This window comes from Bradyrhizobium sp. UFLA03-84 (assembly GCF_002289535.1).
GTDB classification, from domain to species: Bacteria; Pseudomonadota; Alphaproteobacteria; order Rhizobiales; family Xanthobacteraceae; genus Bradyrhizobium; species Bradyrhizobium viridifuturi.
Genome location: NZ_NSJY01000017.1, coordinates 53,388 through 111,058 on the forward strand (window position 1 = coordinate 53,388; position 57,671 = coordinate 111,058).

The 57,671-nt window shown below is 65.1% G+C and carries 50 protein-coding genes (2 of these 50 cut by a window edge); 23 read left to right on the forward strand and 27 right to left on the reverse strand.

Annotated features, from left to right (window positions below; translation table 11 throughout):
* The 6 genes from CK489_RS32875 to CK489_RS32900 form a co-directional block, all read right to left on the reverse strand.
* A protein-coding gene (locus CK489_RS32875) for a hypothetical protein (protein ID WP_050625621.1) crosses the window boundary here: on the reverse strand, window positions 1-51 show its 5' portion. The gene continues 249 nt to the left of window position 1, outside the view; 51 of the gene's 300 nt are visible here — the first part of the coding sequence; its start codon is at window positions 49-51; its stop codon lies off the left edge, out of view.
* Between the two features lie 76 nt (window positions 52-127).
* Window positions 128-580 (reverse strand): hypothetical protein, encoded by a 453-nt coding sequence (locus CK489_RS32880; RefSeq protein WP_245350581.1) that lies wholly within the window; start codon window positions 578-580, stop codon window positions 128-130.
* A 136-nt stretch (window positions 581-716) separates the two neighbouring features.
* Entirely contained in the window at window positions 717-3,884 is a 3,168-nt protein-coding gene (locus tag CK489_RS32885; protein ID WP_095735251.1) for an efflux RND transporter permease subunit, read from the reverse strand.
* Window positions 3,881-5,329, reverse strand: coding sequence for an efflux RND transporter periplasmic adaptor subunit (locus CK489_RS32890; protein ID WP_095735252.1), 1,449 nt, complete (start codon window positions 5,327-5,329; stop codon window positions 3,881-3,883). Before CK489_RS32890 ends, CK489_RS32885 begins: the two co-directional genes overlap by 4 nt.
* A complete protein-coding gene (locus tag CK489_RS32895) occupies window positions 5,326-5,727 on the reverse strand; it encodes a FixH family protein (protein ID WP_050625615.1) in 402 nt (133 codons plus the stop codon). The genes CK489_RS32890 and CK489_RS32895 overlap by 4 nt, the downstream gene beginning before the upstream one ends.
* Before the next feature lie 102 nt (window positions 5,728-5,829).
* Window positions 5,830-6,219 (reverse strand): hypothetical protein, encoded by a 390-nt coding sequence (locus CK489_RS32900; RefSeq protein WP_245350582.1) that lies wholly within the window; start codon window positions 6,217-6,219, stop codon window positions 5,830-5,832.
* A gap of 475 nt (window positions 6,220-6,694) precedes the next feature.
* Here CK489_RS32900 and CK489_RS32905 point away from each other — a divergent pair, with 475 nt between their 5' ends.
* Window positions 6,695-8,131, forward strand: coding sequence for a M20/M25/M40 family metallo-hydrolase (locus CK489_RS32905; RefSeq protein ID WP_095735702.1), 1,437 nt, complete (start codon window positions 6,695-6,697; stop codon window positions 8,129-8,131).
* Between the two features lie 285 nt (window positions 8,132-8,416).
* Here CK489_RS32905 and CK489_RS32910 read toward each other — a convergent pair whose 3' ends face one another.
* Window positions 8,417-9,994, reverse strand: coding sequence for a S10 family peptidase (locus tag CK489_RS32910; protein ID WP_095735254.1), 1,578 nt, complete (start codon window positions 9,992-9,994; stop codon window positions 8,417-8,419).
* A gap of 162 nt (window positions 9,995-10,156) precedes the next feature.
* Here CK489_RS32910 and CK489_RS32915 point away from each other — a divergent pair, with 162 nt between their 5' ends.
* The 3 genes from CK489_RS32915 (at window position 10,157) to CK489_RS32925 (ending at window position 12,177) form a co-directional block, all read left to right on the forward strand.
* Complete coding sequence (locus CK489_RS32915) at window positions 10,157-10,936, forward strand: NAD kinase (protein ID WP_095735255.1); 780 nt, start codon at window positions 10,157-10,159, stop codon at window positions 10,934-10,936.
* Between the two features lie 107 nt (window positions 10,937-11,043).
* The gene (locus tag CK489_RS32920) at window positions 11,044-11,589 is read left to right on the forward strand and encodes a response regulator (protein WP_024582417.1); all 546 of its coding nucleotides are present in this window, start codon (window positions 11,044-11,046) and stop codon (window positions 11,587-11,589) included.
* Between the two features lie 9 nt (window positions 11,590-11,598).
* Complete coding sequence (locus CK489_RS32925; protein ID WP_050625612.1) at window positions 11,599-12,177, forward strand: Hpt domain-containing protein; 579 nt, start codon at window positions 11,599-11,601, stop codon at window positions 12,175-12,177.
* A gap of 61 nt (window positions 12,178-12,238) precedes the next feature.
* Here CK489_RS32925 and CK489_RS32930 read toward each other — a convergent pair whose 3' ends face one another.
* From CK489_RS32930 to folE, 4 genes are all read right to left on the reverse strand, one after another.
* On the reverse strand, window positions 12,239-13,420 hold the full coding sequence (locus tag CK489_RS32930) for a DUF2336 domain-containing protein (RefSeq protein ID WP_095735256.1): 1,182 nt from the start codon (window positions 13,418-13,420) through the stop codon (window positions 12,239-12,241).
* A 162-nt stretch (window positions 13,421-13,582) separates the two neighbouring features.
* Complete coding sequence (locus CK489_RS32935) at window positions 13,583-14,587, reverse strand: transglycosylase SLT domain-containing protein (RefSeq protein ID WP_095735257.1); 1,005 nt, start codon at window positions 14,585-14,587, stop codon at window positions 13,583-13,585.
* A 112-nt stretch (window positions 14,588-14,699) separates the two neighbouring features.
* A complete protein-coding gene (gene hisI, locus CK489_RS32940; RefSeq protein WP_095735258.1) occupies window positions 14,700-15,128 on the reverse strand; it encodes a phosphoribosyl-AMP cyclohydrolase in 429 nt (142 codons plus the stop codon).
* Window positions 15,129-15,156: 28 nt separating this feature from the next.
* Window positions 15,157-15,837, reverse strand: coding sequence for a GTP cyclohydrolase I FolE (gene folE, locus CK489_RS32945; RefSeq protein WP_050625608.1), 681 nt, complete (start codon window positions 15,835-15,837; stop codon window positions 15,157-15,159).
* 239 nt (window positions 15,838-16,076) lie between these two features.
* Here folE and CK489_RS32950 point away from each other — a divergent pair, with 239 nt between their 5' ends.
* On the forward strand, window positions 16,077-16,523 hold the full coding sequence (locus CK489_RS32950) for an iron-sulfur cluster assembly scaffold protein (protein ID WP_050625607.1): 447 nt from the start codon (window positions 16,077-16,079) through the stop codon (window positions 16,521-16,523).
* A gap of 23 nt (window positions 16,524-16,546) precedes the next feature.
* Here the strand turns inward: CK489_RS32950 and CK489_RS32955 are convergent, their stop codons facing one another.
* A complete protein-coding gene (locus CK489_RS32955; protein ID WP_095735703.1) occupies window positions 16,547-17,464 on the reverse strand; it encodes a COG3904 family protein in 918 nt (305 codons plus the stop codon).
* A gap of 280 nt (window positions 17,465-17,744) precedes the next feature.
* Here CK489_RS32955 and yidD point away from each other — a divergent pair, with 280 nt between their 5' ends.
* Together yidD and CK489_RS41955 are read left to right on the forward strand one after the other, a co-directional pair.
* Window positions 17,745-18,056, forward strand: coding sequence for a membrane protein insertion efficiency factor YidD (yidD, locus tag CK489_RS32960; protein WP_050625605.1), 312 nt, complete (start codon window positions 17,745-17,747; stop codon window positions 18,054-18,056).
* Between the two features lie 111 nt (window positions 18,057-18,167).
* Window positions 18,168-18,335, forward strand: a complete 168-nt coding sequence (locus CK489_RS41955) for a hypothetical protein (RefSeq protein WP_167350124.1) — start codon at window positions 18,168-18,170, stop codon at window positions 18,333-18,335.
* 9 nt (window positions 18,336-18,344) lie between these two features.
* Here CK489_RS41955 and CK489_RS32965 read toward each other — a convergent pair whose 3' ends face one another.
* Both CK489_RS32965 and CK489_RS32970 read right to left on the reverse strand, forming a co-directional pair.
* Window positions 18,345-19,478 carry an MFS transporter gene (locus CK489_RS32965; protein WP_095735704.1) on the reverse strand — a complete coding sequence of 378 codons (1,134 nt, stop codon included), beginning with the start codon at window positions 19,476-19,478 and terminating at the stop codon, window positions 18,345-18,347.
* Window positions 19,479-19,584: 106 nt separating this feature from the next.
* Complete coding sequence (locus tag CK489_RS32970; RefSeq protein WP_095735705.1) at window positions 19,585-20,868, reverse strand: COG3904 family protein; 1,284 nt, start codon at window positions 20,866-20,868, stop codon at window positions 19,585-19,587.
* Window positions 20,869-21,096: 228 nt separating this feature from the next.
* Between CK489_RS32970 and thrS the strand changes: the two genes are divergently transcribed.
* Window positions 21,097-23,145, forward strand: a complete 2,049-nt coding sequence (thrS, locus tag CK489_RS32975; RefSeq protein ID WP_095735259.1) for a threonine--tRNA ligase — start codon at window positions 21,097-21,099, stop codon at window positions 23,143-23,145.
* Window positions 23,146-23,229: 84 nt separating this feature from the next.
* Window positions 23,230-23,793 (forward strand): nitroreductase family protein, encoded by a 564-nt coding sequence (locus tag CK489_RS32980; protein WP_050625823.1) that lies wholly within the window; start codon window positions 23,230-23,232, stop codon window positions 23,791-23,793.
* 61 nt (window positions 23,794-23,854) lie between these two features.
* Here the strand turns inward: CK489_RS32980 and CK489_RS32985 are convergent, their stop codons facing one another.
* Both CK489_RS32985 and CK489_RS32990 read right to left on the reverse strand, forming a co-directional pair.
* Window positions 23,855-26,338 carry a putative bifunctional diguanylate cyclase/phosphodiesterase gene (locus tag CK489_RS32985; RefSeq protein WP_095735261.1) on the reverse strand — a complete coding sequence of 828 codons (2,484 nt, stop codon included), beginning with the start codon at window positions 26,336-26,338 and terminating at the stop codon, window positions 23,855-23,857.
* Between the two features lie 237 nt (window positions 26,339-26,575).
* Window positions 26,576-27,646 carry an RgsD C-terminal domain-containing protein gene (locus CK489_RS32990; protein ID WP_095735706.1) on the reverse strand — a complete coding sequence of 357 codons (1,071 nt, stop codon included), beginning with the start codon at window positions 27,644-27,646 and terminating at the stop codon, window positions 26,576-26,578.
* Between the two features lie 256 nt (window positions 27,647-27,902).
* Between CK489_RS32990 and CK489_RS32995 the strand changes: the two genes are divergently transcribed.
* Window positions 27,903-28,949, forward strand: coding sequence for a patatin-like phospholipase family protein (locus CK489_RS32995; RefSeq protein WP_245350583.1), 1,047 nt, complete (start codon window positions 27,903-27,905; stop codon window positions 28,947-28,949).
* A gap of 3 nt (window positions 28,950-28,952) precedes the next feature.
* Here CK489_RS32995 and CK489_RS33000 read toward each other — a convergent pair whose 3' ends face one another.
* Together CK489_RS33000 and CK489_RS33005 are read right to left on the reverse strand one after the other, a co-directional pair.
* Window positions 28,953-29,381, reverse strand: coding sequence for a CBS domain-containing protein (locus CK489_RS33000; RefSeq protein ID WP_050625602.1), 429 nt, complete (start codon window positions 29,379-29,381; stop codon window positions 28,953-28,955).
* A 190-nt stretch (window positions 29,382-29,571) separates the two neighbouring features.
* Window positions 29,572-30,369, reverse strand: a complete 798-nt coding sequence (locus tag CK489_RS33005) for a rhomboid family intramembrane serine protease (RefSeq protein ID WP_095735263.1) — start codon at window positions 30,367-30,369, stop codon at window positions 29,572-29,574.
* 490 nt (window positions 30,370-30,859) lie between these two features.
* On the opposite strand from CK489_RS33005, the gene CK489_RS33010 reads away from it, so the two are divergent.
* The 7 genes from CK489_RS33010 to CK489_RS33040 all read left to right on the forward strand — a co-directional run bounded on the left by CK489_RS33010 (window position 30,860) and on the right by CK489_RS33040 (window position 39,093).
* Entirely contained in the window at window positions 30,860-31,414 is a 555-nt protein-coding gene (locus tag CK489_RS33010; RefSeq protein ID WP_050625600.1) for a PAS domain-containing protein, read from the forward strand.
* A 129-nt stretch (window positions 31,415-31,543) separates the two neighbouring features.
* The gene (locus CK489_RS33015) at window positions 31,544-33,277 is read left to right on the forward strand and encodes an adenylate/guanylate cyclase domain-containing protein (protein ID WP_095735264.1); all 1,734 of its coding nucleotides are present in this window, start codon (window positions 31,544-31,546) and stop codon (window positions 33,275-33,277) included.
* Between the two features lie 84 nt (window positions 33,278-33,361).
* Window positions 33,362-33,784, forward strand: a complete 423-nt coding sequence (locus CK489_RS33020) for a cupin domain-containing protein (protein WP_095735707.1) — start codon at window positions 33,362-33,364, stop codon at window positions 33,782-33,784.
* Between the two features lie 326 nt (window positions 33,785-34,110).
* Window positions 34,111-34,725, forward strand: a complete 615-nt coding sequence (locus CK489_RS33025; protein ID WP_245350584.1) for a tetratricopeptide repeat protein — start codon at window positions 34,111-34,113, stop codon at window positions 34,723-34,725.
* Between the two features lie 179 nt (window positions 34,726-34,904).
* On the forward strand, window positions 34,905-36,053 hold the full coding sequence (locus CK489_RS33030; protein ID WP_095735265.1) for a DJ-1/PfpI family protein: 1,149 nt from the start codon (window positions 34,905-34,907) through the stop codon (window positions 36,051-36,053).
* A 103-nt stretch (window positions 36,054-36,156) separates the two neighbouring features.
* Complete coding sequence (locus CK489_RS33035) at window positions 36,157-38,514, forward strand: Orn/Lys/Arg family decarboxylase (RefSeq protein ID WP_095735266.1); 2,358 nt, start codon at window positions 36,157-36,159, stop codon at window positions 38,512-38,514.
* Between the two features lie 18 nt (window positions 38,515-38,532).
* Window positions 38,533-39,093, forward strand: a complete 561-nt coding sequence (locus CK489_RS33040) for a GNAT family N-acetyltransferase (RefSeq protein WP_050625595.1) — start codon at window positions 38,533-38,535, stop codon at window positions 39,091-39,093.
* Window positions 39,094-39,449: 356 nt separating this feature from the next.
* On the opposite strand, the gene CK489_RS33045 is transcribed toward CK489_RS33040, so the two are convergent.
* A complete protein-coding gene (locus tag CK489_RS33045) occupies window positions 39,450-39,671 on the reverse strand; it encodes a dodecin (protein ID WP_021077690.1) in 222 nt (73 codons plus the stop codon).
* A 235-nt stretch (window positions 39,672-39,906) separates the two neighbouring features.
* Here CK489_RS33045 and CK489_RS33050 point away from each other — a divergent pair, with 235 nt between their 5' ends.
* Window positions 39,907-40,488 (forward strand): HdeD family acid-resistance protein, encoded by a 582-nt coding sequence (locus CK489_RS33050; RefSeq protein ID WP_050625594.1) that lies wholly within the window; start codon window positions 39,907-39,909, stop codon window positions 40,486-40,488.
* Window positions 40,489-40,668: 180 nt separating this feature from the next.
* Window positions 40,669-41,016: a hypothetical protein gene (locus tag CK489_RS33055; RefSeq protein WP_245350585.1), complete on the forward strand. Its 348-nt coding sequence runs from the start codon at window positions 40,669-40,671 to the stop codon at window positions 41,014-41,016.
* Window positions 41,017-41,099: 83 nt separating this feature from the next.
* On the opposite strand, the gene CK489_RS33060 is transcribed toward CK489_RS33055, so the two are convergent.
* Both CK489_RS33060 and CK489_RS33065 read right to left on the reverse strand, forming a co-directional pair.
* On the reverse strand, window positions 41,100-41,486 hold the full coding sequence (locus CK489_RS33060; RefSeq protein ID WP_050625593.1) for a COG4315 family predicted lipoprotein: 387 nt from the start codon (window positions 41,484-41,486) through the stop codon (window positions 41,100-41,102).
* A gap of 145 nt (window positions 41,487-41,631) precedes the next feature.
* Window positions 41,632-42,372: a bestrophin-like domain gene (locus tag CK489_RS33065; protein ID WP_095735267.1), complete on the reverse strand. Its 741-nt coding sequence runs from the start codon at window positions 42,370-42,372 to the stop codon at window positions 41,632-41,634.
* 156 nt (window positions 42,373-42,528) lie between these two features.
* On the opposite strand from CK489_RS33065, the gene CK489_RS33070 reads away from it, so the two are divergent.
* Window positions 42,529-43,473 carry an ornithine cyclodeaminase family protein gene (locus CK489_RS33070; protein WP_095735268.1) on the forward strand — a complete coding sequence of 315 codons (945 nt, stop codon included), beginning with the start codon at window positions 42,529-42,531 and terminating at the stop codon, window positions 43,471-43,473.
* Window positions 43,474-43,522: 49 nt separating this feature from the next.
* On the opposite strand, the gene coaA is transcribed toward CK489_RS33070, so the two are convergent.
* The 4 genes from coaA to CK489_RS33090 all read right to left on the reverse strand — a co-directional run bounded on the left by coaA (window position 43,523) and on the right by CK489_RS33090 (window position 48,185).
* Window positions 43,523-44,461, reverse strand: coding sequence for a type I pantothenate kinase (coaA, locus tag CK489_RS33075; RefSeq protein WP_198961087.1), 939 nt, complete (start codon window positions 44,459-44,461; stop codon window positions 43,523-43,525).
* A 121-nt stretch (window positions 44,462-44,582) separates the two neighbouring features.
* Window positions 44,583-46,841 (reverse strand): xanthine dehydrogenase family protein molybdopterin-binding subunit, encoded by a 2,259-nt coding sequence (locus CK489_RS33080; RefSeq protein WP_095735270.1) that lies wholly within the window; start codon window positions 46,839-46,841, stop codon window positions 44,583-44,585.
* Window positions 46,838-47,320 (reverse strand): (2Fe-2S)-binding protein, encoded by a 483-nt coding sequence (locus tag CK489_RS33085; protein ID WP_050625588.1) that lies wholly within the window; start codon window positions 47,318-47,320, stop codon window positions 46,838-46,840. Before CK489_RS33085 ends, CK489_RS33080 begins: the two co-directional genes overlap by 4 nt.
* A 4-nt stretch (window positions 47,321-47,324) precedes the next feature.
* Window positions 47,325-48,185, reverse strand: a complete 861-nt coding sequence (locus CK489_RS33090; protein ID WP_095735710.1) for an FAD binding domain-containing protein — start codon at window positions 48,183-48,185, stop codon at window positions 47,325-47,327.
* 356 nt (window positions 48,186-48,541) lie between these two features.
* Here CK489_RS33090 and CK489_RS33095 point away from each other — a divergent pair, with 356 nt between their 5' ends.
* Together CK489_RS33095 and CK489_RS33100 are read left to right on the forward strand one after the other, a co-directional pair.
* Entirely contained in the window at window positions 48,542-50,152 is a 1,611-nt protein-coding gene (locus CK489_RS33095; RefSeq protein ID WP_050625587.1) for an ABC transporter substrate-binding protein, read from the forward strand.
* 406 nt (window positions 50,153-50,558) lie between these two features.
* The gene (locus tag CK489_RS33100) at window positions 50,559-51,029 is read left to right on the forward strand and encodes a lysozyme inhibitor LprI family protein (RefSeq protein WP_095735271.1); all 471 of its coding nucleotides are present in this window, start codon (window positions 50,559-50,561) and stop codon (window positions 51,027-51,029) included.
* Between the two features lie 157 nt (window positions 51,030-51,186).
* On the opposite strand, the gene CK489_RS33105 is transcribed toward CK489_RS33100, so the two are convergent.
* A complete protein-coding gene (locus tag CK489_RS33105; RefSeq protein WP_095733547.1) occupies window positions 51,187-52,554 on the reverse strand; it encodes a transposase in 1,368 nt (455 codons plus the stop codon).
* Window positions 52,555-53,126: 572 nt separating this feature from the next.
* On the opposite strand from CK489_RS33105, the gene CK489_RS33110 reads away from it, so the two are divergent.
* Window positions 53,127-54,257: a hypothetical protein gene (locus CK489_RS33110; RefSeq protein ID WP_095735272.1), complete on the forward strand. Its 1,131-nt coding sequence runs from the start codon at window positions 53,127-53,129 to the stop codon at window positions 54,255-54,257.
* Between the two features lie 2,321 nt (window positions 54,258-56,578).
* Here the strand turns inward: CK489_RS33110 and CK489_RS33130 are convergent.
* Window positions 56,579-57,671 carry the 3' portion of an SPFH domain-containing protein gene (locus tag CK489_RS33130; protein WP_095735274.1) on the reverse strand. 917 nt of this gene lie beyond the right edge of the window, so 1,093 of the gene's 2,010 nt are visible here — the last part of the coding sequence; its start codon lies beyond the right edge, outside the window — the gene reads right to left on this strand; its stop codon occupies window positions 56,579-56,581.

Below are 57,671 nucleotides of genomic sequence, written 5' to 3' on the forward strand. Positions count from 1 at the left end.
GCCACGCTGCGTGGCCACGGCGGCGAGCCTCGCCCCGAGAAACGAAAACATGGGTCTGTCCCGATCACTAGATGAATCACAGGCATGCGCACGCGAGCGCGCGGCGCAGCCACGATGTCAGCGGTGATCAGGTGATGGGGGGACGATAGAGCCGGGCCGGCGCCTGGCTGTGCAGGATCTGACGGGCCTCGGCGAGACGGGTCGCGATCGGGTGCAACGGACCCGCGACCAATGGTAGATCAGCCGGCAGCGCCGACACGCACATCAACGTGCAGCACGGTCCCGGCGAACCCTTGCCGTCGTGGCTGTGCTTGGCATGTGACGCGGCGGCATCGGCCGCGTGCTGGACATGCATGCCGCCGTGATCGTGGGTGGCGTGATCATGCGCGACGCCTTCGGCATGTGCCATCGGCGGCGACGCCTCGTGCAAGTGCGCCGCGACGGCCGGCTGGACCTCATCGGTCAGGCAAGGAAACGGCGCGCCGAATGCCAGCGCAACCGACGGCGCGAGGACGCAGAACAGATAGGCCAGGATGATGGAACATCCCGCCCGCACCCGTCCTGACCTGTTCAACCGCATCAACACCCGCCCGATCGCTCCCAACACATCCGGACCGCAAGCTAACCGCAAATCAGTTCGCCGCAAGCCGCGCTTGTATATACCCCCAAGGGGTATTTATCAATCGCGTTTGAATCCATGCCAAGGCTTGCTCCCATCACAATCCCGCCTTCTGGTGCGCCGCGACCGCAGCGACCTTCGGTCGCTGCGCGCTTGCCCTGATCCCGATGCCCTTCACGATGGCGAAGATCGCGGGGATCACGATCAGCGTCAGCAAGGTCGAGGAGATCATGCCGCCGATCATCGGCACCGCGATGCGCTGCATGATCTCGGAGCCGGTCCCGGTGCTCCACAGGATCGGCAGCAGCCCGGCCATGATCGCGACCACCGTCATCATCTTCGGCCGGACGCGCTCGACCGCGCCCTCGATGATCGCGCGATGCAAATCGTCACGGCCGAGCGTCCGCCCCTCGGCGGCACAGCGCGCCCTCGCCTCATCCAGCGCGTGGTTGAGATAGATCAGCATCACGACGCCGGTCTCGGCGGCAACGCCGGCCAGCGCGATGAAGCCGACCGCGACCGCGACCGACAGATTGAAGCCGAGCGCCCACATCAGCCAGAGCCCGCCGACCAGCGCGAACGGCAGCGACAGCATCACGATCATGGTCTCCGCCACCGAGCGGAAGTTGAGGTAGAGCAAGAGGAAGATGATCGCGAGCGTCACCGGCACCACGATCTTGAGCCGGGCGGCGGCGCGCTCGAGATATTCGTAACTCCCGCTCCACACCGGGTAGGTGCCGGGCGGAAACTGGACGGCGGCCTGCACCGCATGCTGCGCGTCGGCGACGTAGCCGCCGAGATCGCGCTCGCGGATGTCGACATAGATGTAGGTCGCGAGCTGGCCGTTCTCGGTCCGGATCGAGCTCGGCCCGCGCGCCGGTTTGACGTCGGCGACTTCGCCGAGCGGCACCGCGCCGCCGGCCGGCATCGGCACCAGGATGTCGCTGGCGATGGCGCCCGGATTGTCGCGCAGATCGCGCGGATAGCGCATGTTGACGGTGAAGCGCTGCCGGCCCTCCACCGTCGTGGTCACGCTCTGGCCGCCGAGCGCGGTCGCGATCGTGTCCTGCACGTCCTGCACCGCGATGCCGTATCGCGCCAGCGCCTCGCGGTTCGGCGATATCTCCAGATAGTAGCCGCCGAGGCTGCGTTCGGCATAGGCCGACGAGGTCCCCGGCACGGTCTTGAGCACCTGCTCGACCTGCCGCGCCAGCTTGTCGATGACAGCAAGATCGGGACCGATCACCTTGACGCCGACAGGCGTGCGGATGCCGGTCGACAGCATGTCGATGCGTGCCTTGATCGGCATCGTCCAGGCGTTGGAGACGCCGGGGAATTGCAGCGCCTTGTCCAGCTCGGCAATCAGGCCGTCGAGGGTGAGGCCCTTCCGCCATTCCTGCTTCGGCTTGAGATTGACGATGGTCTCGAACATCTCCGACGGCGCCGGATCGGTCGCGGTCGCGGCGCGGCCGGCCTTGCCATAGACCGAAGCGACCTCCGGAAAGCTCTTGATGATCCGGTTCTGGGTCTGCATCAGCTCGGATGCCTTGGTCACCGAGATACCCGGCAGCGTGGTCGGCATATAGAGCAGCGTGCCCTCGTTGAGGTCGGGCATGAACTCGGTGCCGAGCTGTTGCGCCGGCCAGACCGTCACGGCAAGCGCGCCGAGCGCCAGCAGGATCACCAGAGTCTTGGCGCGCAACACGCCGTTGATGACGGGACGGTAGATCCAGATCAGGAAGCGGTTGATCGGATTCCTGTGCTCGGGCACGATCCTGCCGCGCACGAAGATCACCATCAGTGCCGGCACCAGCGTCACCGACAGCAGCGCCGCTGCCGCCATCGCGAACGTCTTGGTGAAGGCGAGCGGCGAGAACAGCCGGCCCTCCTGCGATTCCAGCGTGAAGATCGGCATGAACGACACGGTGATGATGAGCAGGCTGAAGAACAGCGCCGGCCCGACTTCGGCCGCGGCCTCGATCAGGATCGACACCCGCGACTGGCCGGGCTTGGCGCGCTCCAGATGCTTGTGCGCGTTCTCGATCATCACGATCGCCGCGTCGATCATGGCGCCGATCGCGATCGCGATGCCGCCGAGGCTCATGATGTTGGAGCCAATTCCAAGCAGCTTCATCGCACCGAACGCCATCAGCACGCCGACCGGCAGCATCAGGATCGCCACCAGCGCGCTGCGGACGTGCAGCAGGAACACGATGCACACCAGCGCGACCACGACGCTCTCCTCGAACAGCGTGCGCTTCAGCGTCTCGATCGCCGCATAGATCAGGTTGGAGCGGTCATAGACCGGCACGATCTCGACCGATTTCGGCAGGCTGGTCGCGATCTCCCTGAACCGCTTCTTGACGTTCTCGATCACGTCGAGCGCGTTCATGCCGAAGCGTTGCAGCACGATTCCGCTCGCCACCTCGCCCTCGCCGTTCAGCTCGGCGATGCCGCGCCGCTCGTCGGGGCCGAGCTCGACGCGGGCGACATCGCGCAGCAGCACCGGCGTGCCGTTGTCGGTCTTCAGCACGACATTGCCGAGGTCGTTGATATCCCTGAGATAGCCCTTGCCGCGGATGACGTATTCGAATTCCGAGAGCTCGACGGTGCGGCCGCCGACATCGGCATTGCTGGCGCGGATCGCGTCGCGCATCCGCTGCATGGTGATGCCGCGGTCGCGCATCCGTTGCGGATCGAGGATGACGTTGTACTGCTTGACGAAGCCGCCGACACTCGCGACCTCGGCAACGCCTTCGGCTTTGGCCAGCGCGAACTTCAGGTTCCAGTCTTGGATCGTTCTGGTGTCGGCGAGGTTCAGCTGTTTCGACATCACGGCATACTGGTAGACCCAGCCGACCCCGGTCGCATCGGGCCCGATGGTCGGCGACACGCCGGCCGGCAACCTTGACGCCGCGCTGTTGAGGAATTCCAGCACGCGGGAGCGCGCCCAGTAGATATCGGTGCCGTCCTCGAAGATGACATAGACGAAGGAGACGCCGAAGAACGAGAAGCCGCGCACGACTTTCGATTTCGGCACCGTCAGCATCGCCGTGGTCAAGGGATAGGTGACCTGATCCTCGATCACCTGCGGCGCCTGTCCCGGATATTCGGTATAGACGATGACCTGGGTGTCCGAGAGATCGGGAATCGCATCGAGCGGCAGATGGAGCAGCGCATAGAGACCAGCGGCCGCCGCGAAGCCGGTGCCGAACAGCACCAGCAGCAGATTGCGTGCCGACCAGGCGATGACGCGGGCAATCATGGCTTGCCTCCATCCATCATCGCGCTTCCACCTGCCGGCTGCTTTGTGTCGGCCTCGGCAAAACCCTTGATCGCGGCCTTCAGATTGCTCTCGGCATCGATCAGAAAGGTCGCCGACGTCACCACGGCATCCCCCTCGGCGATCCCGTCACGGATTTCGACGTAGCCGTCGCCGCGCCGCCCGAGCTTCACCTCGCGCGGCTCGAACCGGCCGTTGCCGCGGTCGAGCAGCACGGTCTGCCGGCTGCCGGTATCGAGGATGGAGTTGTCGGCGACTGTCAGCACCGGCGCCGCGCTGCCGGTGTCGATCTCGGCGTCGACATACATGTCCGGAAGCAGCGCGAGATCGCCATTCGCCAGTTCGATCCGCACCCGCGCGGTGCGTGTCTCCTTGTTGACCTGCGGATAGATCACGCTGATGCGGCCTGCGAATGTGCGGCCGGGATAGCTGCGCGCCCGCACCGTGACCGTCTGCCCGACCACGATGTTGCCGAGGTCGCGTTCGGCGACGTCGACCAGCGCCCACACCACAGAGACATCGGCGATCCGGAACAGCACGTCACCGGGCTGGGCGCGCATGCCCTCAATCGCGGCGCGCTGCAGCACGATGCCGTCGCGCGGCGACGACCACGGAATGGCGATCGGAACAGTGCGGCTCTTTTCCATTTCGGCGATGACGGCCTCGGGGACGTCGAGATTGGTCAGCCGCTGCTTGGAGCCGCGTCCATAGGGCTCGATCCCGGCGGTCGCCCTGGAGGTGATGGTCGCGACAAATTCGGCCGCGGCGGACGAGATCGCCGGGCTGTAGATCTCCATCAGCGGCTGTCCCTTGGTCACCCGGCTGCCGGTCGTCACGTCGGCGACGCCCTGCACATAACTTTCGGCGCGCATCGCAATGACGGAGACGCGGCGCTCGTCGAGCTGGATCGTGCCGGGCGCGCGCACCAGCGTGCGGATGCGGCGCATCTCGGCCGGCTCCGACTTGACGCCGGTGCGCTGGATCTTGCCCGGCGACAGCGTGATCGAGCCATCGTCGCTGTCTTCGCCGTCATAGACCGGGATGTAATCCATCCCCATGGAATCCTTCTTCGGCACCGGCGAGGTGTCCGCAAGCCCCATCGGGTTGCGATAATATTTGACCCTGCGATCGCTCTTCGCCGCCGCGGACTTCGCGTTCGCCGGCTGCTCGGGTTCGCCGGATTGCGCATCGGCCTCCGGAAACACCGGGAGATAGTCGCGCCCGTCGGGAGTCTGCTTCGGCGTCGCCGAGTAGAGCGGCTTGCCGTCGGGATCACGGTAATAGATCGGCGCAGCGTTCTCCGCCGCCTGCGCGGCGGAAACGATGGCGGCGGTCATCGGCCGCGGCGGCAGGCCGCGGGCGGTCCATGCGACGCCTGCCGCTGCGGCAATCGCAGCGGCGGCGCCGACCCAGGCAAGGCGGCTCATTGCTCGGCCGTGACGACGAGCTTGTTTTCGACCGAGCCGGTCTCGCCCTGCACTTTCGCACCGAGCGACAATTGCCAGCGGCCGGCCATGCCGAAGGTCGCCTTGAACCGGTAGGTGCCGGGCTCGGTGCCCGGCATCGGCGTCACCTTGGTGGCCATCTCCTGCATGCCGTCGGGCGCCATGTCGAGCCGGGTCGAGAAGATGATCGCGTCGGAGACGGATTTGCCGGTGCTCCTGTCGACCAGCCGCACCGTGACGATCCGATCGGCCCCGGCCTTGACGGTCGGCTGCACCAGCTGGAATTCGTAGTTCTTGATCTCGGCGTGGGCAGGCACATGGGTCAGGGCAACGCCGATCAACGCGGCCGCTGCGGCGCGCGCGAGTTGGAAAGACTTCATTGGTGGTAATCCTCGATACGTCTGATGGACCGCGTGAGCGGCATGCGAACGCACGCGCGCCGTCAGGCGCACGCGTCAGCGATCAGGCGCTTCAAGCGCCCGTCAGACGTTGGTTCGAGGCGGATGATCCGGAGGCTTGGCGCCAAGTCCATCAAGCAGACGGTCGTCGCGGGCGGCGATCCGGCTCGGCAGCGGATCGCGCTTGACCAGCGACGCTGCGCCGGCAGGCGCCGCCAGTGAGACGCTCAGCATGCACAGCGCAAGGAACGGACAATCGTCGCAGCCCTTGCTCTTGGTCTGGTCCGGACAGCAGGGCATGTTGTCAGCCATCGCCTGCCCTGACATGGCTTCGTCTGGCATGGCCTGATCGGACATAGCCTGATCGGACATGGCGTGGTGAGACATCGCCATGCCTATGGCCTGATGGTCAGGCATCGCCTGCATCGTGGCGGCCGATGCATCGGGCATCATCCGGGCAAACGCCGGCGCCACGGGCGCGAGCAACAGCCCGGCCGCGACAAGCAGCAATATCCAGAGATTGGCAAGCCGCCTCAGATGCATGCCCGCTTGTCGCACGGATCAGCGGAACCTGCAAATCCGTGCGACTTCACGATCGCGGCAGTGGGAACGTTTGACCCACAGATTTCTCAACACACTCCGTGTCGTCCCTGCGAAAGCAGGGACCCATAACCACAGGCGATCATTGTTGAGCGACGCTGGAACGACGAGTCCCGTCCACGATATCCGCCGCGGAGTATGGGTCCCTGCTTTCGCAAGGACGACGGCCGCGGGCGCGGCGCACTCTGCCCAACCCAATTCGCAATCCCTTCATTCACGGGCGCCTCGACCTCCTAGCGGAACGACACGTTGATAATCGCGTTGCAAGGAGCTAAAGCGCTTGCACGATCCGACACCCATCGCGCAGACGTCTCCCGGTCAGCGCCCGCCCTATCGTCAGGTGCACATGATGGCTTCCTCCGACGCATTGGCCGCTGTCTTCACGCATATCGACGCCAACCACGACAGCTTCCTGCAACGCTTGATCGCCTATCTGCGCCATCCGAGCATCAGCGCCGAGAACATCGGCATCGCCGAGGTCGGCGCGCTGCTTGTCGAGATGCTCACGGGGATCGGCCTCGAAGCCGGCCTCGTGCCCACGAAGGGGCATCCGATGGTGGTGGCGCGCTGGGAGAAGGCACCTGGCAAGCCGACCGTGCTGCTCTACGGACACTACGACGTGCAGCCGGCGGACCCGATCGAGAAGTGGATCTCGCCGCCCTTCGAGCCGACGGTCCGCGACGGCAGGCTTTATGCGCGCGGCGTCGGCGACAACAAGGGTCAGCACTTCGCCCAGATCCTGGCGATCGAATCCCACCTCAAGGTACACGGCGAATTGCCCTGCAACGTCATCCTGCTGCTGGAAGGCGAGGAGGAGATCGGCAGCCCGCATATCGCCGGCTTCGTGCGCAGCAACGCGCATCTGCTGAAGGCCGATCTGGCCGTCACCGCCGACGGCCCGCGCCATGCCAGCGGCGCGCCGACGATCAAGTTCGGCTCGCGCGGCGTCGTCTCGTTCGAGCTGCGCTGCCGCCATGCCAACCGCGACGTCCATTCCGGCAATTTCGGCGGTGTCGTGCCGAACCCGATCTGGACGCTGGTCCATCTGCTCGGCACCATGAAGAACGCGGCCGGGGAGATCACCATCGACGGGCTGCATGATGCTGTCGAGCCGCCGGCGCCCGAGGAGCTGGCGGCGATCGAGCGCCTGCCGCTCGATATCGAGGCCATCAAGACGAGCCTTGCGCTGAAGCGCCTCGACGCGCCGGCCGACCGGCCCTTCTACGACCGCCTGTGCTTCCAGCCGACGCTGACCATCAACGGTTTCCACGGCGGCTATGGCGGCCCCGGCCACAAGACAGTGCTGCCGAACGAGGCGTTTGTGAAATGCGACATCCGTCTCGTCGAAGCGCAGGATTCCGAGGACATCCTGCGCAAGGTCCGGGCTCATGTGGCCAAACACGCGCCCGAGGTCGAGTTCGTCGCTGAGGAGATGGGAATGCAGCCGTCGAAGACGCCGATCGCCTCACCCTACACCGCGCCGCTGCGCCGCGCCTTCGTCGCCGCCCATGGCGAGGAGCCGCTGCTGATACCCGCCGGCTTCGGCAGCCTGCCGGGCTACGTGTTCACCAAGATTCTGGGCATCCCCGCCTTCGTCACACCCTACGCCAACCCGGACGAAGCCAACCACGCGCCGAACGAGAACATGACGCTCGACTGCTTCCATAGCGGCCTGCGGACGGGGGCAGCCCTGCTGCATGAGCTCGGCCAATTCCGGCGCGAGGGTTGGAGCTGCCACATCTGCGGTGTCGTCCCTGCGAACGCAGGGACCCATAACCACAGGTGATCATTGTTAAGCGACGTCGGAACGACGAGTCTCATTCACAGCACAAGCCGTGGAGTATGGGTCCCTGCGAACGCAGGGACGACGCGTGGAGGGAGTCTTACCCAGAACCATCCATCGTCGTCGTCCTGGCGAAAGCCAGGACCCATTACCCCAAATGCAAATTGCGGTGCGGCGCTGGGGCTACGATTTCGTTCACAGTCAAATTCGGTGGTTATGGGTCCTGGCTTTCGCCAGGACGACGACAACATTTGCGGCACGCGACGCGATCCACGCCACCCATCCCCCTCACTTCACCAGCGCCTCGACCTCCTTGCGGAACGCCTGGCGCGAGCTGTCGCGGGAGTAGAACATGTGGCCGCCCGGATAGACCGCAAGCTTGGTGCGAGCAGGACCCGCGAAGGCCGGCAGCTGGTCGAGGATGATCTTGGATGCGAAGTACGGCGTTGCGAGATCGAACAGGCCGTGGCCGATCAGGAGCTTCAGCTTGGGATCGAGCGCCAGCATCTGGCGCAGCTGCGTCACCGACTCCGCCGGATTGATGCCGTGACCGAACTCCCAGGCCTTGTTCACGGTCTCGCTGAGCAGATGATAGGAGCCGTCCGGCCGCCAGTTCAGTTTGCGCGTGGTGAGGTCGACGGCAGCGCTGGTCAGCGGCGCCATCAGGGGATCGCCTGAGGGATCGTTGAAGCGGAAGTAGCTGGAGTCCGGATAGGGATCGAAGCCTTCGACCGACGCGTCGTAGCGGCCGGTCACCTTGCCGTTCTTGCGATCGAACTCGCGGCGGAATTCGCCGATGTCGAAACGGCCGGCGAGCCTGCGGCTCACCGCCTGATCGATGCCGGTCAGGCTGGCTACCTTGTCGGCAAGGCGCGTGGTGGCTTCGGTGTCCGCCTGCCCCTTGACGAGATCGAGCAGGAAATCGCCCCGCGCGTAGCGTTCGACGTCGGCGAGATCCTCGCGCGTCACCGGCCCCTTCGCCTGCCGCGCCACCGCCGTCATGGTCGGCAGGCTCGCGACATATTGCAGGATGCTGGAGCCGGTATAGTCGCGGAAATCGAGCACCGGCGAGATCAGGATCAGGCCGCGCACGCCGACGCCCTGCTGCATTTGCAGATTGCGCACCACCTTCGGCCCGCGGATGCCGCCATAGCTTTCGCCGGCGACATATTTCGGCGAGGTCAGCCGGTCGTATTTCTCCAGCCAGCGGCGGACCACCAGCGCGACTGAATTGGCGTCGCCGTCGACGGTGAAGAAGCGCTTGCGCGCCTCCTCCGATGTGGTGACGAAGCGGCTGTAGCCGGTGCCGACCGGATCGATGAAGACGAGATCGGTGAAATCGAGCCAGGTGTCGGCATTGGGCTGCAATTCGGGCGAGGCCGAGGACACCGCGCCGTCGCCGTCGAACGGCAGCCGCCACGGCCCGACATTGCCGAGTTGCAGCCAGGCCGACGCCGAGCCCGGCCCGCCGTTGAACAGGAACGTCACCGGGCGGTTCGCCTTCTCGGCGCCGTCGAGCTGGTAGGAGGTGTAGGCGAGGTCGGCGAGCGCCTCGCCCTTGTCGTCGAACACGCGGATCGAGCCCGCGGTCGCGCTGAAGTTCAGCGTGCGGCCCGGCAGCGCGACCGATTGCTTTGTGGTGGAATCCGGCGGCAGGCGGTGCTGCTCGGCGGTCGACGCATTGGCGCCGGAGCCCGACTCGCCGCGGCCTCCCCGGCCCTTCTGGCCGCTTGGGTTCTGACCGCCTGGGGCTTGTGCGCTCGGCGACGGCGATGGCTGCGGGGCCTCGTCCTCGGCCCGCGCCGCGGTTGCAAGGCAGGCCACCAGCAGCGCTGCCGCGAGCCGTGTCGCAAAACTGTTAGCCATGCCGTTCACTCCCTGGGCCGACGTTTACGCATTCGCGCCATAAACTACGATAGCCTGCCGGCACCGGTTTGGCGTTGGGTCCGTTCCCGGACCATCTCGACAAGGCCGCCCGGGATGTATAGACGAGCGCGGCGTATTCCGTGCCAAACGAGTTCGTGAGCGATGGCCAGCTCCAAGCGGTATGACAAGATCGCCTTCGTCGCCAGCGCGAGTGCGGAAGCGCAGACGGCGCTCGAGCAGCTGACCGCGATGTACGGCAACTATCCCCCCGCCGATGCCGACGTCGTGGTTGCGCTCGGCGGCGACGGATTGATGCTGCAGACGCTGCACGCCAACATGCGCAGCGGCAAGCCGATCTACGGCATGCATCGCGGCACCGTCGGCTTCCTGATGAATGAATACTCGACGCACGATCTGCGCACGCGGCTTGCGGCGTCGCGGGAGTCGCTGATCAATCCGCTCCTGATGCGCGCGACCGACATCCACGGCGCCGTGCATCTGCATCACGCCATCAACGAGGTTGCCCTGTTCCGGCAGACCTATCAGGTCGCCAAGCTGCGCATCCTGATCGACGAGCATGAGCGGATGCCCGAGCTGATGGCCGACGGCATCCTGGTGGCGACGCCGGCCGGATCGACCGCCTATAACCTCTCGGCCCAGGGCCCGATCCTGCCGATCAACGCGGCGCTGCTGGCGCTGACCCCGATCAGCGCGTTCCGGCCGCGGCGCTGGCGCGGCGCGCTGCTGCCGAATTCCGCCTTCGTGGTGATCGAGGTGATCGAGGGCGAGAAGCGCCCGGTCGCCGCGGTGGCCGACCATGACGAGGTCCGCGACGTCCGCCGCGTCGAGGTGCTCTCCGACAAGACCATTGCGATGCGGATGCTGTTCGACCCCGGCCACTCGCTGGAGGAGCGCATCCTGCGCGAGCAGTTCGGCTACTGACGGTCCGCGCCTGCCCCTGCCCGGCAACCAATCATTAACCCCGGGCGGGATATGGTTAACGTCGGGTAATACCGCGTTGGCCCGGTATGCCCGTTCGGGGCCGGACCATGTATCGCATCGATTTCAACAAGCTGCGATTTTTGATTTGCGACGACAATCCGCACATGCGCCGCATCCTGCGGACGCTGCTGCATTCGTTCGGCGCACGCGAGGTGTATGAGGCCGAGGACGGCGCCACCGCGCTCGAGATGTATACGCACTACGTGCCCGACATCGTCATCACCGACTGGTCGATGCCGATCTTCGACGGGCTCGAGCTCGCGCAGATGATCCGGCAGCCGGAATCCAAGGGCAATCCCTACGCGCCGATCATCATGCTGACCGGGCATTCCGAGAAACGCCGCGTCACGGTCGCGCGCGACGCCGGGGTCACCGAATTCCTGGCCAAGCCGATCTCGGCCAAGGGGCTCTACCAACGCATCATGAACGTGGTCGCCAACCCGCGTCCGTTCATCAAGACCAAGACCTATTTCGGCCCCGACCGCCGCCGCAACACCACCAACACCTATATCGGCCCCGAACGCCGCGGCAGCGGCGAGGTCGAGGTGCTGCAACAGCCGTCGCTGCTCGAGAAGGCGCGCTCGACCATTTAGGACATCGCCATGGCGAAAGACAAACCCGGGACGATCGAGGTCAAGAGCTTCGGCACCCACCACGTCATCACGCAGCCGAATCCGCTACGCAAGATGCTGCTGCGGGTCCCCGAGAGCGACCTCGACGATCCGGTCGGCCGCGCCGAAAAGGCGCTCGCCGGGCTGTCGGGCGAGTTCAAGGAATGGATGACGATCGAGGCCGACCGCCTCTCCGCGGCGCATGCCACCGTGCTGCGCGAGGGCTTCAACGACAAGACCCGCGAGGAGCTGTTCCGCGCTGCGCACGACATCAAGGGCGATGCCGCAACGTTCGGCTATCCGTCGGCAGCGGCAGCCGCAGAGAGCCTGTGCCGCATCATCGAGCACGCACCGGATCTCGCCGCGGTACCCGCCCAGCTGATTGCGCACCACATCAACGCCGTGCAGGCGATCGTGCGCAACCGCACCAAGCTCGACACCGCGGTCGTGGCCGGCGTGCTGAGCAAGCAGCTCCGCGGCATCGCCGATGAATTCCTGACCCACGCCAACCGCGACCGCCCCGAGCATCTCGAGGCCATCCTCGCGCCGAGCATCGTGCCCGGCGAATAGCGGCGCGCCGCGGCTCAAGGCCGCGGCTTCAATCATCGTCAATCGGAGGGAGCGCGGCCGGTCAGGCCGCGATGAGATCGTCGTCGTAGGGCAGCACCGCGATCGCGTCATCGGCGGCGAGCTCCTCGCAAAACATGCGGGCATCCTCGCGGGCCGATTCGGTCGCAAAGCGGCGCAGCAGGATCAAGAGCGGCTCGGCCGCCGAATGATCGGTCTCGCAATGGGTCAGCACCCGCTCGACCATACGGCGATGCAGCCGTGCCGCACCGTCGCCGCTATCGACATAGCCGACCTCGTGGCTCGCCTCGAGCGCGACGCGGAACGCCGCATAGGTCGATTCCGGCAGGCCGGCGCGCCGCAGCAGCGCCTGCAGCCCGTTGCCGCCACGGTCGTTCAGCAGCGCGGAGACGCGGCCATAGGGCAATCCGGACAGTTCGGCGAGCGCAGCCCCGAACAGATCGAGGTTGCCCGACAGCAGCGCGCGCAGGATCAGCCCGGCGGTGAGCTGGCCGGTGGCGCGCAGATGCGTGATCAAATTCTGCATGTCGTCGCCGAAGGCGCGCGCGGCGATGTTCACCGTGGAGCGCTCCTTCGCCTCGCCGGCGATGCGGTCGGCACGGTCGGCGCCGAGCCAGTTCCGCGCTACGACGAACTGCGCCAGCGTGTCGGACAGCTTTGCGACCAGCGCCAGCCGCGTCGCCGACGGCAGGTCATCCAGCGCCAGCATCGATTCCCGGATCGCCGCGAGATGGCCATGGCGCTCGACGATGCGGTCCCAGGAGAATGGCGCGAGCCCGGCATAGGGATTCTCGATCAGCTCGAGCGCGGCCGCGGCCGAACCGACCTCGGCGATCGCCGCAGCGACGGAGGCCGGCAGGTTGACGCGGCGCGCGATCGCGCACTGCATCTCGTCGGAGCCGGTCGCGACGATATCGACGAGATCGGCATCGATCAGGAGCGGTGAATGCTCCAGCACCGGCAGCGCGATCGCCGCCTGGTCGGCCGACAGCGCCTGCACGATCGCAGCCGGCGCCTCCGCGCTGTGTGCGAACACCTCGGCCATCGCCTGTCGCACCAGCGGCGACGGGTCATCGAGCAGCATCAGCAGCGCGCCTTCGGCTGCAATGCGGTCGTCCTCGGTGAGGTCTGAAATGAGCCAGGCCCGGGCCAACGCCCGCGTCGCCTCTGCTCGCTCGCCTGCCGGAGCGGTCCTAATCCAACTAATGAACTGCCGAACGATCATGGTCCTTCCGGCTTACGCAACGAAACGGCATCGACTTACGATGCCAACTACAAGGAAAAATAAACCATGACGCTTAACAAAGGGTTCACCATAAACGTTTGGGATTATTGACGTTTCGTTAAGATCGGCACGGCGCGCCTTCGCACGCGCAGCAGGCCAGCGCTAGCCGTTGCTGTAGGTGCCGTTCGGATCGCTGAACAGATCAAGCCGTCCGGGCGCACGGACCTTCGGCGTCGCCGACGTGGTCAGCGCGGAGGAATTGCCCCACAGCTCCTGCACCGCAGGTGAAATCGGCTCCGAACGATCGCCGCCCTGGTAGAGCGAGCGGAAGGCCGGCGCCGGCTGCGCGGATGCGACGGTCGAGGTCGCGCCAGCTGACGCGGCCGCACCGGCATTCGGGAAAGTCGAAAGATACGACGCGGTGTCCATCGACACCGCTTGCGTTGGCGCAGCGCTTGCCATCGCGTAAGGGCTCATGGTGTCGCCGCCCGCTGCAGCAAAGGCAGTGCGTGTGTCCTTCGAGTTTGCCGCCGCGGCGTAGCGCGTGGTCAATACCGAATAGACTTGGCTGACGCTGCGCGCGCTGCCCGACTTATCGTAGAAGATCGACTGGTTGGCGGCCGCCGCCTTCGGAAACAGCGCGGCGGCATTGGCGCTCGGGCTGTCCTCGGCGCTCGAGATCAGCTTGCCGGCGCCGCCGACGCCCATGAAATGCGCCATATAGAGTTCGGCGTCGGTCGGCCGACGGCCGAGCGCGCCGGTGAGCTTGAAGCTGTTGGACTGCGTCAGGGCCGCCGCCATCGACGACGCCGCATCGGGATCGTCGCGCAGCTTCATGACCGCGCTGCGTGCCGCGGGATCGCTCACCGAATAGCTGCCGTCGGAGTTCTTGGTGATGGCATCGGCATACTGACCGTAGCCGAGCTGGCCTCCCGCCTCCTTGACGGTGCCGAGCCAGGTCTGGTCGATGAACTGATAGAGTCCATGCGCCGACGAGGTCGTGGCGCCGGCCCGCGGATTGAAATTGGATTCCATCTTCGCGGTGGTGAGCAAATATTCGAAGCTCGTACCGGTGGTGGCCGCCGCCTGCTTGATCGAGCCGGCGACCTTCAGGCGCGAAGCATCGACACCTGCCGAAGCCGTCGCATTGAAGAGGTCGACCGCCATTGATCGGGTGCCCTGCGGGGTGCCGGCAATCGGCACCCATGTCCTGTCAACCTGCCGTAATTATGGTTAACGGCACGTTAAGGCCCCGGCACGAAGGGCAACGCGGCCGCCGCTATTTGCGGTAGACCGCGCCGGGATCGAACAGGCGCTCAGCATCGACGAAGGACAGCCTGACAGCGCCGCCCTCGCCCTGCACCGCGCGATAGAAGCAGGAGCGCCGTCCGGTGTGGCAGGCGGCGCCGATCTGTTCGACCTTGATCCACACGGCGTCCTGATCGCAATCCATCCGGATCTCGACCACGCGCTGGGTCTGGCCAGAGCTCTCGCCCTTGCGCCACAGCGCGTTGCGCGAGCGGCTGAAGTACCAGCCCTCGCCGGTCGCGATCGTCTTGCGCAGCGCTTCATCGTTCATGTGCGCGACCATCAGCACGTCGCCGGTCGCGACATCGGTCGCGACGCAGGTCACAAGACCGGTCGCGTCGAATTTGGGCCGGAAGTCGAGCCCCTCTTCGCGGTCGTGATCGTGGGTCGATGTGGACACGGAAAACCTCGCTCGAGAGAATGCGAGGTTACCGGTTCGGTCCTCGCACCAGGGACAGGAAACGCTGCTGCTCGGCCGGATTGTCGCGGAACATGCCGGTGAAGCGGCTGGTGAAGGTCGATGCGCCATGCTTGGCGACGCCGCGCACCGACATGCAGGTATGCTCCGCCTCGATCAGCACGGCAACGCCGCGCGGCTTCAGGACCTCGTCGATCGCAGCCGCGACCTGGGCGGTGAGATGCTCCTGGGTCTGCAGGCGACGAGCGAAGATGTCGGTCAGCCGCGCCAGCTTGGAGAGGCCCACGACGCGCTCCACCGGCGTATAGGCGATATGCGCCTTGCCGTAGAACGGCATCATGTGATGCTCGCACTGCGAGGTGAACTCGATGTCGCGGACGAGGACGAAATCGTCGTAGCCGGCAGTCTCGCCGAAGGTACGGTTCAGCACTTCGGCCGGGCACTGATGATAGCCCTGATAGAGCTCGTCATAGGCTTCGACGACGCGGCGCGGCGTGTCGAGCAGGCCCTCGCGGCCGGTGTTCTCGCCGATATAGGCGAGCAGCGTCTTCACGGCGTCCTCGGCCTCGGCCCGCGACGGGCGCGGCTGGTCGGCACGGACGGCGGCCGCCATGAATTCTGAAGGGTCGAGCTCGCCTGGCTTCGCGTCGGCCGGCTTGTTGGGGCGAATCGATTTGATCAAGGCGTCCATGTCTTCTCCGTTCGACCGGCGCGGCATTTGCCGTTGGGCCGGATGTGTCACCGGGCAGACGGGGCGGATCATCGAACCACCGGACGCCTGAGTCCCATCTTTGTAGCACCACCGCGACGAAGGTGGGCCGCGCTGGCCGCATGGCCGGGCTATGTTTCCGGCGCTGCCGTCCATATATAGGACGGTGAAACCCAGCCGCCAAGAGCGCCCGGCCCGGCCGGAACCAGGCATCTGTCCCCATGCTGAACGACATTTACAACAAGCGGATCATCGAGTTGGCCGGCAATATTCCGCGCCTCGGACGGCTCGCCGACCCCGACGCCAGCGCCACCGCGCATTCCAAATTGTGCGGTTCGACCGTCAAGGTCGACCTCAAGATGGACGGCCCCGTGGTGACGGACTTCGCCCATGACGTGAAGGCCTGCGCGCTCGGCCAGGCCTCCTCCTCGATCATGGCGAGCCATGTGGTGGGGTCGACCGCTGAGGAGCTGCGCGAGTTGCGCGAGACCGTCCGCAAGATGCTGAAGGAAAATGGCCAGCCCCCGCAGGGCGGCAAATGGGCCGACATCGCGCTGCTCGAGCCGGTGCGCGATTACAAGGCCCGCCATGCCTCGACGCTACTGACCTTCGATGCGGTGGTCGACGCGATCGGCCAGATCGAGGCCAAGGCAAAGCAGCCGGCGTAGACCTTGCTGCCGGCGTAAGCCAACTACTGCGCGGGCTGGACCGGCGGCGGCGCCGTGGTGCTGCCGACCGGCACGACCGCCTCGGCGGTCTTGGTCGCCTTCGCGGTCTGCGGCTGCACCTCACCCTCCATGGCGGTACTGACGAAGCGATCGCTGTTCTTCGGCTTCGCCTCGGCCATGGGAATAACGTTGTCCTGCCGCGGCAGCACGTCGGCGACGGCGTCCGTGGTGACGAGATTGGTCAGCCGCAATTCAGCTGCCGACAATTCATGCAGGTCTTCCCACGGCGGCACGCTGAGTGCGAGCGACAGTAGCTCACCGGCGCCGCCCATCTCGAAAGTGTACTTGGCGAGACGGCCGATATCGCGCTCGACGATCATCAGGTCCTGAGCCGTATAGCTGGCGGCCTTGGCATCGTCGGCACGGTCGCCCATCCAGATCTGATGCACCCGGACGTGGGCGGCCGGCGGCACGTAGCGCGTCTTGCCCGACAGCAGCAGGAATACGCACATCGACTCGCAATAGGCATCCGGCAGCACGCTGGCGCGGTCACCCTGCGCTGCCTGGCTGACGATACTGGTGCCGACCGTGGTCAGCGCGCCGAGACCGCGGAAGCGGCGGCCGAGCGCGATCGCGTCGTTGACCGAGCCGCCGCTGGAGTCGAGCACGATGGTGGCGCCGTTGAGCTGGCGGCTGCGCGCGAACTCGTCGAACTCCTTGGGGCTGTCGGCCGTGATGATGCCGACCGCCGACACCCAGCCCCGGCAATTCGGCTGACAGGCGATCCAGCTGAACTTCATCGGCAGCTTGCGCTCTTCGAGGGTCGAGCTGGCCTGCGCGGAACTCCCCGCCGTCGTGACGGTTCCGGAAATCGCGAAGCAAAAGGCGACGGCGCCGGTGAGCACCCAACTGCGCAACGAGAGCGACCTGACGAGCCTCAATTTGGTTCCTTCCCCCAAGCCCCTGGTTGCGAGCGGTGGCAATGGCCCCATGGCAAAGCGCCACGATTCTGTCATCGGCGCGTTACGAGAACGGTAGCCTTGCTGACCTGGATCGTCCATAGGACCCTTGCTGCAGCGCCAATCGGGCCGTGCGATAATAGCGAACTGTGGCGTAAATATCTGCAACAGAACAGTTCCTTGGCTTGGAACCCCCGCAAGACTACGTACATACTTGCGTATGCCGTCGACAGAACATTCAACACCGCACCATCAACGATGCATGGAGTGTGCCACCAGCGCGCGCCGCTTGCCGCGCAACTTCGGCCGCGCCTTGATCTGGATCTACCGGCACACGCTGTCGCCGCTGGTCGGCTACAACTGCCGGCATCTGCCGACCTGCTCGGTCTATGGCGATGAGGCGATCGAGCGCTTCGGACTATGGGCCGGCGGCTGGATGACGCTGGCGCGGCTGCTGCGCTGCCAGCCGTGGGGCACCTCCGGAATCGACAACGTCCCGCCGGTCAAGCCGCCGGGCGCGCACTGGTACGTGCCCTGGCGCTACGGCCGCTGGCGCGGCGTCAACGACAACTGATCGATTTCCGCAGCGCTCCCAAGCCCGCCGCGCATTGCTGCCGGGCGGAACTGTGGCGATACTTGGCGCATTGTTTCAGTGCCCCTTGCGGTTCTTGGGGAGGAAACAACAATGCGCTGGAAAATCAGCCACAACGGTCACGATCCCCGGCAGATCGACTTGCTGGCCGTGCTTGCCTTGCTCGTCGTGATCATTGGCGCCTACGGCTACTTCACGCACAACTCGACCAAGCCGAGCACGACGGCGTTCATCGTGCCGAGCCAGAGCGTGAAGTGGTGATGCGCAAGCTCACTCGGCTGCGGCAGCACGCGCCGCGCGCGGCCGCGTAATGACCACCACTACGAGCGCCGCCGCAACGAAGGCGGTGGCCACATAGCCTGCGGCGTAGAGCCATTCGCGCGCGAACAGCAATCCGCCGATCGCCGAGCCGATGGCCTGGCCGATATACAGCACCGAGGTATTGAGCGAGACCGACGCCGAGGCGAGCGCCGGCGCCGCACCGACCAGCCGCACCTGCTGCATCGAATTGGTCGACGCAAAGCCGAGGCCCCACACCGCCACCGAAGCCGCCATCAATGCATAGGCGCCGGCGCTCAGCGCCCAGCCGGCCACGCCGGCGAGCAGCAGCACAGTGAACAGGACCGACGTCCTCCAGGCGCCCCAGGAATCCACGATACGGGTTGCGATCGCAATGCCGACGAACCCGAAGATACCGTAGAGCGCGAACACGATGCCGACCGCGTCCGCATTCGCGCCGGTCAGCTTGCCGAGCAGCGGCCCCATGAAGGTGAAAACCACGAACTGTCCGGACATCTGCAACGTCGTGATCGACAGCAGCAGGATGACGGTCGGATTGCGGCCGAGATCGGCCCAGGTCCGGAGGTCGACCGGCGCGCCATGCAATCCGCCGGGCAGCCGCCACCACAGCAGCAGCGAGCTTGCGAGCCCGGTCAGCGCGATCGCGCCATAGGTCACGCGAAAGCCGTAGCGGCTTGCGATGAAGGTGATCAGCGGCAGCCCGATCGCAGCGGCGAGCGACCCGCCGAGGAAGATATAGGCGATCGTGCTGCCGCGCTTTTCCACCGGCACGATCAACGCTGCGGTGCCGGCCGCCTGCGGCGTGTAGAGCACACCGACCGCGAGCATCACCAGGCGGATGATCAGGAGACTGTCGTAGTCCGGCGCGAAGGCGGATGCCGCGTTGGTCAGCGTCAGCACCAGAAGCGTCGCCGTCAGCAAGGCTCGCCGCTCGAACCGGCTGGTCAGCCACGCCGTCAGCGGCGAGCCCACGCACAGCACGATCGCGCCGAAGGTGATCAAAAGGCCCGCGGTGTGGATGGTGACGCCGAGCCCGCTCGACAGCTCCGTCAGCATGCCGGCCGGCGCCAGCACCGAGCAGCCGGTGACGATGTTGCCGAGCATCAATGCGGTGGGAGCGAAGCGTTTCACGCCGCGTTGATAGCAGACCCCGATTTCAATGCAACTGCATCTAAATGCATGGCACGTGATCGATTTGCGCCGCTTGCGCTCATGGCGACGGCGATGCCGCCGCCGGCGCAGCGTTGACGCTCGGTGACGCCGCCGCCGGCCACGGGCTTGCAGGCTTCGGACCCGGTGTCGCGGCCGGGCACGATGCCAGAAGCCGTGTCCATCCCTGCTCCAGCCCGGTCGTGTCGATATCGAATGTCGCGACGCCGGGCCTCGCGGGATCCGGCTTGCCGTCGGATGACAGCGCACTTTCGCCGATCTCCAGATGCGGGACCGCCGTCATCGTCTTGACGATGTCCGCGCTCACCGGATCGCTCCAGACCTCGTATTTGCCGAACCGCGCCGGCAATCTGCCGAATGCGATCGCCTTGGTGACGCCGGCCATCATCACCACCGTGCTCTTGCCGGCGGCGCCCTCGTCGAACTCGCGCACGAACATCAGGCGCCCGCGATCCTTGTTCTCGCAGAACAGCCGCCACTCCATCATGCGGAACGAGCTGCCGTTGCCGTTCTTCTGCTGTGCGATCTTGCGGACATAGGGCCGCGTTTCCTTCTCCACCGCCCACAGCGTGTCCGGCAGCGGCCGCGTGTCGATTCCGAATCGATAGAGTTCGGGGCGCGTCAGCACGTGCAGGTTCTCGAACTTCACGGTCCGGATCAGGTCGCTGAGCTCGTGGCTGATCCCCATCGCCGCGAGGAACACGTTGCGGTCGCGATCGGCACTCACCATCTCGCGCCGCCTGAAATCCGCGACCGCCTGCGGCGGCGGATGGCCGTGGACCACGAACATCAGCCTGGAGTTATGCACCGCGAGCACCGAGTCCGGCGCCACTTCGCGGACGGTCGCGCCCAGGAACAGATAGGCGCAAGCCGAGACGCACATCGCGTTGCGCGTTGAGAGTTCGGCCCCGACCTCCCCTTTCGCAGCCTTGATCTTCAGACAGGCGGCGTCGATCTGCGTACCTGCGGAACAGGCCGGCACGTTGGTGCGGCCGACCCGGGCGGTCGCCTTGCGTGCGCGCAGAAACCGCGCGATCGCATAGGACTGCTCGACATTGCCGCCCGGCGAATGCAGGTAGATCGGAAGCTGTGGGTCCTTGACCGCGAGCAGGAAGCTGCGAATCCGCGCCGCGGCATCCCGATCGATCTCGCCTTCGATCGCGATCCAGCGATCGCAGCCGGCGCCGCACGCATTCGGCGCTCCCTTGGCGAGATAGATGGTCAGCTTTTTCGCGAATCCGGCCTTCTCGACCGGTGCTTCTTCCGCCCGCGACACGCCCGGGATCAGAAGCAACGCCACGAAAAACAGGAGACGGGAAAACATGAACCTTGCGGATTGCGCGATGGCGGACAAATGGAGGCCGGACGTTAGTCGATGATCGGCAACGTCGCAACGATCACAGCCGTCAGGTGCGGACGAGCTTCCCTCGATTCGGTGCGATCGGAGGCCGATTTTCTTGATATTGCCGGATTGCAGGCGTCAAATCCCCTGCTATACCGCTGCTTTCCGCTTACCTGCGCTCGTTCGCAGGAGTGAGCTACAGGAGACATCATGGCCGATACGCCGCCCAAATCCGAATCCGGATTCCAATACAGCCTGTCCAACCTCAAACCCGCAGAACCCGTGAACAAGATCGCCCTCACCTTCCCTGATGGAGCGAGGCGCGATTTCCCGAAAGGGACCACCGGCCTCGACATCGCCAAGGGCATTTCGCCCTCACTCGCCAAGCGCACCGTCGCGATGGCGCTCGACGGCGCGCTCGCCGACCTCAACGATCCGATCGAGACCGACGCCAAGATCGAGCTGATCGGCCGCGACGACCCGCGCGCGCTGGAACTGATCCGGCACGATGCCGCGCATGTGCTGGCGGAGGCCGTGCAATCGCTGTGGCCGGGCACCCAGGTCACGATCGGCCCGGTGATTGAGAACGGCTTCTACTACGACTTCTTCCGCAACGAGCCGTTCACCCCGGAAGATTTTGCCGCGATCGAGAAGCGGATGCGCGAGATCATCGGACGCGACAAGCCCTTTACGAAAGAGGTTTGGGATCGCGAAAAGACCAAGCAGGTGTTCCGCGACAAGGGCGAGGCCTTCAAGGTCGAGCTGGTCGACGCCATTCCCGGCAACGAGCCGATCAAGATCTATTTCCAGGGTGACTGGTTCGATCTGTGCCGCGGCCCGCACATGACCTCGACCGGCAAGGTCGGCAACGCCTTCAAGCTGATGAAGGTGGCCGGCGCCTATTGGCGCGGCGATTCCAACAATCCGATGCTGACCCGCATCTACGGCACGGCATTCGCCAAGCAGGAAGACCTCGACGCCTACCTCAAGCAGATCGAGGAGGCCGAGAAGCGCGACCACCGCAAGCTCGGCCGCGAGCTCGACCTGTTCCACTTCCAGGAGGAAGGCCCAGGCGTGGTGTTCTGGCACCCGAAGGGCTGGACCATATTCCAGCAGCTGATCGCCTATATGCGGCGCCGGCTGCTCGGCGACTACAACGAGGTCAACGCGCCGCAGATCCTCGACAAGGTGCTGTGGGAGACCTCGGGCCACTGGGACTGGTACCGCGAGAACATGTTCGCGGCGCAATCCGCCGGCGACGAGGCCGAGGACAAGCGCTGGTTCGCGCTGAAGCCGATGAACTGCCCCGGCCACGTGCAGATCTTCAAGCACGGGCTGAAGAGCTACCGCGACCTGCCCTTGCGGCTTGCCGAGTTCGGCGTCGTGCATCGCTACGAGCCGTCGGGCGCGATGCATGGCCTGATGCGGGTGCGCGGCTTCACCCAGGACGACGCCCATGTGTTCTGCACCGAGGAGCAGCTCGCCGATGAGTGTCTCAAGATCAACGAGTTGATCCTGTCGACCTACGCCGATTTCGGCTTCGACGGCGAGCTCACGGTCAAGCTCTCGACGCGACCGGAAAAGCGGGTCGGCACCGACGAGATGTGGGATCACGCCGAGCGCGTGATGGCCACCGTGCTGTCCGAGATCAAGGCCAAGGGCAGCAACCGGATCCGCACCGAGATCAATCCGGGCGAAGGCGCGTTCTACGGGCCGAAGTTCGAGTACGTGCTGCGCGACGCCATCGGCCGCGACTGGCAGTGCGGCACCACCCAGGTCGACTTCAACCTGCCGGAACGGTTCGGCGCGTTCTACATCGATCACGACGGCTCGAAGAAGGCGCCGGTGATGGTGCACCGCGCGATCTGCGGTTCAATGGAGCGCTTCATCGGCATCCTGATCGAGCACTATGCCGGCAGCTTCCCGCTCTGGCTGGCGCCGACGCAGCTCGTGGTCACGACCATCACCTCCGAAGGCGACGAGTATGCCAAGGTGGTGGCGGCCGCGGCGCGCCGCGCTGGTCTCCGCGTCGAGATCGATCTGCGCAACGAGAAAATCAACTACAAGGTCCGCGAGCATTCGCTGGCCAAGATCCCGGCGCTGCTCGTCGTCGGCAAGAAGGAGGCCGAGACGCATTCGGTCTCGGTCCGCCGCCTCGGCAGCGAGCGCCAGACCGTGATGCCGACCGATGAGGCGATCGCCGCGCTGGTCGACGAGGCGACGCCGCCGGACGTGAAGCGGGCGCGATCCGTCGCCTGATCCTCACAATCGGTCTAAACTGGCTTTCGCTGGCTCCGTCGTGCCCCCATCTTGGGGGCACGACTCCCCTTGAAGGACATTTCCGTGCCCGATGCCATTGAACTCCTGAAGACCCGCCGCTCGATGAAGCCGCGCGAGATGACCGGGCCCGGCCCGTCCGCGGCCGAGCTCGAGACCATCCTGACCATCGGCGCGCGTGTGCCCGACCACGGCAAGCTCGCGCCCTGGCGCTTCATCGTGTTCGAGGGTGATGCCCGCGCCCGCGCCGGCGACGTGATCGCGAAAGTGTTTGCCCGCAAGAATCCCGGCGCGCCGGCCACCGACATCGAGGTCGAGAAGAAGCGGCTGACCGATGCGCCGCTGGTGATCGGCGTCGTCTCCTTCACCAAGCCGCACCCCAAGGTGCCGCCGTGGGAGCAGGAATTGTCGGCCGGCGCCAGCGCGATGAACATCGTCACCGCGGCGACCGCGCTCGGCTACGGTGCCTGCTGGCTGACCGGCTGGTTCGCCTTCGACCGCGACGTGCTCGACGGCCTCGGCCTGAAGCCGGACGAGAAGCTCGCCGGCCTGATCCACATCGGCACGCCGACCAAGCCGAGCGAGGATCGCCCGCGCCCGGCGTTGACGGATATCGTGACGCGGTTCTGAGCTTGCGGTGTTGATGGATTGCCCGGGTCACGCCCGGGCATGACGAGCGAATAAAGAGCCGCTATGCCGCCTTCGAGGCGCGCTCCGCAAACTTGCTCAGCAAGGCCGCGATCTCGCTGCCGGGCCTCGCGGCACTGAACAGGAACCCCTGCACCTCGTTGCAGCCTTCGGCGCGCAGCCAGTCGAGCTGGTCTGTTGTCTCGACCCCTTCCGCGGTCGTGGTGATCTTGAGGCTGCGGCCGAGGCCGGAGATCGCGCGCACGATCGCAAGGCAATCGGAGCGCCGCGCCAGATCCTTCACGAAGGAGCGATCGATCTTGATCTTGTCGAATGGGAAGCTGCGCAGGTAGCTCAGCGAGGAATAGCCGGTGCCGAAATCGTCCATCGAGATGCTGACGCCGAGCTCTCGCAGCTGATGCAGGATCGCAAGGTTGGCTTCGGTCTCCGCGAGGAATACCGACTCGGTGATCTCGAGCTCGAGCCGCCGCGCCGGCAGGCCGGAATGCGCCAACGCCGAGATCACGGCCTGGACCAGATTGCGGCTGCGGAACTGCACCGGCGACAGGTTGACCGCAACCTTGACGTCGGCCGGCCACTTCATCGCCTCGGCGCAGGCCTCGCGCAGCACCCATTCGCCGAGCGCGACGATCAGGCCGATGTCTTCCGCAACCGGGATGAACTCCGCGGGCGAGACCATGCCCTTCTCCGGGTGCCGCCAACGCAGCAGCGACTCGAAGCCCGAGATGCGGTCGGCCGCGATATCGACCAGCGGCTGGTAGTGCAGCTCGAACTCGCCGTTGCTGAAGGCCGCGCGCAGATCGCGCTCCATGTCGCGTCGCTTCTGCGCCTGCTGATCCATCTCCGGTTCGAAGAAATGATGTACGCCGCCGCCGTCGGACTTGGCGCGATACAACGCCATGTCGGCATTGCGCATCAGTTCTTCAGACGTGGTGCCGTCGCCGGGCGACAAAGCGATGCCGACGCTGGCGCCGACCACGACTTCGAGCCCGTCGATCGTGTAGGGCGCGCTCAAGGCGTCGATCAGCCGCTCGGCGAATGCGCTCGCCTCGTTCGGCGAGACATCGGCGGCAAGTACGATCGCGAACTCATCGCCGCCGAGCCGGGCCGCGACATTGTCGTCGCGGACCACCTCGCGCAGCCGCTCCGCCACCAGCTTGAGCAGCCGGTCGCCCATCGGATGCCCGAAGGAGTCGTTGACGTTCTTGAACAGGTCGAGATCGACGCACATCACCGCGACGCGCTTGTTGCCGGTCCGGCTACGCTCCAGCGCCTCGCGCAGGCGCTCCTGGTAGAAGTCCCGGTTCGGCAGGTTGGTGAGACCGTCATGGTGCGCCATGTGCGCGATCCGCGCCTCAGCGGCACGGCGTTCGGTGATGTCGACCACCGCGACCAGGTAGCCGTCGCGACCTTCGAACGCCACCCTCCGTCCGAACGTCAGCACATGGATCTCGGTGCCGTCGGCCCTGATGTGGCGCCAGTCGCGGCTCGATTGATAGACGTCGCCGATCTCGCGCAAGGCGGCGCTGTGCACGCCCCACTCGTCCTCCGGCCAGATCTCGCGCAGGGTCATGCCGAGGAATCGATCGCGGCTATAGCCGTAGTGCTGAACGGCCGCGTCGTTGACGCTGAGGAATTCCATCGTGACGGCGTCGAACACCCACATCGGCATCGGGTTGTTCTCGAACAGCAGGCGGAACGACACCTCGCGCTGCTTCAGCGCGGTGACGTCGGAGACGGTCAGCGACAGCATGTCGCCGAACGCCGTAACGCCGAGCCGCAGGCAGCGATCGCCGCTGTCGATCTCGAACTGGTCGCCGGGACCGCTGCCGACGAACCCGCGCAGGCGGTTCATCACCGTTTCAGCCGCAAGCGGATTGCCGCCGGCGCTGAGCCGGCGCCACAGCAACTCGGTCGCGGGCTGCATCAGGAGCTTGGCTGCGCCCTGGTTGAGATGCACGATCTGGAAATCAGCAGCCTCGCCCCGCGCATCGCGGATCGCAGCAAGCGACAGCACGCCCTCGTCGGTGGCCGAGAAGATCGTGTCGAGCAGATTGTACTGCGCGTTGCGCTCGTTGACGTAGACGCCGACCAGGATACCGCCCCAGCGCGACCGCGTCGGCAGCGCCAGCACGTCGAAGGTCCGCACCAGACCATCGCGCACGCAATGCGCCGACGCCAGATAGGGCCGGCAGTTCTCGCGTGCGTTCGCGGCGGCTTCGGTCAACGCCGTCGCGCAGTCCGGCGGCAGCGCGCTGAGCGGAATGTCCCAGCGCTCGTCGTTCAGCCAGGTCTGCACATAGCGGCCGGTATGCGAGACACACAGCACGCCATCGACGTCGCGCAGCAGCACGATATGGTCCGCAAGCCGGCCGAGGCTGCCGAGCATCACGTCTTCATAGTGCGGCAGCCTTTCGCCGGGACGGACCGCCGCCTGCCATTTGCGTTGCAGAACCGGAACGTCGGCGAACATCTCGGAATTGAACTTGGCCGATGTCTTTGCTGATTTCTTGTTGGCCATGACCATGGCACGCCCCGTTGACGCAAGCGCCAGGCATGATCCGGAAAAGTGTGAAGCGAATTTCCGAAAGGATCATGCCCAGGCAAAAATCCCCGTGGCATCCAAGTCATGCCGCGGCTTAACGTCATGTAAAAATGGCGACGCCGTGCGTCATCGCCAGCGATTATGACAGCACAAATTCGCGCGATGGTTAGTTCGCGTTAGAGACCATGACAGTTGCATGAAATGCAGTTCGATCGGGCGTCAGCGCGCCACGACCTCGACTTCGCCGTCGACCCCGTTGACGACGTTGAACGGACGCTCGAACACCTTGCCCTCGTTCTTGGCGATCGCGCGATACTCGCCTTCGGAGAGCACGACGCGCGGGAACGCGCCGATCGATTCCTTGATCACGTCGCCGCCCGGCGTGATCACCGACCATGCGGTGTTGGCGAGCGCCTCGCCGCCCTTCTCGCTGACCAGCTTGAGGGTGATGACGGCCGCGCGATGGGTCACGGTGACGTCGGTCAGCTTGCCCGCCGCGACACGAATGTCGGAACGCACCACCGAGTTGGCGTCGCCATAGTTGGAGACGATGTAGTAGGTGCCCTCCGGCAGCAGCGCGACGTCGCCGGCGGCGACGTTCGGCACCAACGGACCACGGTCCGAGCCGTCGAACTGGCTGCCCTTGTAGATCGCAAACGCGATCTGGTTGGCCGGGATCTTGCTCGATCCGACCTTGCCCTCGATCCGCAGGCCACCGGCCGGCAGCACGAAGGATTCGCGGTCGGTCTCCGACTTCAGGCTGACGGCGCGCACCGCGCTGACGAGGCCAAGCGCGACATGGACGACGTAGTTGCCGGGCGGCAGCACCACGTTGGGCGTCGCCCCCCGCTCCTCGCGGATCAGCTTGTAGGTGCCGTTGTCATCCGGCTTGTCGGCGAACACCCGCCACACCAGCCCGGCATTGATGACCGGCAGATCCTTGCCGTACCGCGCCGTCAGCGACAGCACCGCCTGCCCCGCGGTCGGCGAGCCGGCCGGCGGCGTCACCGGAGGCACGGTCGCAATCGATGGCTGGACGATGGTCGGCTGGTTCAGCGGGCCGGGCAGCACGGGCCCCGATCCGGCCCCGGATGGCGGCGCCAGATTGAGCGCCGGGCCGGTCTGCACGTCCGGCACCGATGCCGGCGGGATCGGCGGCGGCCGGTCGCTGAAGAACTGCGCGGAGGCGGAACCGGAGATCAGGGCGAGCAAAAATGCCGCAAGCGTCAATAGCGGAAGGAGCCGCATGCCCCGTCCGCATCCGCCGATGCCGTTGCCCCTCGTAGTCATGTCCATGCTTTTCAACGAAAACGCGGCAAATTCAAGCCTTCGTCGAAGCTTCGTCACAGTCCTGGCGGGCTCTCTCCCCATTTGGAACCGCTCGATCAAGCCGATGTTAGCCCTACCGTCGCGGTCCAGTCACATTCCCTGCCTACCGCGGTCGACCCGGGGCATGAATCGTGCCTGTAGGGAATAACCATGAACACGGACGACGCTGGCGCAGTCATGTCGCGCGGCCTAGTCTCGCGCTGGCAGGAGATTTGTCGTGTTGGATAGCTGGATGGGCCGCGGCCACAAGAGCTCCGACGGCCCCGACAAGGTCGGACTGGGAACGGTTCGCCGGCCGGTGATCGGGCTTGCGCTCGGTGGCGGCGCCGCGCGCGGCTTTGCCCATATCGGCATCATCAAGACCCTGCTCGCCCATGGCATCGTCCCCAATGTCGTGGTCGGCACCTCGATCGGCTCCGTGGTTGGCGGCGCCTATGCGGCCGGCCATATCGACACGCTGGAGCAATGGGCCCGCGGCCTCCAGCCGCGCAGCGTCCTCGGCTACCTCGACATCCGCCTCAACGGCTCGGGACTGATCGGCGGTGCCAAGCTGGCCGCCGAGATCGAGGCCGCGCTCGGAAAATCCATGATCGAGGACCTTCCGGTCAAGTTCGCCAGCGTCGCGACCGAAGTGCGTACCGGCCACGAGATCTGGCTGACCCAGGGCCCGCTGGTCGATGCCATGCGCGCCTCCTACGCGCTGCCCGGCATCTTCGCGCCGGTGCTGATCGGCGACCGCTGGCTGGTCGACGGCGCGCTGGTCAACCCGGTGCCGGTCTCCGCCGCCCGCGCGCTCGGCGCCGAGATCGTCATTGCGGCCAACCTCTCCAGCGACGTGTTCGCGCACTCGACCACGATCTACAATCACGGGCCGTCGGCCGCGCCCGAGGTGACGGTCGCGGTGACCGCCGACGCCGAAATCGAGCCGGAACCCCCGAAGCGCAGGTTTGGCCGCTTCTTCTCCGCCGAACGCACCGTGAAGCGGGAGTTTTTCGGCAGCGCCAGCCGGCCCGGCATCTCGAGCGTCATGGTCGACGCCTTCAACATCATGCAGGACCGCATCACCCGTGCGCGGCTTGCCGGCGATCCGCCTGACATGCTGATCTCGCCACGGGTCGGCCAGATCGGCTGGTTCGACTTCCACCGCGCCGACGACCTGATCGCACACGGCATCCGCGCGGCCGAACGCGCCATCGGGGCGATCGAGGAAGCCATCGAGATCCTGGTGCCGCCGTCGACCGGCGCGGGCACCACCGGAAAATAGCGCTCAGGCGGTCTTGATGTAGTCGCGCAGCGCTTCCTGCTCGCGCTCATATTCCTGCACGCGGCTCTTGACGATGTCGCCGATCGAGATCAGCCCGACCACCTTGCCGTCCTCGACGACGGGCAGATGGCGGAATTTTCCGGTCGTCATCATTTCCATCAGCGCGCTGACCGTATCGGACTGCCGGCAACTCACGACCTTTTTGGTCATGACCGCGCTCACCGGCTCGTCCAGCGCGCCCGCGCCGCGCTCCGAGAGCACGCGGACGATGTCGCGCTCCGACAGGATGCCTTCCATCCGGCCCTGCTCCATCACCAGCACCGCGCCGATCTTGCGCTCGCCGAGCAGCTTCACCGCAGCTGAGAGCTTCGCGCCGGGCGCGACGCTCATGACCTGATGGCCCTTTGCATCGAGAATGGAACGTACCGTCATTGTCGCCTCCCTGAATCCGTCCGCGCCTCGCTTGAGCGGGGCCGCGCCTGTTCGCCAGAGTCTTCAATCAACAGTTCCGCGCCGATTTCGGTTCCGGGGCGCGGTCAGTAGCTGGGCTCGATTTGCCGGCCCGCTTTGTTTCTGCGTCGCAAAGATGATGGAGGAATTCGAACCGAGCCGCAAGCGGGGATCAGATGCGGCTCGACTGATCCGCCGATGACGCATCTGCAGCATCGTCTCGCGCGCGCGGGATCGGATCGAACAGCGAGAACAGCAACAGTCCGGCGAGGAAGCCGCCGATGTGAGCCTGCCAGGCGACACTCGCCTCCTCGCCGCCGAGCGACAGCGAGGTGGCGCCGAACAGGATATTGACGCCGAACCAGATCGCCAGGAAGGCGAGCACCCGTCCGTTGCGCAGCGCCCGCCACAGCGACAGCGCGGGCACCTTGGCGGCCGCATCGGCATCGCCTCGGCTGAACGACAGAAAGCTGCCCTTGACGAAAGCGAAGCGGATCGCCGCCGCCATCGTTCCCGACACCGAGGCCGATGCGCCGATCATCGGCGCGATGGCGTGCTCATGGGTCAACAGATGCGCGAGCGCACCGGCGGCGGCCGTCACCGCCATGAAGACGAAGAAGCGCACCGCGCCGAAGCGCCGTGCCAGCGCGCTGCCGAACGGCAACAGCCACAGCACGTTGAAGCCGATATGGGTGAGGTTGGCGTGCAGCAGCGAATAGGTGACGAAGGTCCAGACCTTGGCGCCCTCTCCGCCCGGGAAGGTGATGTCGAGCAGCGTCGAATCGTAGCGCTTCGGGATGAAGCCGAAGACGTCGATGGTCCAGTTCTCCATCTCCGGCGGCAGCAGCACCCGCAGATGGATCACCGCGATCAGGAGGATGTAGGCGGTGAGCGCCGGCGGCAAGGTCAGGATCGGCTCGCGCGGCGCCTCCGGCGGCGGGGCGAGCGGGGATTCGGGATGGGAGTCCAAGGGGTCGGCGACCTCGAAAGCGGCTATGAATCAGAGATAGGCGGCTTTCACACCCCTGTGCAAGTGCACAATCCCGTAATCGGACACCGGGTGTCGGCGCGGCGCCGCAATCGAGGCAAAAGAAAAGGGAGGGCGCTGAGAACACCCTCCCTGATCGGCTGGTCTTTTCGTGCCCCAGGAGGACCGGGAGAACATCCCCACCCCTCCCCGCACGGTGACCAAACTGTTTGACGCCACCTGTGTACCAACCACGCCGGCGCTTGGGGCAGCCGGCGAACGGGAACGGGCGGACCCTATGCGGACCCGCGGCAGCCGCCAAGGACATAGTTAAATTTACGTTAACAACACAAAGCTGCCGATAAGCCGCCCAAACCGCGGCCGCGGCATGGACGCTGCACAGGCTTCCCTGCACAACAGAGAAGGGAAGGCTCCTGAGCAAAACCGGGACAGATGTGTCCCGCCGAGACAGGCGCCGGGCAAGGTTCTTTAGATGAAACACAGCTCCAGCCGCGAATTCTTCGCCTATTGGAACGCGAAGCGCGGCACCGCACGTGCCCCCGACCGGAGTGAGTTCGAACCGTCCGCGGTGCGTGAGCTGCTGTCCGACATCTTCGTGCTGGCCTACGACGGCGAGACCCGTTTCCCCTTCCGCGTCGCCGGCACCCGCACCTCCGCCCTGCTCGGCTGCGACCTCAAGAACCAGAGTTTTTCGGCCCTGTTCACCGACGAGAGCCGCGGCGAGATCGAGGACATCATCACCTGCGTCGTCGAAGAGACCCTGCCGGCCATCGCCGGCATCACCGCGACGACCGAGACCGGGTCCAAGGCGCATCTGGAATTGCTGCTGCTGCCCTTCACCGCCCGCGTTCACATGCCGGCGAGCCTGACCGGCCTGCTCGCCCCGTTCGAGGACGACGTCACCCGGCTGCACGGTCTGGTGCTGACCTCGTGGCGTTACCTGCATCCCCAGGAGCGGTTCGTGCCGCGGACCCTGCGCAAGCTCGCGATCGCGCGCGGCCTGATGGTCTATGAGGGGCTGCGCTAGCCCCTGACGCCTGCCTGGCGACGGGATGGCGGGCACCGGTCGCTTGCACCGCGGGCTCTGGAACTCTATTAGCTGGTGCGCCGCCACGGCGGGGGCAACCCGCTTATTGCAGCTGCGGCCGGGCTGGGCATGTTTCGAAATTCGATCAGGCAGAAGATCGTCGGCATTGCCGCGGGACTGATCGTCCTCGCGGTGATCACCTCGCTGCTGTCCATGGTGATGGCGGGCCAGGTCGGCCATCTCCTGGACGAGCTCACCAACCGCTACATCCCCGCCTACGGCCATCTCGCCCGCGTCAACATCCGCGCGCTGGAGCGCTCGCTCGCGATGCGCCGGATGATGATGGCGAAGATGCAGGCGCCTGGCGAAGACGCCGGCTACGAAAACGCGCGCAAGGCCTTCAACGAGATCGAGCCCCTGATCAAGCGCGAGGCCGATGCGGCGCGCGCGCTGATCGATGCGATCATCGCCGATCCCTCGACGCCGTCGGACAATGCCGCGCTCGGGCGTCTCGATGACCGCATCGACAATGCCGTCAACGACCTCCTGATGCGCCTGAACGCGGAGAACAAGGCGCTGCTCGAGCAGATCGACGCCAAAGATTTTGCCGCCGCGCGACAGACCACGCTCCGCGCCGACGCCCTGCGCGACGACTTCAACACCAGGGTCGAAAGCATCCGCGCCGATATGCTGGCTCAAGTCTCTTCGGCCGCCGCGAAGGTCATGAGTGCCCAGCAGCGGGCGATCATCATCTCCGGCGTCGTGACCGCGATTGCCGCGATCCTCGGCTTCGTGTTCGCGATGCTGGTCGGCAGCGGCATCACGCGCCCCGTGATGCGCCTCCTGGAGGGCACTCGCGAGGTCGAGGCGGGCCGCCTCGACGGCGCCATCGCCATCACGACCCAGGACGAGATCGGCCAGCTCTCAGCCGCCTTCAACCGCATGATCGAGACGCTGCGCCACAACCAGCGGATCCGCGAGACCTTTGGCCGCTACATCAACCCGCGGATCGCCGAGGGCCTGCTCGAGCAACCAGCAATCGCCGCCACGGAAGGACAGCGCCGTGTCATGACGGTGATGTTCTGCGACATGAAGGGTTTTACGCGCCTGAGCGAAGGCGTGACGCCGAGCGGCCTCGTCAAGATCATGAACCTCTATCTGTCGACGATGTCGGCGCCGGTCCATGCCCATCGCGGCATCATCGACAAATATATCGGCGACGCCATCATGGCCTATTGGGGCGCCCCCTTCGTCGAGGAGGCCGAGCAGACCCACCTCGCCACACTTGCCGCCATCGACATGGTCGGCCAGGTCGACAAGCTGCGCAAGGATCTGCCCGAGCTGCTCGGCGTGCGCGCGATCCCGGCCGACTGCGATATCAGGATCGGGATCGCCACCGGCGAAGCGCTGGTCGGCAGCATCGGCTCCGAGTTCATGATGAGCTACACCGTGCTCGGCGACACCGTGAACCTCGCCTCGCGGCTGGAAGGCGCGAACAAGTTCTACGGCAGCCGCAGCCTGATCTCGGAGGCGACCGCCGCGGCCTGTGCCGCCACCATCGAGCTGCGCGAGATCGACCGGCTCGTCGCGGTTGGCCAGACCCAGCCGGTCGCCGTGTTCGAGATCATCGGCAAGAAGGACGAGCTGACGCCGGCGCAGACCGAGCTGCGGCAGCACTATGCGGATGGTCTCGCCGCCTATCGTGAGCGCCGCTGGGACGATGCCGAGCAGGCTTTCGCTGCGGCGCTGGCTGCCGCGCCGGGCGACGGACCGTCGATCGCGATGAAGGCGCGAGTCGCGACGTTCAGGCAAAATCCACCGGCGGCGGATTGGGACGGCGCCTGGCACCTGGAGTCCAAGTAGCGGCCCACTCCACCGGGGAGCGCCAGCCGTTGGCGTCACATCGCGCCGTCGCATAACCTGCACACAACCATGCACGAGACCATCATGCCCGAACTGATCAATCTCGGCGCCTTGCAACTGAAATTCCTGCAGAGCAAGGAGACCACCGGCGGGAGCGTCGACCTGTTCGAGATGACGCTGCAGCCGAACGCGCGGATGCCGATCCCGCATTATCACGAGAGCTGGGACGAGACCATCTACGGGCTATCGGGCGTTTCGACCTGGCGGGTCGACGGCAAGGACATCGACCTCGGCACCGGCGACACGGTGTTCATCAAGCGCGGCATCGTGCACGGCTTCTCCAACCGCTCGAACGATCCCGCGAGCTGTCTCTGCATGCTGAGCCCCGGCGTACTCGGCCCGCAATACTTCAAGGAGATGGCAGCGCTGCTGACTGGCGGCGCGCCTGATCCCGCGAAGATGAAGGAAATCATGCTGCGCTACGGCTTGGTGCCCGTGGCGCCTTGAGGCGATCCCGACGGGTTCAGGACTGGCAGGCGCATTCACAACTGAGCCTCGATCGTTCTCGGTGAAGCCTGCCGTTGATGTCGAGATCGAGAAATCTTCTCTTCGGCGAACAGTCGAACGCCAGCCGGCTCGTCACTGCGCGTCAGATTCTAACACCGATGTTAGTTTCGGCTCCGCCGTCCGATCGCACGCGCAAGCGCTACGTCCGGAAGCGACAGTGCGATTGCCGCATCGACAGATATTTTTCAGAACCGACGGAATGTCTCCTGCGATTGGGAGTTGATGCTTCAGACCAATGACGGTCCACATCGAATCGGGAGGTGCGCATGATCAAGTCACAGACGAAGCTCGCAATGCTTGCGGCAGTTCTGACGGCGCCGATCATTCTGTTCCCGCAGCAGACCGCCCGCGCTGCCGGCGGTGGTGGTGGCGGCGGAGGAGGAGCCGGCAGCGGCGAGCTCTACGGGTCGAGCTACAGCACGCCCGCGCCGGCCTATCCTCAGGAGAAGGACAGAAAGACCACGCACAGGGTCAAGAAGCCGGCCAAGCAATCCAGCTTCGACGATCCGGCATTCCGCGACGGTTACCGCGCGGCCTATGCAACAATCTACGAGCGTAACGACTACGCCGCCGCCATCGAGCAGTTGCACGCGCTCGGCCGTGACGATCAGCCCAACGTCGCCAATCTGATCGGCTACTCTTACCGCAAGCTCGGCGACTACAAGCAGTCGCAGGTCTGGTACGAGCGTGCGCTGAAGGCCGATCCGAACCACGTGCTGACGTGGAACTACTACGGCTTGTGGCAGATCGAACAGGGCAACCGCGATGCCGCCCAGTATCATCTGAGCCGGATCGCCGAAATCTGCGGCACGTCTTGCGACGAATATCGCTCGCTGGCGGCCGCGCTCGAGAAGCCGCCAGGGACAAGCCTCGTCTATTGAACGAGCTGGTCGCCCGCATGCGCGACAGCGATGTGCGGGAAAGCGCGGCCCCCGAGTCGCTCGCACTCATCCGGGGCTGCGCGCGTGTCCGTTTTTGCGGGAATTTCGCCATTCCGATCCGAGTGCGCACCAACTAGTTTCCGCGCCGTGCGACGGAAGCGGATACGAGATCGATCATCATGACCTGGCGGCTTCTCGCGTGGAGCGGCATTGCCGTCGCCGTGCTGGTTCCAATTGTTGGCGGGGTCTGGCTCTTCACTCTGCCCGCCGCATCGGTCTTCAAACTTCAGCCGCCGATCACGCAACAGGAACACGACGCCACGCTCGCGGCGCTCAAGCCGAAGCGCACCCGCCCGTTGATCGCGATCATCGGCATCAACGACATGACCGAGACCACCGACTATCTGATGCCATACGGCATCCTCAAGCGTGCCGATATCGCCGATGTCGTCACGCTGGCGACGGGCCCCGGTCCGGTCACACTGTTTCCGGTGCTGAAGGTCGAGCCTGATGCCACGATTGCCGCGTTCGATGCTGCGCACCCCGACGGCGCCGACTACGTCATCGTGCCCGCGATGAGCCGCGACGACGACCCTGTCGTCATGCAATGGATCAGGCGCCAGGCCGAGCGAGGCGCCGTGATCGTCGGCATATGCGCCGGCGGCAAGGTCGTGGCCTCGACCGGCCTGCTCGACGGCAAGCGCGCAACCACGCATTGGTTCTACCTGAAGCACTGGCGCGACAATCATCCCGATATCCGATACGTCGCCGACCGCCGTATCGTGGTCGACCGTGGCGTGGCGACCACGACGGGGATTTCGGCGTCGATGCCGATGTCGCTCACCCTGATCGAGGCGATCGCCGGCCGCGCCAGGGCCGAGGCCGTCGCCCACGAGATCGGCCTGCCCGGCTGGGACGCGCGCCATGACAGCGACGCCTTCAGGTTCACTCGCCCCTTCGCGCTGACCGCGATCCGGAACACGCTGGCGTTCTGGAACCACGAGCAGCTTGGTCTGGCGCTCATGCCCGGTGTCGACGAGGTCTCGCTGGCGCTGGTCGCGGACGCCTGGTCGCGAACCTTTCGCTCGAATGCTGCGACTTTCGCCGCGAATGGCGACGCCGTGACGACCCGAAACGGTCTGCGCATCTATCCGCAAGCGGTGGCAACCGGCTGGCCCGCGGACCGCCTGCTCCCCGCGCTCGGAGCGGTATCGCCCGCGCAGGCGCTCGACCAGGCTCTCGCCGGGATCGAGACGCGCTACGGCCGAGCGACGGCCGACTTCGTCGCCATGCAGCTGGAATACCCCCGGGCTCAGGCCGCGCCGTGAGGCGCGGTGCCCCGGAGAACCAATTCGACATCCCGCCCCAATTGTCATCTGTTTGTCATGAATAGTGCCGACACGTCAGCGCCAGCACAGTTCGGGGACACGCATGGACTATTTCAAACGCTTCAACTTCCTGTTCGCCGCGCCGGTTTTCGAGGCCGACGACCTCGAGGGCATCCGCTTCAACCAGATCATCACCGAGATCGAGCGCTCCGGCTTCGAGGTGGTCCGCGCCCGCAAGCTGGAAGATGCCGAGATCGCGGTGCAGACCGATGCCGCGATCGGCTGCATGGTGGTCGACTGGGGCAAGAAGGGACTCGAGGGCAAGACCGCCGCGCTGATCAACCTGATGCGCCGCCGCGGCCTCGACTTCCCGATCATCCTCTTGATCCGCCGCAAGCGGTTCGAGGACCTGCCGGTCGAGGTGCTCGACTTCATCGACGGCTACGTGTTCCTGTCCGAGGAGACCCCGCCCTTCATCGCCAAGAATTTGATCTCCAGGCTCAAGCAATATGCCGAGAACCTGAAGACGCCGTTCTTCGGCGCGCTGGTCGACTACGCCGAGGAAGGCAACCAGCTCTGGACCTGCCCGGGCCACAATGGCGGCGTGTTCTACAGCCGCAGTCCGATCGGCCGGGTGTTCGTCGAGCATCTCGGCGAAGCCGTGTTCCGCGACGACCTCGACAATTCCGTGCTCGACCTCGGCGACCTCCTCACCCATGAGGGGCCGGCGCTGAAGGCGCAGAAGGAAGCCGCGCGGATCTTCGGCGCCGAGAAGACCTATTTCGTGCTCAACGGCACCTCGACCTCGAACAAGGTCGCGCTCGGCTCGCTGGTCACCGACGGCGACCTCGTGCTGTTCGACCGCAACAACCACAAGGCCGCCCATCACGGCGCGCTCTTGATCGGCGGCGGCATCCCGGTCTATGTGCCGACCGTGCGCAACGCCTGGGGCCTGATCGGCCCGATGCGCTGGGACCTGCTCGACGAAGGCACGCTGCGCGACCACATCCGCAAGCACCCGCTGGTCAAGGACGAGAACGCCTGGAAGAAGGAACGCCCGTTCCGCGTCGCGGTGGTCGAGCAGTGCACCTATGATGGCACCATCCACTCGGCCGAGATGATCCTGAAGCGGATCGGCCATCTCTGCGACTACATCCTGTTCGACGAGGCCTGGGCCGGCTTCATGAAATTCCACCCGATCTATGCCGGGCGGTTCGCGATGGGGCTCGCCAATCTCGGCCCCGAGGCGCCCGGCATCATCGCCACCCAATCGACCCACAAGCAGCTCGCGAGCTTCTCGCAGGCCTCGCAGATCCACATCCGCGACCGCCACATCAAGGGCCAGAAGCGCCGGGTCGAGCACCGCCGCTTCAACGAAAGCTTCATGCAACACGCCTCGACCTCGCCGTTCTATCCGATCTTCGCCTCGCTCGACGTCGGCGCGCAGATGATGAAGGGCCGCTCCGGCGAGGTGCTGTGGGACGACACGATCCGGCTCGGCATCGAGCTGCGCAAGAAGATCCGCGCGGTGAAGCGCGAGTTCGAGGAGAAGGAGACGCGCGCCGAGCGGCGCTGGTTCTTCGAGCCGTTCGTGCCGGATCGCGTGATGATCCCGGACGTCGCGCGCGAGAACGGCGTGCACAATGTCGCCTGGGAGACCATCTCGACCGACCAGCTTGCGACCACGCCGTCCTACTGGCAGCTCAGTCCGGGCGAGGCCTGGCACGGCTTCCCCGAGCTGACCGCGGGCTTTGCCATGACCGACCCGAACAAGCTCACCTTGCTGACGCCGGGCTTCGATCACGCCACCGGCGCCTATACCGATCATGGCATCCCCGCTCCGGTCGTGGCGCAATATCTGCGCGAGAACCAGATCGTCGCCGAGAAGAACGACCTCAACTCCCTGCTCTTCCTGCTGACGCCGGGCGTCGAGGCCAGCAAGGCCGGCACGCTGGTCTCCGGGCTCGTCGCCTTCAAGAAGCTTCACGACGACAACGCGCTGATCGAGGACGTCATCCCCGAATTCTTCCGTCGCCGCCCGCAACGCTACAGCGGGGTGCGGCTGCGCGACCTCTGCGGCGACATGCACCGCTTCTTCCGCGACGGCGGCGTCAGCACGCTGCAGGCCAGGCAGTTCCTGCCCGAACATCTGCCGGAGATCGCGATGTCGCCGCGCCACGCCGCGCAATACCTGATCCGCAACGACGTCGACTATCTGCCGATCGACCAGATCTTCGGCCGCGTCGCCGCGACACCGTTCGTGGTCTACCCGCCCGGCATCGCCACCATCGTGCCGGGCGAGCGGCTGTCGGAACGAAGCAAGCCGATGATCGATTATCTCAAGATGTTCGAGGCGAGCTTCAACGCGTTCCCGGGCTTCGAGGTCGAGGTGCAGGGCATCTACAAGGAGATCGACGAGGCCGGCCGGGTCCGCTTCTACACCTATGTCGTGTCCGAGTAGGCCGGCGGACGCAGCACAATGGAGAATGATCACAAGATCACCGTCCGCGCCTCGCGCGACAGCGACGTCGATGCGATGCTGTCGATCTACCGCCATCACATCCGCCACGGCATCGAGGAGAGCGTCGACGACTCCGGCACGCCCGAGCCGGACGATCTGCGCGACCGCCGCAAGAACTTGCGCAGCACGCGCCTGCCGCATCTGGTCGCGGTGTGCGACGGCGAGGTGGTGGGCTATGCCTATGTCGTCCAGTTCCGCAAGCGGCCGGCCTATCGCTACACGGTGAAGCACTCGATCTACATTCACCACCGTTTCACCGGCAAAGGCGTCGGCGGCAAGCTGCTGCAGGAATTGGTCGACACCTGCGCCGCGGCCGGCTTTCGCCAGATGATCGGTTACATCGACAGCGACAACGCCGCCTCGCTCGCGTTGCACGACCGCTTCGGCTTTGCCCGCGTCGGGCATTTGCCAGGTGTCGCCTACCGCTACGGCCGCTGGTCCGACACCGTGATGGTGCAGCGCTCGCTCGCCGCCGGCGCCACCGCCCCGCCCCCGCCCGCACCGCTGTCACGGCGGTGATGGGCCCGGCTCCTTCCATTCGTCGTCCTGGCGAAAGCCAGGACCCATAACCACCGCATTCAGTCTAAATGGGATAGCGGGCCCCAGCGTCGCGCAACAATTAAAATTTGGGGTAATGAGTCCTGGCCTTCGCCAGGACGACGGTGAGGACGGATCTCGACTCAAAACGTCAAACACGCGGTGTCATCACCCGCGAAAGCGGGTGATCCAGTATTCCAGAGACGGCGGTGCTTGAGCCGAGAGGCCGCGGCGTACTGGATCGCCCGGTCAAGCCGGGCGATGACAGGTGTGGATGGGGCTCTAACCATCCGACAGGCTGACGAATAACCGGCAGCAAGTTGCCGGCAGCCTGCGCCCTACTCCAGCGTGAAGCCGACCCGCAGCGTCACCTGATAGTGCGCGACCTTGCCGCCTTCGATATGGCCCCGCGTCTGCACCACCTCGAACCATTTCATCTCGCGGATCGTCTTCGACGCGCGGCTGACGGCGTTTTCGATCGCCGCCTCGATGCTCTTGTCCGATGATCCGACCAGTTCGAGGATCTTGTAGACGTGGTCCTTGTCGTGCGTCGTGGGCATGTCGACCTCCTCTGTGGATGCGCAATCCGGACAGTTTGCAGTCCAATCCGGACAGTCCGTCGTCTGCTACCGGCCGCCGTCGATCCAATGCTGCGCGGCAACACGCCGGTTGATTTGAATCAACGTGTCGCGGCGCGTTTGGTGCCATCATGCATTTAGTGCCGCCTTGCGCCTGCCCTTGTCCGTGCGCTCACCTATGGTAGCATGAAATGGTTCAGCATTCGGGAGCGATACGATGTCCACAGCGTCCAGCTCACCCGCCACACCTCCTCACAGCCTCGGATCCGGGCTTGCCAACCTTCGCGCGAAGTGGGGTTGGATCGTCGCCCTCGGCGTGATCTACCTGATCGCTGGCGTGCTTGCCTTCGGCAGCGTGTTCTTTGCCACCGTGGTCAGCGTGCTGTTCGTCGGCGCCATGATGATCGTCGCCGGCGTTGCCGAGATCATCAACGCCTTCCAGTTCAAGACGTGGGGCAAGTTCCTGTTCTGGCTGCTGCTCGGCGCACTCTATGTCGTCGCAGGCTTCATCACCTTCGAGAACCCGCTGCTCGCCGCGGCGACGCTGACGCTGTTCCTCGGCATCGCGCTGGTGGTCTCCGGCATCGTCCGCATCTTCCTGGCGTTCGGCATGAACTCGGCCGCGCCGTGGGGAATGGTCGCGATCTCCGGGCTGATCACGCTCGTGCTCGGTGCCATGATCCTGGCACGCTGGCCGGTGTCGAGCCTTTACGTGCTCGGCATCTTCCTCAGCGTCGACTTGATCTGCGCCGGCGTCAGCTGGATCAGCATGGGCATGGCTCTGAAGCAGCGCACCTGAGCGCGCCGGGCGCAGGCAAACCGGCCGGCGAAGCCTAAGTCGTCCACGGAAGGCGCGCCTTTTGGCGCCTTCACGTTGTCGTGTCCACATCGCCAAATCGCGGCTTCCCGCTCGAACCCACTTCCATCAGGCCCCGTCCAATTTGGCGACCGGGCCATTCCGGTTTTGCCGAACCGAAGGATGGAATTTCGTATGTCGATGCGATCGAGATTATCGTCTGCGACGTTGTTTACCGTCGCGAGCACCACCGCGTTGGCGGCAGCCGCCGTGCTGGCCACCACCGTCGCCACGACGGCGCTGACGACCACGGCAGCCCATGCATTTCAGCCGCGTGTCGTTCCGCCCTGCAGTTTCTTCCTCTTCACGGAGGGATGCGGGCAGTCTGGTCCACAAGCCGATCCAGGTCGCGCGCGCAACCGCGACATCTCCCCGGCCTACATGAAACAGTCCGATCCGCGCTACAATCAAAGCCTGCTCAGCGCAGGCGGAGGTGGTGGCGGAGGAGGCGGTGGTGGCGGGGGCCGCTAGCATGATCCGCCGAAAACCTCGTGCGCGGAGAGATGGCGGGTTAGGCTTGCGCCAACCCGCCCTGCTCTGCTCCTTGCAACGCCTCAGGGCTGCGCGAGGTGCCAGGCGCCGTTGAGAAAGCCGTCGCCGGTGATGTCGCCGGCCTTCTGGTCCTTGGCGAAGGTATAAAGCGGCTTGCCCTTGTAGGCCCACTGCTTCGAGCCGTCGTCGCGCGAGATGATGGTGTAGCCGCCTTCGGCCTTGTCGCCGGCGTCCGCCTTCAGCACCGGCCAGTTGGTCGCACAGGGTCCGTTGCAGGCCGACTTGCCGTCGGTGTCCTTGTCGAACGTGTAGAGCGTCATGCCCTTGGTATCGGTCAGGACGGAACCCTTCGCCGTGGTGCCGGTTTTGGTCGGCGGCGCCGCCAAGGCGGCGGACGCGAGTGCGAACGAAGCGGCGGTGGCGAGCGTGAGTGCGAGCTTTGTCTTCATGATGTCTCCCTTTCGAATGCAAACGACTTGCATGCGTAAGGACGCGCGAAGGCCTGCACTATTCCGCCGGCGGTGCGGAAACAATTTCCGGCCGAGCGGCTGAAGTGAGGGGAATAAAGCCGAGAGCGCGTGCCGATACCGGCAGCTACCGCCTGATCTCCTCGGCCGCGCGCACCAGCGGGCGGTCGGAAAGCTGGATCGGGCCGGAGAACGGCGTGCTCATTTCGAGGATCAGATAGATCGCGGCCGCGATCAGCGCCGCCGCGGCGACATAGGTCGAGACCACGACCGCGTTGCGCGGCGCGCGAAAGCCCAGCGTCGCGAACATCAGCGTCAGCCATCCGACCAGGATGCAGATCAGCGGCGACGGAAACGAACCGTCGGACTGCTCGACAAAGGTCCAGCGCTGCTGCACTGCCTGCCGATAGACCGACCGGGCCTCGTTCCACAGCGCGATCTTCTGCTCGTCGTTGAACTTCAGCTCGCGGAGACTGTTGCCGACCTCGTCGAGCAGATGTTCGGACACCTCGTTCGCGCGCGAGATCGGGGCATCCTTGAGTGCCTGCTCGACATAGGCGAGCAGGTGCTTGCGCGGTTCGTCGGCGCTGGGGCCAAGCGGCCGCAGGCTGCGGTCGAGCAGGATGAGGTCGGTGGCGAAGACATGCAGATTGCGGTCAACCGCCACATAGGTGTTGGCGGCATTGTTCATCATCAGGCCGAGCAGCAGCGACGGCATGGTGACGAACAGCGTCGCGACCAGGCGTACCGAGGTATTGGTCTCATCGCTGCGGTGATGATCCCGGAGCCGGCCATGGATCGCCATGGTCCCAAGCGCGGCGCCGCTGAGCAGCATGAAGATCAGGATGGCGACGACGACTGCAACCACGGCTTGCGGAGACCTGCGAGAGAATCAGGTGCGCAGGATAGCAAGGGGCGCGGTGCGGCGCATGTCGGGTTGACTAGCCTTCCCCACGCGCTATCCAGTCCGGAGCGGCTTTGGCGCGCTCCGGGAGGCGCGCAAGGGCGCCCAGAGGAGAACGACGTGCATATTGTCGACGACAGCGAGGTCAACCGCGTCCTGAGCTTTCCGGTCCTGATCGAGGCGATCGAGGCCGCGCACCGGCGGCCGAAGATTGCGGTTCATGACAGCTATCTCGGCGACGACAAGGGCCAGCAGCTGGTAACCCGCAGCGCGGTCGATGCCGGCCGCTTCATGATGACCAAGCTCTACACCAGCTTCCCGGGCAACCTCGCGCACGGCAAGCTGCCGGCCGTGCAGGCGGTCTGCGTGCTGTTCGACGGCAATGACGGCCGGCCGCTCGCGGTGATGGACGCCGCCGAGATCACCCACTGGAAGACTGCCGCCGATTCCGCGCTCGGCGCCAAGCACCTGGCGCGGCGGGATGCCGAGACGCTGCTGGTGGTCGGCGCCGGCGAGATGGCGCGCTGGCTGGTGCGCGGGCACCGCACGGTGCGGCCGTCGTTGAAGCAGGTGCGGGTCTGGAACCGGACCGTAGAGCGCGCGCAGGAGCTCGCCACGCTGCTGGAGGCCGACGGCATCGCCGCCGAGGCCGTCACCGACCTCGATGCCGCGACCCACGAGGCCGACATCATCACCACCTGCACCCGCTCGCGCGAGCCGCTGGTCAAGGGCGCGCACCTGAAGCCCGGCGCCCATCTCGATCTGGTCGGCGGCTTCACCCCCGACACCCGCGAGTCCGACGACGAGGCGGCGCGGCGCTCACGCATCTTCGTCGACCGCCGCGAATCCGCCTTCGACGGCGTCGGCGACATCCTGCAGCCGATCGCCAGCGGCGCGATCAAGGAGAGCGACGTGCTCGGCGACCACTACGACCTCGCCGGCGGCAAGGTGATGGGCCGCTTGTCGGATAGCGACATCACCTTCTTCAAGAACGCCGGCGGCGGGCATCTCGACCTGATGACCTGCGAGACGGTGCTTGCGCAGCTGGGGAAGGAGTTGCACTGACCGCCCACGGTCGTGTGGCGCCTTGGCTCATCCGGTCGACGTATTTGCGCTACGCCTCCCGCAACCAGACCTCGCCGATCGAATGATCGGAGCGCTTGCGCAGCACGACGTCGGCGCGGGTCCGCGTCGGCAGGATGTTCTCCCTGAGATTGGCGCGGTGATGCTCGCGCCACAGCCGCTCCGCGACCTCGCGCGCATCACTCGGCGGCAGGTCCCGGTAGTGGTGGAAATAGGATGCCGGATTTCGGAACGCGGTCGGCTGCAGCCTCAGGAAGCGCTCGACATACCAGGACTGGATGTCGGCCTCGTCGGCATCGAGATAGATCGAGAAGTCGAAGAAATCCGAGACCACCACCGGCGCCGTGCCGCGCGCCAGCAGCACGTTGAGGCCCTCGAACACCAGGATGTCCGGCTGCGCGATGACCTGCCGTTCCGACGGCACGATATCGCCGATCAGGTGCGAGTATACAGGCAGCTCCAGCTCGCTCTCACCCGCCTTGGCCGCCGCGAGGAAGCGCAGCATCCGCGGCAGATCGTAGCTGTCCGGAAAGCCCTTGCGCCGCATCAGGCCGCGCTCTTCCAGAACGGCGTTGGCGTGCAGGAAGCCGTCGGTCGTCACCAGCTCGACGCGCGGATGATCAGCCCAGCCGGCCAGCAGCGCGCACAGCACGCGGGCAAAGGTGCTCTTGCCGACGCCGACGCTGCCTGCCAATGCGACGATGTAGGGCGAGCGGCGCGCCGGCCGGCCGAGGAACTCCGCCTTGACCTGCGCGAGATTGCGCGCCGCCGAGAAATGCAGGTTCAGCAGCCGCGTGAGCGGCAGATAGACGTCGCTGACTTCGACCGATGTGATCGGCCCGTTCAGGCCGCGCAGCGCCGCGAGGTCGGCGTCCGACAGCGTCAGCGAGGTGCTCGCGCGCAACGCGGCCCAGTCACTACGCCCGAAGATCATGTAGGCGGACAGCTCGTCGGGCTGGGTCATTCTCATCCGTCACGGTGACTGATGCATCCGATCAAATCTTGCCGAGGCGGAGCCGGGAACGTCAATGGTCATTACCCAGACAGGAATCGCAGGGCGGGTTAGCGCAGCCTAACCCGCCCGACGCTCCCTACTCCGCGGCCTGCTGTGTCGGCGCATCGAGCGCCGCCGACACCTTCGGCGGCGACATCGGCAGGCTGTAGAAGCGCTTGCCGAGGGCGTTGTGGACGGCGTTGGCGACCGCGGCCATGACGGGCACCAACGGCACCTCGCCGACGCCCTTGACGCCCTGCGGGTGCTTCGGGTTCGGCACCTCGACCAGCGCGCAGTCGAGCATCGGAAGGTCGGAGCAGACCGGCATGCGATAATCGAGGAAGCCCGGATTATCGACCTTGCCGTCCTTGTTGTAGATGTACTCCTCGTTCAGCGCCCAGCCGATGCCCTGCGCGACGCCGCCCTGCAGCTGACCCTCGACATAGCTCGGATGCACGGCGCGGCCGACATCCTGCACGGCGGTGTAGCGGATCACCCTGACGATGCCGAGATCGACATCGACCTCGACGTCGCAGATATGGGTGCCGAAGCCGCCCTCAGCTCCTTGCGTGTTGAGCTGTACGCTGGCACCGATGGGGCCACCCTGCGACGGCGCCTTCTCGGCGAGGTCGGCGAGCGTCAGCGGCTCGAACTGGCCGGCATTCGGGCTGACGGGATGCGCGGCGCCGTTCTCCCATTTCACCGCTTCAGGGTCGATCTCCCAGAGCTTCGCCGCGCGCTCGCGCAAGGTCGCGATCACCTTGTCGGCGGCCTGCGTCACCACCATCGAGGAGGCGAACAGCACGCGGCTGCCGCCGGTCAGGTTGGAGAAGCCGACCGTCTGGGTATCGCCGATGATGACGGAGACGCGCTTGTAGTCGATGCCGAGCAGCTCGGCGCAGATGTTGGCAATGCCGGCGCGCGAGCCGCCGATATCGGGATGCCCCGTCGTGACGACGACATTGCCGTCCTCGGTGATGTTGACCTGCGCGGAGGATTCACCGCCGGCGTTGAACCAGAAGCCCGAGGCGACGCCCCTGCCCTGAAGCTTGCCGAGCGGCGCCGCATAATGCGGATGGTTCTTGGCGGCTTCCAGCGTCTCGATGTAACCGATGCGCGGGAATACCGGGCCGTGCGCGGCCTTGGTGCCCTCCTTGGCGGCGTTCTTCAGCCGCAGCGCCAGCGGATCCATCTTCAGTGCCTCGGCGAGCTCGTCGAGCACGCATTCCACCGCATAGGCGCCGATCGGCGCACCGGGCGCGCGATAGGCCGCGACCTTGGAGCGGTTGGAGCAGACGTCGAAGCCTTCCGACAGCACATGCGGAATGTCATAGGGCGCGAAGCTGCATCCGACCGCACCGCGGATCGGCGAGCCCGGGAAGGCTCCGGCCTGCAGATAGAAGCTGCCGTGCGCGGCGACGATGCTGCCGTCCTTCTTCGCGCCGATCCTCACCGTGCTCTTCGAGCCCGAGGTCGGCCCCGTCGCGCGCATCACCTCCTCGCGCGTCATCACCATCTTCACCGGACGGCCGGATTTCTTGGCGAGCAAGGTCGCGAGCGGTTCGAGATAGACGATGGTCTTGCCGCCGAAGCCGCCGCCGATCTCGGCGGGGATGGCGCGGATGTCGCTCTGCGGGATTCCCGTCAGCATCGACGTCATCGCGCGCACCATGAACTGGCCCTGGCTCGACGACCAGATCGTGGTCTTGCCGTCGGCCGCGACCGAGATCAGGCAGGCATGCGGCTCGATATAGCCCTGGTGCACCGGACGCGTCGCGAAGGAACGCTCGATCACGATCTCGGCGTCCTTGAATCCCTGCGCGATGTCGCCCTTCTTGGATTCGATGCGGCCCATGATGTTCGAGGGCTTGCCGTCGAATTTGTTGAACTCGTGCAGGATCGGCGCGCCGTCCTTGAGCGCGTCATCGATCTCGATCGCCCAGGGCAACACCTCGTAGTCGACCTCGATCAGCTTGCAGGCTTCAGCCGCGATCTCCTCTGATGTCGCGGCGACGGCGGCGACAGGGTGGCCGGGGAACAGCGCCTTGTCGCGCGCCATCACGTTGCGGCACATCCAGCGCATGTCCTGGATGCCGAGCATCACGGCGCCCTTCTCGATCGTGAAGTCGACGATGTCGCGCGAGGTGACCACTGCCTTGACGCCGGGCAGCGCCTCGGCCTTGGCGGTATTGATCGCCTTGATGCGGGCATGTGGATGCGGGCTGCGCAGCACCTTGCCCCAGATCATGCCGGGCATCGTGGTGTCGGCGGCAAACGCCGCGCGGCCGGTCACCTTGTCGACGCCATCGGGCCGGATGGTGCGCTGGCCGATCCATTTGTTATTGACGACGTTCATCGCGCAGTCTCCCGCATTTCAGCCGCGGTCTCCATCACCGCGCGGACGATCTTGTCGTAACCGGTGCACCGGCACAGATTGCCGGCGAGCCAGAAGCGGACTTCCTCTTCGGTCGGATTGGAATTCTTGGCGAGCAGCGCCTCGGACGCGACCAGCATGCCCGAGGTGCAGATGCCGCACTGGAGCGCGGCGTGCTCGAGGAACTTCTGCTGCAACGGATGCAGTTCGCCGCCCCTGGCCATGCCCTCGATGGTCCGGATCTCGTGGCCTTCGGCCTCGGCCGCGAGCATCAGGCAGGAGCAGACGAGACGGCCATCGAGCGTGATCGAGCAGGCGCCGCAATCGCCGGACGAGCAGCCTTCCTTGGAGCCGGTGAGCCCCAATTGCCCGCGCAGCGCATCGAGCATGGTCTCATACGGCTCGCACAGGAATTCGACCGGCTCGCCGTTGACCGAGGTGGTGACGTGCAGTTTCGCCATGGTGCTAATGTCCTCCCGCGCGCTGGGCGGCGATCGCGGCGGTGCGCTTGAGCAGCACGCCGGCAGTCTTGGTGCGATATGCGATGGTGCCGCGCTTGTCGTCGATCGGACGGCAGGCGGCGCGACAGGCGGCGGCGGCTGCTTCCAGCGCGGCATCGTCGAGCTTCGAGCCGACAAGTGCTTGCGCGGCGGGTGCGACCAACAGCGCGGTCGGCGCCACCGCGCCGAGGCCGACACGGGCCGCGGTGCAGACGCCGTCCTTTAACGTCAGGCTGACGCCGATGCCGACCACCGCGATGTCCATCTCGGTGCGCGGAATCATCCGCAGATACGCATCGCTCGAGCCTTTGGGCCGCGGGGGCAACGCGAAGCCGACCAGGATCTCGCCCGGCTTGAGGTTGGTCCGTCCCGGTCCGGCCAGCACGTCCTCGACCTTGATCTCGCGGCGGCCGTTCGGGCCCTGCACGGTGACCACGGCACCCGCCGCGATCATCGCCGGCACGCTGTCGCCGGCCGGCGAGCCGTTGCAGAGATTGCCGCCGGCAGAGGCACGGCCCTGCACCTGCTTGGAGCCGATCAGGTTCACGGCCTCGAGCACGCCCGGCCACACCTTGCCGAAGCGCGGGTGCTCGGCGAGCTCCATGCCGGAGACGGCGGCACCGACGCGGAAACCGCCGTCGGCGGTCTCGGTGATTTCGGTCATCTCGCCGATCTTCTTGATGTCGACGATCAATCCCGGCCGCACCAGGCCGGAGCGCATTTGCACCAATAAGTCGGTACCCCCAGCCATAATGCGGGCGGCACTCCCGGCGGCAGCAAATGCGCCAATCGCTTCATCAAGCGTGTGCGGTGCTACGTATCGGATATCGGTCATGACGGTTCTTCCGGTCTCCCTCAGCTGCTTGTTCGCGCTGCTTGTTCCCTTTGCGGGATATGGCCTTATTGCTGGCCGGCAGGACCCCAAGCCTACACGGCGGATCAGGGTCCGAACAGCCTGCGAGGTGCGGCAGGAAGCGCAGGCTCCTATGCAGGATGCGGACTTGTGCGGTGCCGGCACAACGCGCGGTGCGGCCGCGGTCACCGAATGTTCACCCGACCGATCCAGGAAACCCGGCGCCCGGCTGGCGGCCCGGCTCTTGCTTGCCTTCAACAACGGATTGGTGAAGCATGCCGGTCGCTGTGGCATCCGTGCCCGCGCAACGACAAATCGGGAGATGGTGAATGGCGGATGTTTCGCGCAGAACACTCCTCAAGCTCGCGGCCAGCGTGCCGCCCGCGATCGCGGCCCCGGCGATCCTGTCATCGCGCGCCGTCGCCGCGGCCAAGGGCAAGACCATCACCGCAGTGATGCATTCGGACCTGCGCATCATCGATCCCGGTTTCACCACCGCCTACATCACCCGCGACCACGGCTACATGGTCTACGACACGCTGCTCGGTATCGATTCAAGCTTCAAGGTCCGGCCGCAGATGGCGGAGTGGACGATCTCCGACGACAAGCTGACCTACACCTTCACGCTGCGCGACGGCCTGAAATGGCATGACGGCGCGCCAGTCACCGCCGAGGACTGCATCGCCTCGCTGAAACGCTGGACCGCCGTCGACGGCATGGCGCAGAAGCTTGCCGAATTCACGGCTTCCCTCGAGGCGAGCGGGCCGAAGACCATCGTGCTCAAGCTCAAGGAGCCCTATGGCCTGGTGCTGGAGTCGCTCGCAAAGCCGTCGTCCTACGTCGCGTTCATGATGCCGAAGCGGCTCGCCGAGACGCCGCCCGGCAAGCAGATCGCCGAACAGATCGGCTGCGGGCCGTTCAAATTCGTGGCCGGAGAATTCCAGCCGGGTGTGAAGGCGGTCTATGAGCGCAACGCCGACTACGTGCCGCGCAAGGAAAAGCCGGATTGGCTGGCGGGCGGCAAGGTCGCGAAGGTCGATCGCATCGAATGGGTGACGATGCCGGACGCCCAGACCGCGATCAACGCGCTGCAATCCGGCGAGATCGATTTCCTGGAACAGCCGTCGGTCGACCTGCTGCAGGTGCTCGAGGCCAATTCCGACCTCACCGTAGCCGTGCTGAACAAGTTCGGCTTCCAGATCGAGGGCCGGATGAACTTCCTGCACCCGCCATTCGACAATCCCAAGATCCGCCGTGCGGCGTTCCTGGCGATGAACCAGAAGGACGTGCTCGACGCCACCGTCGGCAACACGAAATTCTACGAGATATGCGGCTCCTATTTCGCCTGCGGCACGCCGCTCGCCAGCGACGTCGGCGCGGAGACGCTGATCAAGGGCAACGGCATGGCCGAGGCCAAGAAGGCGCTCGCCGCCTCGGGCTATGACGGCACGCCGGTGGTGATCATGATCCCCGGCGACGTGCAGACGCTGAAGGGGCCGCCGACAGTCGCGGCGCAGCTGTTGCGCGCGGCCGGCTTCACCGTCGACGCGCAGGTGACGGACTGGCAGACCGTGGTGAGCCGCCGCGCCAGCCAGAAGCCGCCCAAGGAAGGCGGCTGGAACCTGTTCTTCACCTTCACCGGCGCCACCGAGGTGATGAACCCGATCGTCAACAACCAGATCGCCGCAAACGGCAAGAAAGCCTGGTTCGGCTGGCCCGAAGACGCCAAGCTCGAGCAGATGCGCGACGCCTACGCGCGCGCCACCTCGCCTGAGGAGCAGAAGAAGTTCGCCGTCGAGATCCAGAAGGAAGCCTACGAGCAGGTGATCTACATTCCGCTCGGCCAGTTCCGTTTGCCGAGTGCCTGGCGCAAATCACTCACCGGCGTGCTCGAAGGCCCGGCACCGCCGGTGTTCTGGAACGTCGACAAGACCGAATAAGATCGGCGGCGCGATCGACGCGCAACCGATCAACTTTGGGCCAGCCGAAGCACATGCAGCCCGGCGCTGCAAAATATCGAAAACAACCCCATGCAAAGGAGCCGGCCGCTGCCGGGGTTCCGCAAGGCAGCTTGACACGTCGGGCAACTCAGGGATACATTTCCAATATTCCGAAATCACGCTCCCGCTCACCGACTGTTGCACCAGCGCCGTCCGCGCCGCCGAGCGGACGTCGGACCTTGTGATAGCTCCCCTTGCCTCCTGATACCCAGAACGGACCTTCTGGCGGCATCGGCCCACGTCGCCTTCTGACCCTGAGCGGACATCGGGTCACGTCATTAGCACCTCACTCACTTGAACGTTCGAGTAAGCTGCTGCATGTTCTTGCACACCGTCGGAATTGGCAATGCGTGCTTTAATCGTTGCATTTACCCTTAGTCTAGCACCGCTCACCGCTCAGGCGGATGACGCTCTAAATCCACCGCATCCAGCGCTCGCACCAATTCAAGCTGAGCTCAATCGGTGCAAGGAGGCAAAGCCCGGGAATATACCTGAGATGCTTTGCGCGATTGATGCCGACAAAGCCGTCGATGCAGTATTGAATGCCCTGTACGGCCAGATTGTTGCGAAACTCAAAGATGCGGGCGGGCCGGACTACGACGTCGAAGATCGAAAAGAACTGCTCAAGCGACTGATTGCTTCAGAGCGTGCGTGGATTGCCTATCGCGAGGCGGAATGCTCCCACGCGTCGGCCGAGATGTTAGGCGGCAGCGGAGAGAAAACGCTACTGGCGGAGTGCAATTTGTCGATGAGGCTGGATCGTGTGAACTCGCTCTTTGGGTTCTACCAGCATAGATTTCCAGAGATCGCCAAGTGAGAAACAGGAGCCTTGGCTAGGCAGACCGTGCCTTACCGTGAGTGTCTGTTTATAGCCGATTTTGTTGCAAAAGTCGGCTGCTCGTGATGGATCGTTCGGCCATCTCGCCAAGGACGACCGGCTTTGGTTCGCCGGCCCTGACGCTCTCTACGCAACTCTACGCGGTGTACACCGCGTGCGCCGGTGGCGGCCGCGCGACCAGGCTCGCGAGCCGCCGTAGGTTCTGAGCGATGGCGGCCAGAACAAACTCATCCTGGGCGCCTCGTGGGCCACGCAGTCGCAGTCGGCCGAGCCTCAGGATGCGCTTCAGGTGTGCGAACCGCATCTCAATCTTCTTTCGTTCACGTCGCGACTTTTCAAAGGCCTCGGTGCCAGCAAAGGAGCGTGCAACGTCTCGGGCGCGCTCATGGACGTCGCGCGGGATCTTGCGTGATGGCTCCTTTGGGCAGCACTGCGGTTTGAGCGGGCAAACATCGCAGTCGAGCTTGCTTGCGCGGTACAGGAGCGTCTTGCCCTCGTGTGCTGTGCCGCTCGTCCCGAGCCGCTTTCCGCCTGGGCAGTGGTAGACGTCGCCGGCCGGATCATATCGAAAGTCGTTGCGCGAGAAGGTGCCATCCTCGCGCATTGACTTGTCGATGACCGGAATGTGTGGCGCGATGTCCTTCTCGACCAGCCAGTTTAGCATCGGCGCCGATCCATAGGCGGTATCGGCCGCGAGCCGCTCCGGCTTGAGGCCAAAACGTTCCTCTGTTCGTTCGATCATTGTCTTTGCGGTACCGACTTCGGCTTGCCGAATGGCACGAGACGCCTCGACGTCCAAGATGACGCCGAACTTCATGTCGATGAGATAGTTGTCAGAGTAGGCGAAGAATGCCGCCCCTTTGCGCGCGCCGGTCCACTGGGCCGCGGGATCGGATGGCGAGACGAACTTCGGCACAATCTCCGTAGCGGCACCCCATGCCGTGTCTTCGAGAGTCTCCAGATACTCCTTCACGGCGCGGCTGGACCTCGCCGGATCGCGATCCCTGCGCCAATCCTGACCCGCAATCGAGCGCCGCTTGTTGGCGTCGGCAGCAATCAGGCTCGCATCAACTGCAAAGCCTTCACCACCAACCAGACCGGCCGCAATACACGCCTCGACGACCCGCTCAAACACATGGCGAAAAACATCTCCCTCGCGGAAACGCTCGTTGCGGGCACGCGAGAACGCTGAATGGTCGGGAATAGCATCTTCGATGCCAAGCCTGCAGAACCAGCGATAGGCGAGGTTCACCTGTACTTCGCGGCAGATCAATCGCTCCGAGCGGATCGCAAAGACATACCCCACCACCAGCATCCGGATCATCAGTTCAGGGTCGATCGACGGACGACCCATCGACGCATAGTGGGACGCAAGCTCGCCGCGAAGCCACGACAGATCGAGAGCAGCATCGATCTTCCGCACCAAATGATCTTCGGGGACCGCATCGCCAAGACGAAACTCGTAGAACAGTTGACCTTGGTCACTCTTCAGACGGCCCATCATGGATCGACCTCGCCGAGAATCGCGTCAACACAACGGAATCATCGTTCGAGGCCTCACTCAACCGACTTTTGCAACAAAATCAGCCCATAGCCGACATTCATGCGCCAGGCGGCCAATCCGAACAACGTGAAGCTCGATCTGCTGCTGCCGCGCTTTCCATCAATACCAGCCGCAGCGACTAGCGCGTGGTCGAGCGGTTCCGGATGATGCGCGTCACCGATGAGCGCTGGGAGCCATTCGGACCGATGGTCGCGGATTGCCCCTGCGGCGCCCCCAGCGCCTTACCCGATCCAAGCCTCAAATGACATGTGGACGTCACAGACGGGTCGGCACAGTGAGGAAGGACGACAAGGCCGAACAGGATCGATGACGCGATTTTGCGCGCCGCGTCGTCATCGCGTCCTATCGCTCAGGAGCCGAGCCGGGTAGCATCTCAACCTAGCTCGCCCCACCTTCCTGCAACACGCGTGAACTTGCACGTCTCGAGCGCGTGAAGCTGCAAGGCTGGCAGCATCAAGCAAGATTCGACGGTTCGAGGCTGATCCAGCGGGGGAAATCGTGAGGCGCAATCGATGAAGAGTTTCGGCGGCGGATTTGTTGTCCTCACATCCATGCTCTGCGCCCTTCTCGGCCTCCAATCGCTCTCCGCCCGGACGGCCGATGCGATAGTCGGCGTGAACGCGTCGGTGGGGTCACTGAGCATCGACCAACAGAATGCAATCCTCGCGCAATTGCACGCAGCCAACGTTCATTATATCCGATCGGGCATTACGCCCGATGCGAAGGGAGTGGATTTTGCGCGGCGCGCCCAGGCGCAGGGTATCCAGATCGAGTGGCTGGTCCAGTTGCAATACCGGCCCGGCGCGCCGAGCCGACCATGGCCCAACGCTTTCGGTGTGTGGGGCGGACCTCCATTGTCCGCCGCCGATCCAGATCAATTCGGAAAGTACTTCGAGCCGCTGCTCGAAAAACTCGAAGCCGCCGGCGTCAAGCTCGCGGGGTTCGAATTGGGCAATGAAATCAATTCCGCCATGTTCAACGCGGATTTCAGCTTGCCGGCGGAAAATCCGGCCCAATCCAGAGAGTTCAACCTCGACGATCTTTCGCATGATCCGGAAGCGCAACAGGTCGCCAAAGGCTATCTGCAATATCTCAAGCTGCTGAAGGTCATGAAGGAGGCCCGCGCGCGGTCGAAGCTGAATCAGCACGCACCGATCATCAGTGCCGGTCTGGTGTTCAACGAAGCTCCGGAGGCTCCGCGAACTGCGCGGCTCGACTCGGTCGGTGCCGTCGCAACGCTGGAGTTCATGCGCGCGAACGGGCTCGACGCACTCGTCGACGGTTACGGTGTCCATACCTATCCTTGGACGAATGATCCGGGAAGTTCGATCGCCACCGAGGGACGCCGCGACCGGTTACAGAAGTACGTTCTCGCGGAATGTCGGCCGCAGGGGAGCCAGACCGGCAAGCCCTGCTGGATCACCGAGTGGGGAATTCCCGACCGCGAGTCGTCCTGCCCGCCTCATGAAGCCAATCAGATCACCCTGGTCAACGAGACACGAACCAACTTCCGACCTTACGTCGCCGACAAGCAGGTGCTTGGCCTGTTCTACTATGCGTGGCTCGACAGCCGCGAAGGCTTTGCGATCTACCGTTGCGATCGCTTGACGGATGCCGGGCGCCTTGCACTGACGCCGTTCTAACGGAATCACCCAATCTGTCGGTACATGGGCTCGCTTGACGGGATTCCGGGATAGCGCAAACCGGCGATTACATCTGCATTCGCGATGCGCGGCTGGCTCCCGGCGTCACCTCCAGGGACGATCACCACGTCCCTCGAATGAGATCTACCTGGCGTGATCGCTGTTCACCACCAGTATGGCCACCGCCATCCCTCATAGAGATCCCACGACGACACCAGGGGCGGCGCGTATGGATCGATTCGGTCGTCTTCAGTGCGATAACGATATCGTGGGACAACATTATAATCCCACGGAGTGGGCCTTATCACGGGCCCGGGGATGATGACTCTCCTTGGTTCATGAACGACCTGTGCCTTCCGCGTCCGGGCTTCGGCACCAGACGTTGCGAGGTTACACAGCACCAAGGCAGCTCCGAGAGCGCACGCGACGGTCATTATCTTCATGCATCGTCCTCCCTGGCCGAGAGTGCAAAAGGACTCAAGGCAAGGCAAGCTAATTCACGCTCGACCGGCTTGAATGAGCGCTTGTGATCCGTAACCGCGGTATTTTGGCGCAAACGCCTTGGAGGAAATCCAGTTCCCCCCGTAGTCTTCCGGCACTCAAGTTTTGACCGCGATCAAGTCTCGTCGATACAACCACTCCATTGTGGTTGCATGCATTGGCACCATATCGAAAACGCGCCCTTCGACCGTGAGCTGGAACTGGCCGTCATCGACTCTGATGGCGTCCATTCCCTCATATTTCCTTGTCGCCGGGTTTTGGGCGGCTGGATCATTTCGACTTCCGGCGCCGCACTAAAAATTCGCCCTACCCATTGGCGAGAGTGGAGCACCAGCGTGTTGCCCTACGCCAAGACCTATCATTAGGCTTGTGGTTTGCGCCATGATAGCCCTGCAACGTCCGCTTTCGCGAAGTCATCTGACCCAGGCCAAGCAGGCCGTCATGGGCGGCTTGTGACCCTTGGCTGGCCCCACGCCGGGCCATGATTTCCGGTTCGTGCGGGAAAGCAGCCATTCGGCAACTTGATTTAACTCAAATTCGAGCAGCGGCTTCGGAAGATAATGGCTTTCTCAGTCTTACGGGAGAAGAGCAATGACGAAGAAAGCCAAGCTTCTTGGATTGGTCATGACTGCGGCGCTATTTACGGGACTTCCGCTCTCGGCGCATTATTCGCCGACGAAAGTGGTTTCGATATCGTTCGACCACGCGGAAGCGCGAGTTGGGCGACCGCTTACGCCAATGAGTGTTGCGGGCGTGAACCGCAGAGTGAATCGGCGCGCGTATTACGGAGCAGCGGTAGGTGCCGCAGCGGTCGGAGCCGCGGGAGCTTATGGCGTGTATCGGCGTGGCACGGCGTGTGGATATTATCCTTACCCACCCTGTTATTGAACCTCGTCGGAGGCTCGCCATTCGCGGCAACGGAGGCGGTGGAAACCGGCCCGACGGCTGGAAACGTGGCTGACGTACTCAATGTCGGCGCGCCACCGCCCACCGCCGGGCCGAGCAAGCCGATGTATACGAAGTAGCTGCTCACCGAGGTCGGCTGGTCATTTCCGACGGCTTCAGCGGAGGTTGTCGGCCGGCCGATGTCCGCTTCTATCCGGTAAGCGCCCAACCGGAGCTTTCGTTGCGGTGGTTTGTCGGCGCTTTTGCCGAAAGCTGCGCGCAGCACGAGCGTGAAAAAGCGTCCCCTTCAATCGCTCGCGCCGTTGGCTCCAATTGTCGCATTGTGGTTGCTCCTTCTTGCTGACGTAATGTTTGCCGTCTTCGCGGGGAGTGTCTTCTTCGCCGGGAGGTCTACACGACTTCATTGGGTGACCTACCGGCACGAGCCTATGCTGTTAGCCTTCGTTTTCACGACCTCTCTTGCGGGTAGCGGCCTCTGGGGTTGGCTTCTCCTCGGCCTCATTCCAAAGAGAACCTAACCATATGCTCAAGCTGAATCGCATCGTCGGTTTCATAATTCTGGCAGCGCTTGTCTACGGTGTGCTCCAGGCTTACGGGCTACTCCCTGAGGGCGCACCTCGGCTGTTTCCTCAACGCAGCGGCTCGCCAGCGGCTTAGGATTGATGCTCCGCATCCGAACGCCCGCTCCTCGCCTGCCGAGATGTTTAGGTGCTAGAGTACAGCGGACACCCGGTGCCGGGGCCCGGATGTCGCACTTCGAGATCAGGCGAGCCGCAGACCCGGTTCACCTCTCCCCGACAGGGAGAGGTCGATTTGCACGGCAGATCGGGAGAGGGCCGCAGCTCCAATGAAGGGCTGCAATCCCTCACCCGGTGGTTCGCGCCGACCTCTCCCAGAGGGAGAGATGCCTCGCGTCACTGACCATTGGTCCGGCGTGCGGCCTTCGGCGCCTCGTCCTTCAGCTTCTCCAATGCGCCGGGCATCATCTGCCCGAACATCGAGCTCAGCATCGCGGTCGGGATCAGGCCGGCGCTGCTGCCCTCCTGCCCCTGCCCGCCCGACATCAGGAATTGCGGCACCAAGGGCTGGTTGATCCGCGTCAGCGCATCGGCGAACTTCGCGAAGTTCTGCTCGGCAAGCCGGTATTCCGGCCCGCCATAAGCATCGACCGCGAGCTTGGTCGCCTGCGCATTGGCGCTGCCGACAGCCAGCACCCGGTCGGCCTCGCCCTGGCCTTCGAGCCGCGACTGCTCGCCGACCGCGGCTGCGGTGACCTTCCGCGTCTCGGCATCCTTCTGCGCGCGGGCGAGCGCCGCCGCGCCCTCGTTCTCATTGACCCTGACCTGGATCAGCGATTGCGTCAGCGCGGTCTGCGCCGCCGCCGTTGCCTTGGCTTCGTTGAGCGCGCGCTCCTGCACCGCGGCCTTCTCCTGCTCCTGATAGGTCTCGATCTGCTCGCGCGCGATCTGGCGCGAGCGGAGCTGGATCAGGATGTTCTCGATGGTGTGGTCACCGGCGGCGGCGCGCGGCGTGCCGATCAGGACCTCCTGAAGGTCGAGCGAATAGCTCTCGAACTTCGCCTTCATGTCGTGGGCGGCTTCCGCCTGGATCGCGGCACGGTTCTGCAACAGCTCGATCAAGGTCATCTTCTGCGCGATGTTCTTGAAGAACGCAGAGACCATCGGGTCGAGCGTCTGCTCGACCAGCTTCTTCACGTCGCCGAAGCGCTGGATGATCATCGGCGCCTTCTTGTAGTCGATATGCATCACAACCGAGAGCGGCAGCGTCGGCTCGAACGCGTCCTTGGTGATCAGCGAGATCTCCGACAGGTTCTCGTCGAGCTTCATCGCCCCGACCTCGCCGCGCACCCATTTCAGGATGAAGTTGACGGTCGGGATCACCTCGATCTTGCCGGCATAGGTGTTGAAGGCGTATTTGCCCGGCAACAGCGGGTCCTTCCAGACGCCGCGGCTGCCGTTGAGCACCAGCTCGCCATGGCGATACTGC

Bases quoted from the DNA above. Each gene is read 5' to 3' on its own strand.
- CK489_RS33095 (WP_050625587.1), top strand. From the start codon at position 48,542: ATGGCGGATGTTTCGCGCAGAACACTCCTCAAGCTCGCGGCCAGCGTG.
- thrS (WP_095735259.1), top strand. From the start codon at position 21,097: ATGGCCGATACGCCGCCCAAATCCGAATCCGGATTCCAATACAGCCTG.
- CK489_RS33020 (WP_095735707.1), top strand. From the start codon at position 33,362: ATGCCCGAACTGATCAATCTCGGCGCCTTGCAACTGAAATTCCTGCAG.
- CK489_RS32970 (WP_095735705.1), bottom strand. From the start codon at position 20,868: ATGTTTTCCCGTCTCCTGTTTTTCGTGGCGTTGCTTCTGATCCCGGGC.
- CK489_RS33030 (WP_095735265.1), top strand. From the start codon at position 34,905: ATGACCTGGCGGCTTCTCGCGTGGAGCGGCATTGCCGTCGCCGTGCTG.
- CK489_RS33105 (WP_095733547.1), bottom strand. From the start codon at position 52,554: ATGATGGGCCGTCTGAAGAGTGACCAAGGTCAACTGTTCTACGAGTTT.
- CK489_RS41955 (WP_167350124.1), top strand. From the start codon at position 18,168: ATGCGCTGGAAAATCAGCCACAACGGTCACGATCCCCGGCAGATCGAC.
- CK489_RS33010 (WP_050625600.1), top strand. From the start codon at position 30,860: ATGAAACACAGCTCCAGCCGCGAATTCTTCGCCTATTGGAACGCGAAG.
- CK489_RS32880 (WP_245350581.1), bottom strand. From the start codon at position 580: ATGCGGTTGAACAGGTCAGGACGGGTGCGGGCGGGATGTTCCATCATC.
- CK489_RS33040 (WP_050625595.1), top strand. From the start codon at position 38,533: ATGGAGAATGATCACAAGATCACCGTCCGCGCCTCGCGCGACAGCGAC.
- CK489_RS33035 (WP_095735266.1), top strand. From the start codon at position 36,157: ATGGACTATTTCAAACGCTTCAACTTCCTGTTCGCCGCGCCGGTTTTC.
- yidD (WP_050625605.1), top strand. From the start codon at position 17,745: ATGGAGTGTGCCACCAGCGCGCGCCGCTTGCCGCGCAACTTCGGCCGC.
- CK489_RS33025 (WP_245350584.1), top strand. From the start codon at position 34,111: ATGATCAAGTCACAGACGAAGCTCGCAATGCTTGCGGCAGTTCTGACG.
- CK489_RS33015 (WP_095735264.1), top strand. From the start codon at position 31,544: ATGTTTCGAAATTCGATCAGGCAGAAGATCGTCGGCATTGCCGCGGGA.
- CK489_RS33050 (WP_050625594.1), top strand. From the start codon at position 39,907: ATGTCCACAGCGTCCAGCTCACCCGCCACACCTCCTCACAGCCTCGGA.
- CK489_RS32985 (WP_095735261.1), bottom strand. From the start codon at position 26,338: ATGGTCATGGCCAACAAGAAATCAGCAAAGACATCGGCCAAGTTCAAT.
- CK489_RS32950 (WP_050625607.1), top strand. From the start codon at position 16,077: ATGCTGAACGACATTTACAACAAGCGGATCATCGAGTTGGCCGGCAAT.
- CK489_RS33080 (WP_095735270.1), bottom strand. From the start codon at position 46,841: ATGAACGTCGTCAATAACAAATGGATCGGCCAGCGCACCATCCGGCCC.
- CK489_RS32990 (WP_095735706.1), bottom strand. From the start codon at position 27,646: ATGACTACGAGGGGCAACGGCATCGGCGGATGCGGACGGGGCATGCGG.
- coaA (WP_198961087.1), bottom strand. From the start codon at position 44,461: ATGAGAATGACCCAGCCCGACGAGCTGTCCGCCTACATGATCTTCGGG.
- CK489_RS33000 (WP_050625602.1), bottom strand. From the start codon at position 29,381: ATGACGGTACGTTCCATTCTCGATGCAAAGGGCCATCAGGTCATGAGC.
- CK489_RS33055 (WP_245350585.1), top strand. From the start codon at position 40,669: ATGGAATTTCGTATGTCGATGCGATCGAGATTATCGTCTGCGACGTTG.
- CK489_RS32895 (WP_050625615.1), bottom strand. From the start codon at position 5,727: ATGAAGTCTTTCCAACTCGCGCGCGCCGCAGCGGCCGCGTTGATCGGC.
- folE (WP_050625608.1), bottom strand. From the start codon at position 15,837: ATGGACGCCTTGATCAAATCGATTCGCCCCAACAAGCCGGCCGACGCG.
- CK489_RS32890 (WP_095735252.1), bottom strand. From the start codon at position 5,329: ATGAGCCGCCTTGCCTGGGTCGGCGCCGCCGCTGCGATTGCCGCAGCG.
- CK489_RS32920 (WP_024582417.1), top strand. From the start codon at position 11,044: ATGTATCGCATCGATTTCAACAAGCTGCGATTTTTGATTTGCGACGAC.
- CK489_RS33045 (WP_021077690.1), bottom strand. From the start codon at position 39,671: ATGCCCACGACGCACGACAAGGACCACGTCTACAAGATCCTCGAACTG.
- CK489_RS32925 (WP_050625612.1), top strand. From the start codon at position 11,599: ATGGCGAAAGACAAACCCGGGACGATCGAGGTCAAGAGCTTCGGCACC.
- CK489_RS32885 (WP_095735251.1), bottom strand. From the start codon at position 3,884: ATGATTGCCCGCGTCATCGCCTGGTCGGCACGCAATCTGCTGCTGGTG.
- CK489_RS33110 (WP_095735272.1), top strand. From the start codon at position 53,127: ATGAAGAGTTTCGGCGGCGGATTTGTTGTCCTCACATCCATGCTCTGC.
- CK489_RS32910 (WP_095735254.1), bottom strand. From the start codon at position 9,994: ATGGCTAACAGTTTTGCGACACGGCTCGCGGCAGCGCTGCTGGTGGCC.
- CK489_RS33085 (WP_050625588.1), bottom strand. From the start codon at position 47,320: ATGGCGAAACTGCACGTCACCACCTCGGTCAACGGCGAGCCGGTCGAA.
- CK489_RS32905 (WP_095735702.1), top strand. From the start codon at position 6,695: ATGGCTTCCTCCGACGCATTGGCCGCTGTCTTCACGCATATCGACGCC.
- CK489_RS32930 (WP_095735256.1), bottom strand. From the start codon at position 13,420: ATGATCGTTCGGCAGTTCATTAGTTGGATTAGGACCGCTCCGGCAGGC.
- CK489_RS33060 (WP_050625593.1), bottom strand. From the start codon at position 41,486: ATGAAGACAAAGCTCGCACTCACGCTCGCCACCGCCGCTTCGTTCGCA.
- CK489_RS32965 (WP_095735704.1), bottom strand. From the start codon at position 19,478: ATGCTCGGCAACATCGTCACCGGCTGCTCGGTGCTGGCGCCGGCCGGC.
- CK489_RS33100 (WP_095735271.1), top strand. From the start codon at position 50,559: ATGCGTGCTTTAATCGTTGCATTTACCCTTAGTCTAGCACCGCTCACC.
- CK489_RS32915 (WP_095735255.1), top strand. From the start codon at position 10,157: ATGGCCAGCTCCAAGCGGTATGACAAGATCGCCTTCGTCGCCAGCGCG.
- CK489_RS32935 (WP_095735257.1), bottom strand. From the start codon at position 14,587: ATGGCGGTCGACCTCTTCAATGCGACGGCTTCGGCAGGTGTCGATGCT.